Source organism: Acidaminococcus massiliensis (assembly GCF_900095825.1).
Classification (GTDB): domain Bacteria; phylum Bacillota; class Negativicutes; order Acidaminococcales; family Acidaminococcaceae; genus Acidaminococcus; species Acidaminococcus massiliensis.
In genome coordinates this window covers 1-41,539 of record NZ_LT608314.1, presented here as the reverse complement: position 1 = coordinate 41,539, position 41,539 = coordinate 1, and the positions used below count along the sequence as shown (strand labels likewise).

Annotated in this window: 35 protein-coding genes, 1 tRNA gene and 2 rRNA genes; 10 read left to right on the top strand and 28 right to left on the bottom strand. The window is 52.7% G+C overall.

Annotated elements, in window-relative coordinates; all coding sequences use genetic code 11:
• Nucleotides 1-62 (bottom strand): 16S ribosomal RNA (locus BQ2657_RS00225); the annotation flags it as partial.
• An 830-nt stretch (nucleotides 63-892) separates the two neighbouring features.
• Here BQ2657_RS00225 and BQ2657_RS12935 point away from each other — a divergent pair.
• Complete coding sequence (locus BQ2657_RS12935; protein WP_154667097.1) at nucleotides 893-1,069, top strand: hypothetical protein; 177 nt, start codon at nucleotides 893-895, stop codon at nucleotides 1,067-1,069.
• 54 nt (nucleotides 1,070-1,123) lie between these two features.
• Here BQ2657_RS12935 and BQ2657_RS00220 read toward each other — a convergent pair whose 3' ends face one another.
• The 5 genes from BQ2657_RS00220 to BQ2657_RS00200 form a co-directional block, all read right to left on the bottom strand.
• Nucleotides 1,124-1,459, bottom strand: a complete 336-nt coding sequence (locus BQ2657_RS00220; RefSeq protein ID WP_075578835.1) for a hypothetical protein — start codon at nucleotides 1,457-1,459, stop codon at nucleotides 1,124-1,126.
• An 85-nt stretch (nucleotides 1,460-1,544) separates the two neighbouring features.
• Nucleotides 1,545-2,975 carry an SLC13 family permease gene (locus tag BQ2657_RS00215; protein ID WP_075578834.1) on the bottom strand — a complete coding sequence of 477 codons (1,431 nt, stop codon included), beginning with the start codon at nucleotides 2,973-2,975 and terminating at the stop codon, nucleotides 1,545-1,547.
• 14 nt (nucleotides 2,976-2,989) lie between these two features.
• Nucleotides 2,990-4,453 (bottom strand): serine hydrolase domain-containing protein, encoded by a 1,464-nt coding sequence (locus BQ2657_RS00210; RefSeq protein ID WP_075578833.1) that lies wholly within the window; start codon nucleotides 4,451-4,453, stop codon nucleotides 2,990-2,992.
• Nucleotides 4,454-4,471: 18 nt separating this feature from the next.
• Nucleotides 4,472-4,795, bottom strand: a complete 324-nt coding sequence (locus tag BQ2657_RS00205) for a DUF4387 family protein (protein ID WP_075578832.1) — start codon at nucleotides 4,793-4,795, stop codon at nucleotides 4,472-4,474.
• A 15-nt stretch (nucleotides 4,796-4,810) separates the two neighbouring features.
• Nucleotides 4,811-6,160 carry an acyclic terpene utilization AtuA family protein gene (locus BQ2657_RS00200; protein ID WP_075578831.1) on the bottom strand — a complete coding sequence of 450 codons (1,350 nt, stop codon included), beginning with the start codon at nucleotides 6,158-6,160 and terminating at the stop codon, nucleotides 4,811-4,813.
• 206 nt (nucleotides 6,161-6,366) lie between these two features.
• On the opposite strand from BQ2657_RS00200, the gene BQ2657_RS00195 reads away from it, so the two are divergent.
• A complete protein-coding gene (locus tag BQ2657_RS00195; protein WP_075578830.1) occupies nucleotides 6,367-7,230 on the top strand; it encodes a LysR family transcriptional regulator in 864 nt (287 codons plus the stop codon).
• Between the two features lie 120 nt (nucleotides 7,231-7,350).
• Here BQ2657_RS00195 and BQ2657_RS00190 read toward each other — a convergent pair whose 3' ends face one another.
• From BQ2657_RS00190 to rpsF, 9 genes are all read right to left on the bottom strand, one after another.
• Nucleotides 7,351-8,640, bottom strand: coding sequence for an adenylosuccinate synthase (locus tag BQ2657_RS00190; protein ID WP_075578829.1), 1,290 nt, complete (start codon nucleotides 8,638-8,640; stop codon nucleotides 7,351-7,353).
• A 20-nt stretch (nucleotides 8,641-8,660) separates the two neighbouring features.
• Nucleotides 8,661-9,953, bottom strand: a complete 1,293-nt coding sequence (purB, locus tag BQ2657_RS00185; RefSeq protein ID WP_075578828.1) for an adenylosuccinate lyase — start codon at nucleotides 9,951-9,953, stop codon at nucleotides 8,661-8,663.
• A gap of 171 nt (nucleotides 9,954-10,124) precedes the next feature.
• Nucleotides 10,125-11,456: a replicative DNA helicase gene (gene dnaB, locus BQ2657_RS00180; RefSeq protein WP_075578827.1), complete on the bottom strand. Its 1,332-nt coding sequence runs from the start codon at nucleotides 11,454-11,456 to the stop codon at nucleotides 10,125-10,127.
• Nucleotides 11,457-11,596: 140 nt separating this feature from the next.
• A complete protein-coding gene (gene rplI, locus BQ2657_RS00175; protein ID WP_075578826.1) occupies nucleotides 11,597-12,049 on the bottom strand; it encodes a 50S ribosomal protein L9 in 453 nt (150 codons plus the stop codon).
• Nucleotides 12,009-14,057 (bottom strand): DHH family phosphoesterase, encoded by a 2,049-nt coding sequence (locus BQ2657_RS00170; RefSeq protein WP_075578825.1) that lies wholly within the window; start codon nucleotides 14,055-14,057, stop codon nucleotides 12,009-12,011. Before BQ2657_RS00170 ends, rplI begins: the two co-directional genes overlap by 41 nt.
• A 344-nt stretch (nucleotides 14,058-14,401) precedes the next feature.
• The gene (locus BQ2657_RS00160) at nucleotides 14,402-15,358 is read right to left on the bottom strand and encodes a YybS family protein (protein WP_075578823.1); all 957 of its coding nucleotides are present in this window, start codon (nucleotides 15,356-15,358) and stop codon (nucleotides 14,402-14,404) included.
• A 147-nt stretch (nucleotides 15,359-15,505) separates the two neighbouring features.
• Nucleotides 15,506-15,742, bottom strand: coding sequence for a 30S ribosomal protein S18 (rpsR, locus tag BQ2657_RS00155; protein WP_012937440.1), 237 nt, complete (start codon nucleotides 15,740-15,742; stop codon nucleotides 15,506-15,508).
• A 21-nt stretch (nucleotides 15,743-15,763) separates the two neighbouring features.
• Complete coding sequence (locus BQ2657_RS00150) at nucleotides 15,764-16,207, bottom strand: single-stranded DNA-binding protein (protein WP_075578822.1); 444 nt, start codon at nucleotides 16,205-16,207, stop codon at nucleotides 15,764-15,766.
• Nucleotides 16,208-16,220: 13 nt separating this feature from the next.
• Entirely contained in the window at nucleotides 16,221-16,505 is a 285-nt protein-coding gene (gene rpsF / locus BQ2657_RS00145; protein ID WP_012937438.1) for a 30S ribosomal protein S6, read from the bottom strand.
• A gap of 182 nt (nucleotides 16,506-16,687) precedes the next feature.
• On the opposite strand from rpsF, the gene BQ2657_RS00140 reads away from it, so the two are divergent.
• Both BQ2657_RS00140 and mnmA read left to right on the top strand, forming a co-directional pair.
• On the top strand, nucleotides 16,688-17,839 hold the full coding sequence (locus tag BQ2657_RS00140) for a cysteine desulfurase family protein (RefSeq protein ID WP_075578821.1): 1,152 nt from the start codon (nucleotides 16,688-16,690) through the stop codon (nucleotides 17,837-17,839).
• 15 nt (nucleotides 17,840-17,854) lie between these two features.
• The gene (gene mnmA / locus BQ2657_RS00135; protein WP_075578820.1) at nucleotides 17,855-18,922 is read left to right on the top strand and encodes a tRNA 2-thiouridine(34) synthase MnmA; all 1,068 of its coding nucleotides are present in this window, start codon (nucleotides 17,855-17,857) and stop codon (nucleotides 18,920-18,922) included.
• Between the two features lie 369 nt (nucleotides 18,923-19,291).
• On the opposite strand, the gene BQ2657_RS00130 is transcribed toward mnmA, so the two are convergent.
• From BQ2657_RS00130 to BQ2657_RS00115, 3 genes are all read right to left on the bottom strand, one after another.
• Complete coding sequence (locus BQ2657_RS00130; protein ID WP_075578819.1) at nucleotides 19,292-19,759, bottom strand: transposase; 468 nt, start codon at nucleotides 19,757-19,759, stop codon at nucleotides 19,292-19,294.
• A 304-nt stretch (nucleotides 19,760-20,063) separates the two neighbouring features.
• Complete coding sequence (locus BQ2657_RS12570; RefSeq protein WP_075578817.1) at nucleotides 20,064-20,666, bottom strand: IS110 family transposase; 603 nt, start codon at nucleotides 20,664-20,666, stop codon at nucleotides 20,064-20,066.
• A 412-nt stretch (nucleotides 20,667-21,078) separates the two neighbouring features.
• The gene (locus BQ2657_RS00115; protein WP_075578816.1) at nucleotides 21,079-27,045 is read right to left on the bottom strand and encodes an ESPR-type extended signal peptide-containing protein; all 5,967 of its coding nucleotides are present in this window, start codon (nucleotides 27,043-27,045) and stop codon (nucleotides 21,079-21,081) included.
• Nucleotides 27,046-27,608: 563 nt separating this feature from the next.
• On the opposite strand from BQ2657_RS00115, the gene BQ2657_RS00110 reads away from it, so the two are divergent.
• Nucleotides 27,609-28,337 (top strand): LytR/AlgR family response regulator transcription factor, encoded by a 729-nt coding sequence (locus BQ2657_RS00110; protein ID WP_075578815.1) that lies wholly within the window; start codon nucleotides 27,609-27,611, stop codon nucleotides 28,335-28,337.
• A gap of 267 nt (nucleotides 28,338-28,604) precedes the next feature.
• Here BQ2657_RS00110 and BQ2657_RS00105 read toward each other — a convergent pair whose 3' ends face one another.
• The 5 genes from BQ2657_RS00105 to BQ2657_RS00085 all read right to left on the bottom strand — a co-directional run bounded on the left by BQ2657_RS00105 (nucleotide 28,605) and on the right by BQ2657_RS00085 (nucleotide 32,564).
• Nucleotides 28,605-29,954, bottom strand: a complete 1,350-nt coding sequence (locus tag BQ2657_RS00105; RefSeq protein ID WP_075578814.1) for a sensor histidine kinase — start codon at nucleotides 29,952-29,954, stop codon at nucleotides 28,605-28,607.
• A complete protein-coding gene (locus BQ2657_RS00100; protein ID WP_075578813.1) occupies nucleotides 29,951-30,865 on the bottom strand; it encodes a hypothetical protein in 915 nt (304 codons plus the stop codon). The genes BQ2657_RS00105 and BQ2657_RS00100 overlap by 4 nt, the downstream gene beginning before the upstream one ends.
• Nucleotides 30,866-30,970: 105 nt before the next feature.
• Nucleotides 30,971-31,046, bottom strand: a tRNA-Thr gene (locus BQ2657_RS00095).
• 112 nt (nucleotides 31,047-31,158) lie between these two features.
• On the bottom strand, nucleotides 31,159-31,953 hold the full coding sequence (gene murI, locus BQ2657_RS00090) for a glutamate racemase (RefSeq protein ID WP_075578812.1): 795 nt from the start codon (nucleotides 31,951-31,953) through the stop codon (nucleotides 31,159-31,161).
• 92 nt (nucleotides 31,954-32,045) lie between these two features.
• On the bottom strand, nucleotides 32,046-32,564 hold the full coding sequence (locus BQ2657_RS00085; protein WP_075578811.1) for an NUDIX domain-containing protein: 519 nt from the start codon (nucleotides 32,562-32,564) through the stop codon (nucleotides 32,046-32,048).
• A 121-nt stretch (nucleotides 32,565-32,685) separates the two neighbouring features.
• On the opposite strand from BQ2657_RS00085, the gene BQ2657_RS00080 reads away from it, so the two are divergent.
• A complete protein-coding gene (locus BQ2657_RS00080; protein ID WP_075578810.1) occupies nucleotides 32,686-33,198 on the top strand; it encodes a ferritin in 513 nt (170 codons plus the stop codon).
• A 77-nt stretch (nucleotides 33,199-33,275) separates the two neighbouring features.
• On the opposite strand, the gene BQ2657_RS13495 is transcribed toward BQ2657_RS00080, so the two are convergent.
• From BQ2657_RS13495 to BQ2657_RS00065, 3 genes are all read right to left on the bottom strand, one after another.
• Nucleotides 33,276-34,148 carry an IS3 family transposase gene (locus tag BQ2657_RS13495; RefSeq protein ID WP_408607740.1) on the bottom strand — a complete coding sequence of 291 codons (873 nt, stop codon included), beginning with the start codon at nucleotides 34,146-34,148 and terminating at the stop codon, nucleotides 33,276-33,278.
• On the bottom strand, nucleotides 34,118-34,696 hold the full coding sequence (locus BQ2657_RS13490; RefSeq protein WP_075578809.1) for a helix-turn-helix domain-containing protein: 579 nt from the start codon (nucleotides 34,694-34,696) through the stop codon (nucleotides 34,118-34,120). Before BQ2657_RS13490 ends, BQ2657_RS13495 begins: the two co-directional genes overlap by 31 nt.
• An 86-nt stretch (nucleotides 34,697-34,782) precedes the next feature.
• Complete coding sequence (locus tag BQ2657_RS00065) at nucleotides 34,783-36,177, bottom strand: ATP-binding protein (RefSeq protein ID WP_075578808.1); 1,395 nt, start codon at nucleotides 36,175-36,177, stop codon at nucleotides 34,783-34,785.
• 222 nt (nucleotides 36,178-36,399) lie between these two features.
• On the opposite strand from BQ2657_RS00065, the gene BQ2657_RS00060 reads away from it, so the two are divergent.
• Nucleotides 36,400-36,963 (top strand): HD domain-containing protein, encoded by a 564-nt coding sequence (locus BQ2657_RS00060; protein ID WP_075578807.1) that lies wholly within the window; start codon nucleotides 36,400-36,402, stop codon nucleotides 36,961-36,963.
• A 210-nt stretch (nucleotides 36,964-37,173) separates the two neighbouring features.
• Nucleotides 37,174-38,508 carry an MATE family efflux transporter gene (locus BQ2657_RS00055; protein WP_075578837.1) on the top strand — a complete coding sequence of 445 codons (1,335 nt, stop codon included), beginning with the start codon at nucleotides 37,174-37,176 and terminating at the stop codon, nucleotides 38,506-38,508.
• 312 nt (nucleotides 38,509-38,820) lie between these two features.
• On the opposite strand, the gene BQ2657_RS00050 is transcribed toward BQ2657_RS00055, so the two are convergent.
• The gene (locus tag BQ2657_RS00050) at nucleotides 38,821-39,021 is read right to left on the bottom strand and encodes a DUF2905 domain-containing protein (RefSeq protein WP_083236111.1); all 201 of its coding nucleotides are present in this window, start codon (nucleotides 39,019-39,021) and stop codon (nucleotides 38,821-38,823) included.
• 163 nt (nucleotides 39,022-39,184) lie between these two features.
• On the opposite strand from BQ2657_RS00050, the gene BQ2657_RS00045 reads away from it, so the two are divergent.
• Together BQ2657_RS00045 and BQ2657_RS00040 are read left to right on the top strand one after the other, a co-directional pair.
• On the top strand, nucleotides 39,185-40,549 hold the full coding sequence (locus tag BQ2657_RS00045; protein ID WP_075578836.1) for a PhoH family protein: 1,365 nt from the start codon (nucleotides 39,185-39,187) through the stop codon (nucleotides 40,547-40,549).
• A gap of 38 nt (nucleotides 40,550-40,587) precedes the next feature.
• Complete coding sequence (locus BQ2657_RS00040) at nucleotides 40,588-41,253, top strand: HD domain-containing protein (protein WP_075578805.1); 666 nt, start codon at nucleotides 40,588-40,590, stop codon at nucleotides 41,251-41,253.
• 145 nt (nucleotides 41,254-41,398) lie between these two features.
• Here the strand turns inward: BQ2657_RS00040 and rrf are convergent.
• A 5S ribosomal RNA gene (rrf, locus tag BQ2657_RS00035) occupies nucleotides 41,399-41,515 on the bottom strand.
• Nucleotides 41,516-41,539 lie beyond the last annotated feature (24 nt).

The following is a 41,539-nucleotide window of genomic DNA, read 5'->3' as shown; positions in this document are numbered from 1 at the left end:
ACTTGCATGTGTTAAGCACGCCGCCAGCGTTCGTCCTGAGCCAGGATCAAACTCTCCAAAATAGATATTTTGAAGAGCCGCTTGGCTCTTGAAAAACTAGCTTTGATTTTTTAACCTGGTTGTCATCCAGGTGACTCGATCTCATCACCGTAAAGGTGACTTGACCCGCACATCTGTCAACAATATTCAGTTCTCAAAGTTCGTCTTGCCGTCTCAGTGACAGCTATTATATATTAGCAGATTCAATCATTCTTGTCAACAACTTTTTTCAAGAAATGTTCCACCTGAAACAGTTGGACTGGAATGAGCACTTCTGCCCCTGCTCCCTCAAAGAGAAAGCTTGTATAGTATAGCAAAAAGGCGAAGAAAACGCAAGGGTTTTCTTCGCCTTGTATGTGTCAACAAGTTCTCGGTGAAACCTTCATTGCCGTATAGTTATTCAGAAATAGTGTCAAAAATTTTTTATCGTTGCTTCAACGGAGACGACGTAGGGGTTTCGCCGCAGGCAAACCCGTCCCGGCCTCCCAGAGGGGAAAAGTCCTCCTATACCCGTACTGACCTGCACCTCACCCTTCCGCTGGGAGGGCAGACCCGTTCGTCCCTGGCGGGAGGCTCACAGCCTATCGCCTTGCCCTGACGGTCAAAGGCTGCGGCTACGGACCAGGAAGCCAAATGGTTTCGCCCGCGTGCTCCACCCGTTAAGCGACCACTGTCGATGTTATCCCGCCGACTCCTCCTGGGCCTGCCCTCCCAGCTCCCGGGGTATCGACGTATACTCGTACAAAGTACCAGCAAGGCCGGAAGCCAAGTCCGCCCTGCAGGAGCGGGGGACCGGGCTTGCCCGGTGGTGGGGGCATGAGGTCCTGAAAGGACCGAATACCTTGACGGTGGTATGGAAACTATTTACCTGAGAGACAGCAATGGATACTGCGGTCATCATATTTCTACTTCTGCCAGACACTCCCTTGTTTTCGGCCGGTCCTGCGAAGTATCGGCTGTCGCCGATGCCCCCACCACCGTGCTCCGCACGGTCCCCAGCTACGGCATAAGCGACCGCCAACGCCGTTGAAGCGTCGGGCGCCTGCTTACGCCCCTCACAAGGCGGACTTTGGGACCGTCCTTATCACCAGTTCAGTGCTGCAACCAACTGTTCCATGGGACTGCTGTTGGGACCGTAATTGGCAATTCTGCACTGATGGGCACCTACGTGAGGGACGAATATCGGCTTTTTCACCGCTTTTCGCACCGCATTCCGGTACTCTTTCCGGGTTTTCAGCGACATAACGCACAAATCTCCTGCCAGGGCCTGCTCCAGGTCAGCGTTCTTCAGACCACTGATCACCTTGACCATTGCCAGGCCGCCTCTATAGCTCCAGCGCCGTCCCTGTTTCTTCATCCGATAGGTATACGTCCGATGGTTGCTTTCACAAGTCCCCAGGCCTTTCCGACAGTCTTCCATTCCCTCCCTCAGCGGCAGAGGAGTCAGCCATTCCCAGTTACGTTCCAAATAGCATCCCAGAGCGTCCCAATAGCTGCTGAATTCTTTAGGCACCCAGTTTAAATAAACCAAGAGTAATAAAGTAAAACACCGGAATGAAAAGCAGGATAGCAATCAATTTGAACAGAAATCCATATTTAATCATTTCCACAAGTTCAATCTCTCCTGTACTCATGGCAATAGCAGTCGGAGGCGTACCGGAAGGAAGTGCAAAAGCAAAGCTTGCACTGACGGTGACTGTCACCATCAAAATAAGAGGATTCATGTTCATAGCATTGGAAAAAGAATACATGATTGGTAAAAATGCAGCTACTACAACCTGATTGGTACAGAATTCAGAAACAATCGCTGCTAAAGTAGCCATGATGATGACCAAAATCATCGAAGGAATTCCATTGAACACACTGAGAAGGGTTGCAATCCAGTCAGTCACACCACAGACTGCCATAGCATTTCCCAAAGCCAAAGAAGAACCTACAAGCAAAGCTACAGGAGCTGGAAAATTTGCAAAAGCCGTTTTTGCATCAAGGAGCATTTCACCTTTTTTCAAGTCTACTGGTGTCACCATAAACAGCATGATTCCTATCACTGCAATCATTGTATCATTGATAACAGGGATATACTTTCCCCACCATACCCGGGTAATCATGGCTGCTACAACCGCAAGAAACAGAGTCGCCGTCATTTTTTCTCCCTTGCTCATGGGTCCAAGGTTTTCATATTTTTTTCGAACGACACTTACATCCACTGTCCCGTTATCTTTCCGCACGTCAAAGGCAAAGATGAGGAACAAAGCCAAAACAGGAAGCAGAATAATAACAAAAGGCAGGCCGACTTTTAGCCAGTCGTTGAAGCTAAAGGTAATTCCGGTCATTTGTCCGATAATTCCGATGCCAGTGAGATTGGTTGCCCCTCCAAGCATCGTTCCAATACCTCCGCAACTAGCCGCAAATGGAATGGCCATCACTAATGCCTTTTTAAACTGGGACCCCTCTCTGAGTTTCAGTGATTCCAAAAGAGCCAATGCAATGGGAATCATCATGGTCGTAGCAGTAGTATTGGACATGAACATCGAAGCAATCCCAGTTCCCAATACAAAGCCTAAAATCACAGATGACATTTTAGATCCACATAGAAGGCAAATTCCCAACGCAATCCTTTTATGGAGATTCCATTTTACAATCGAATTGGAAATCAACAACATCGAAACAACTAGTAGAACGGTACCTGATACAAATTGAGGATTGGGGTTGAATTTCAATGCTTTGGTGATTCCAGTCAAAGGAAATAAGATAATGGGGAGGGCTGCAGCAATCCCATAATGAACGGCTTCTGTAGCCCACCAAATCAGGACCCATGCTACAATGGCAAGGCAACGTACGCCCCAGATGCTGAGAGATCCACTGCCTGGTACCAGCATGAGTAATAAAAATGCCAATGGTCCGGCAAACAGTCCGATTTTTTGATATGCTTTCATGATAGATTCCCTTTCTACTGTTGTTCCCGATAAGCAATAACTTCAGGCCGTTCCGTATCTTGGGTATTTACATTCACAAAGCGTTTAAAACGCAGCCGGTCCCCTTCAAAATTGCACACTACTGTATCCACAAAAGTCATTTCTACCCAGGCCCATTTCATGACGAGAGTATTTTTATCGATTCGAAACACTTTAGCAGCAACAGGCGTACAGTCAGGCTGATATTGATGATGGAGATAATTCCCTGTCATGGAACTTTCTGTGTACTCCCAATTTCTATATCCGCAAAGCACGCTATGCGTTCCTCTTGCATCTGTCATAGTAAAATTCAGATTCTCTTTTCCAAATGCAAAAGAAAAGTTTTTTATGCCATCGATATTTTCTTCCGCCCTATATAGACCGCTAGGAAAATCGGAAAAAGACTGTCCTTGGAAAGATTCAGGGCACGGCAGATCAAGCTGTCCAAGGTAGTTCTTCATCTTTTCATAGGCATCTGGATTTTCAGGCAATGCGTCTTCATGAACGATAGAAAACAGATATTTTTCGAGCAAGTCCCTCATCGCCTTATCCAGCGCATTGGGCCGGTTCCCAGGATGTGCGGCATTGATAGAAACCACCATATCCAGTTTGGGTACCATGACGACCGTTTGTCCAAAAATCCCTCCGCTGCTGATAACGCCATCTTCATTACACAGATGGAATCCGTAGCCGGTATCCGGATTTAACTTGCAGGAATCCACCATTGCTTCCTGGATCCATTGATGGGAAAGATAACGTTTTCCATTCCAAATCCCATCGTTCAAATACAACAACCCAATTTTAAGAGCATCTACATTGGTCATGGTAATGCCATTCCCTCCGGAACAGATACCATGAGGACATTTATCCCACCTCATCTTTCCGAACTGCATATCTTTCAGCAGGCGGTCATACAGATATTCAAAGGTGGTTTTCCCGGTTACTTTTTGTACAATGGCACTCAGGATATAACTGGTTGCGCTCGTATACTGAAAATGAACGCCAGGTTCATACGCAAGCGGTTCTTTAAAGAATTCTGCAACCCAGCTGGTCTTGATGGGACGCCATTTGTTCCCGCTAATGAGATGAGCATGTCCGCATCTCATTGTAATCAGGTCCCGAACGGTCATCCGGTAGACCCTTTTGTCAGTGATTCCCTGGACTTCATCAGGAAAGAATGATGCGACTTTATCATCAAGGGATATCACTCCCTCATCACAGACAATTCCTACTGCTGTATTGGTAAGCAGCTTCGTAAGAGAATGCGTCATGTGGGGTATTTCATTTTTATAAGGATTCCAACTTCCTTGAGCGATGAGTTTACCGTGGCGCGCAATAGAAACATGGTGAAATTCTATTCCGCAGGAATCTAGCTTTGCATAAAAAGCCGCTAAATCTTTAGAAGAAATTCCTACTTCTTCAGGTGCTGCACTTTGCAGGATTTTCTGTTTTTCCATCATTTTCACTGCCTCCACACCCTACACGCGTACCTCATCTGGCACATCCAGATTCACAAGAAATCTGTGTTCCTGGCAGCCGTAAAGATCGTCATCCAAAAAATCTCCAGCCGGATACTTTCGCACAATGGAGAACTTGATGGCATTGGCCAGAGGCAGGTCATACCTCTTGATCTTATCCAGCGGAACCCCGAGGAGTGCTGCCACATGCTCTACCGCCAGCGCATGACAGCTGGCTATTTTTTTGAACTGCTCATGGCTTGGAAAAATGATATCGAAAGTAATGGCAAAGGGACCAGCGTTTTTGGAACGAATCAATTTTGCACCTTCATAAAGTTTGGTCATACTGCATTCCTCCTCTTACAGGTCATAATATTTGATTCTGCAGGTTTCCAAAGGATCATCTACTTGGATTACATGGTTTAGGCAAAAGCTGTAAGTCTTGCCATTTTCCATAGTCATTAGGCTGGGAGGAGAAAAGGGAAACGCCGTCTGACTCTGAGCGCCTTCCCAATCATGGATGGGCACATGAAGAGCCGTATGCCATACATTCGAAATAATGCCATCTGCATCCTGTGGAGTTTTGGCAAGGATGTCAAATACCACTCCAACAGTTTCCGTGTTATCATCTTTGGGATTCCCATAAACAAGATACCGGAAACGGTAATCATCTTTGCCCAGCTGCATACCCTTTTGGATCTTAGTCCGTGCTGCTTTTTCTACTTCTTTCAGCCAGCTGTCCATCTGTTTAAGGACCAGTGGATCACGCACACCAGCCACTGCTACTCGGCGGTAGCCCTCAAACTTTGCTCCTTCGATTTTTACAGTATAAGGAGTTCTTTTCATTGTACTGCCGGTAACTTTCACTCTGCGGTCATTCTCTGCTTCATATACTGCATCTTTGATATCCAATATCCGTCCGGGCTCTACTAAATGAAACGGATCTGAATTTTCATATAAAGTATGCGATACCACCGAAACCGGAGAAACTGCCATTTCCGGATGGGCCGGTTCAATGCTCATGGAATCTTCCCGAACCCACGACATCATACTCCCATGATATTTTTCAAAGACCGATGCAAGGGTCCCACATTCCAGGACCTTTCCTGCATGCCAGGCGAATGCATTGTCCAGCCCTTCTCGGATAGGCACTGCAGAATAAATGGAGGTATCCGTAGCTCTGCCGGCAATAATGACGTTGGCTCCCTGATTTAAAGCTTCAATCATCGGTTCGGCCCCAATCACGGAAACACACCGGGAAATTTCGTCAATCTTTTTGTCATCCAAGTTTTCCCAACCATCCAACGGTTTGATTCGTCCTTTGGCCAGATATTCTTTCAGCTGATCTTTTGTCAGTTCTGTTTTGATTTCAGCCAACTTGAAATGCAATTTATCTTCTGCTGCAATTTCTTTGACGATATCAATCATCCAGTCTACATTGGGATCCGCGCCAGCTGTTCCTGCAGAGCCTACGATGACAGGGATTTTTCTAGCAACACCCTCCCGGATCATCAATTCCAAATCTCTTTTGGCAGCTTTTCGATTCATCCGAGGTTTCCCTTCTCCCAAATAAAACGGTCCGGAGTCACAGGTCCCAGAATCACAACCAATGATATCCGGATGTTTTTCCAATGCATACTGGTAAGATTTCTCATCAAAAGAAGATCCCAGCATCCCGGCTACGGCTAATACACATACTTCCTTTTTCATTCCGCCATTCATCCTTCCTTCAGCTCTATGAACAGAGCATTTAGTAAAATAGATTGTAATTGGAATTTTCTTTCTTCTTGTTTTTATTGTACTTCTTGACTGTAGAAAAGAGAATATTATAATAATTACAGGTATATTAAACAATATTTAATATACCTGTTTGAATGCATTACGAAGCTTATGCAAAATGACAGAAAGGAAATTCTATGGATCAACTGGATTGGAATTTGATTCGTGTCCTCCATGAAACACGCAGTATGACAAAAGCTGCAGAAGTGCTCTATATCTCTTCCCCAGCCATCCTTTATCGGGTTCGCCGGATGGAAAAAGAATATAGGACTCCCCTGTTCAGTAAAAACAACAAAGGAGTATCCCTCACCAGTGCAGGTCTCCGCCTTCTTTCATTTGCGGATTTGATGCTGCAATATGATTCCTACATCTACAGCCAGGTCAATTCAAAAGGAGAAGAAATTTCCGGAACCATTGAAATTGGAGCTACTGGCAATTTTTTCATGCATGAACTAGCCGCTCAAATTAAGGATTTCCACACAAAATATCCAGGTATCATGATTCGCATTACCATTGATTCAAGCATTCAATTGATCCACAAACTTGCTGCCAGCCAACTCATGTTGGCCATTACCCGGGGCAAACCTCAATGGAACGGTCCTGTAGAAACGATTTTTACCGAGCCTCATATCATTGTTTCTGCTTACCCCATTAACAACACCCTGCTCCATACCATGCCCTACCTGACAAATGATTCTCCTACCTCTACCCCTTTTAGCAGCTGGCTGGAAGAATACTTTGAAAAAGATCTCCCAAAGCGCTCCAAAATCCAGCTTTCCGGTGATTCCCTGACTTTAAAGGCCCTTGTCATGCAGGGGCTGGGTTGGGCCATTATTCCCTACACACATCTTTACAAAGAAGACGGGCTCTATAGCAAACCCTTACTCCATAAAGACGGTACCCCTTACCAGCTACAGACGAATCTGTTATATGCAGAAGCTTGCAAAGACTTTGATACCTATCAAGCCTACATCTCACATCTGCGGGAGTTTTTTTCTTAATTTGGTAGTTCTTTAACCTCCATAAAAACAAAAGCGAGAAAATCACCAATGGATTTTCTCGCTTTTGTTTTTATTTTTTGAAAGATTTCTTCCACCCTTAGCAGAGTGATTTGTTATCTCTCAGAAGAATTCCTTCAAAGAGAAGGTTTGATCCCGGTTGGGGCCTACGGATACGATGCCGATTTCCACACCCACCACTTCGCTGAGGCGGTTCAGATAGGCCTGGGCTTCCAACGGCAGGTCCCCATAGGAACGGACGCCGGAAATGTCCTTTTTCCAGCCTTTGAAGGTTTCATACACCGGTTTGGCCTTGGCCAGGATGGACAGATCCGCCGGGATGTGCTGGATGGGCTCTCCGTCGATGGTCCAGCCGGTGCACATCTTGATTTCATCCAGGCCGTCCAGGATATCCAGACGGGTGATAGCCAGGGCATCCATGGAGTTCAGCCGGGCGGCATATTTCACCATGAAGGCATCCAGCCAGCCGCAGCGGCGGGGCCGCCCGGTGACGGTGCCGAATTCATGGCCGGTGTTCCGGAGATAGGTCCCCGGGCCGTCGGTATCGAACAGTTCACACACAAAGGGGCCTTCCCCTACCCGGGTGGTATAGGCTTTCACCACGCCCACCACATGGTCGATGAACCGAGGTCCTACGCCGCTGCCAGTGGCTGCATTGCCAGCGGTGGGGTTGGAGCTGGTCACATAGGGATAGGTGCCGTAGTCGATGTCCAGGAAGGTGGCCTGGGCCCCTTCGAACAGGACTTTCTTGTGGGCGTCGAAGATATTCCCCAGAGCCACGCTGGTATCCGTTACATGAGGACGGAGTTCTTCCGCATAGCCCAGATAAGCCTTCAGCATGGGTTCATATTCCATGGGTTCTGCACCGTACACCTTGGTGAACAGGGCATTTTTGGCTGCCAGGTTCCGTTTCAGTTTTTCTGCCAGGACTTCTTTGTTCATCAGGTCGCAGACACGGATCCCGGTCCGGGCATATTTATCCATATAGCAGGGGCCGATGCCTCCCTTGGTGGTGCCGATCTTGGCATCTCCCAGGGCTGCTTCCTGGAGTTCATCCTGTTTTTCATGGTACGGAAATACCACATGAGCCCGGTCGCTGATCAGCAGGTTGCTGGTATCCACGCCCTTGGCCTTCATTTCAGCGATTTCCTGGAGCACCACACGGGGGTTGATCACCACTCCGTTGCCCAGGATGCAGGTCTTTTCCTTGTACAAAATTCCGCTGGGCAGCAGACGCAGTTTATAGGAAACGTCATTGACCACCACCGTATGGCCGGCGTTGGAGCCGCCGGAATAGCGGACCACCGCATCGGCCTGTTGGGCCAGGTAGTCAACGATCTTGCCTTTGCCTTCGTCCCCCCACTGGGAACCGATCACAACAACAGATGACATAGAGTTCTCCTTCTTTCAGGTTACATTCCAAACCGGGCGTAGATTTCATCCACATGCTTCAGCATATGTTTCGGTTCGAAGCAGGCTTCCACTTCTTCTTTGGTCAGGTACTTGTCGATGTCCGGATCCGCTTCTACGTTGGTCTTGAAATCGGCGCCTTCCATCCACCGGGCCATGGCATTCCGCTGCACCCACTTGTAGGCATCTTCCCGGAGCACCCCTTTGCTCACCAGGGCGATCAGCAGGTTCTGGCTGTAGATCAAGCCGCCGGTCAGGTTCAGGTCCCGGAGCATGGCATCCGGGTAAACCAGCATCTTGCCCATGATGTCCTTCATCTTCCGCAGCATATGGTCCAGCAGGATGGTGGAATCCGGCAGGATGATCCGTTCCACGGAGGAATGGGAAATATCCCGTTCATGCCACAGGGCCACGTTCTCGATGGCCGCCTCGGCGTTGCCCCGGAGGACACGGGCCAGGCCGCAGATCTTTTCACAGGTGATGGGGTTCCGTTTATGAGGCATAGCGGAAGAGCCCTTCTGGCCGGGGGCAAAGTATTCTTCGGCTTCCCGGACTTCCGTCCGCTGGAGGTGGCGGACTTCCGTAGCCATTTTTTCCAGGGTGGCGCCGCACACGGCAATGGTGCTCAGATAGAAGGCATGGCGGTCTCTCTGGACGACCTGGTTGGCAATGGGCACAGGGGTCAGGCCCAGTTTTTCGCACACATATTTTTCCACGAACGGATCGATGTTGGAATAAGTCCCGATGGCACCGCTGAGCTTGCCCACAGAGATGTATTTCTTGGCCATTTCCAGCCGTTCGATGTTCCGTTCCGTTTCAGACATCCACAGCAGGAACTTCAGCCCGAAGGTCATGGGTTCTGCATGGATCCCATGGGTACGGCCCACACACAGGGTATGCCGGTATTTCTGGGCCTGGCTCTTGAGGATCTCATGGAGTTCTTTTTCTTCCCGGATCAGGATTTCCGCGGAATGTTTCATCATAAGGCCCATGGCCGTATCCTTCACATCGTTGGAGGTCAGGCCTTTATGGATATATTTGGAAGCATCGCCCACATGTTCAGCCACAGAAGTAAGCAGAGAAATGATGTCATGGTTGGTGGTCTTTTCGATTTCATGGACCCGGTCCAGGTCGAAATCCGCTTTGGTTTGGATGTCATGGAGCGCATCATCCGGTACAATGCCCAGTTTGTTCATGGCTTCACAGGCCGTGACTTCAACTTTGACAATGTTGCGGTCTTCGTTTTCTTCCGTCCAGATGGAACCCATTTCTTTACTGGTATAACGTGGAATCACAATACTTCCTCCTTAGGTATAACAAAAAAATGGCATAACGAGGGAACACACCGTTCCCGCTGCTTTTTTATTGTATCATTTTACCGAACGCTTCGCAATGACAAGTATATTTTGTTTGATAAAAAGGTGCTGCTGCACAGGCGGGAATACCACCCGTGCAGCAGCACCTTTTCACCCCTGCTGTTTGCTCAGATCATAGAACCGGGTGATGTCCTTCCGGAAGAACAGCTGCACCGTGCCCACCGGGCCGTTCCGGTGCTTGGCCACAATCAGTTCCGCCACATTTTTCTGTTCCGTATCCGGATTGTAGTAATCATCCCGGTAAATGAAGCAGACGATATCCGCGTCCTGTTCCAAAGCCCCAGATTCCCGCAGGTCGCTGAGCATGGGCCGTTTGCTGGTCCGCTGCTCCACGCTCCGGCTCAGCTGGGAAAGGGCGATTACCGGTACATTCAGCTCCCGGGCCAGTCCCTTCAAGGACCGGGAAATATCGCTCATTTCCTGCTGCCGGTTGTCGCTGGCCCGTTTGGAAGACCCCTGCATCAGCTGCAGATAGTCCACGATAATCAGATCCAGGCCATTCTCGTTTTTCCACCGCCGTGCCTTGGAGCGCATCTCCAGGGCCGTCATCCCCGGGGTATCATCCATCATGATCTTGGCGGAGCTGAGCTTATCCGCCGCGCTGACTAGGTTGGGCCACTCGTTTTCCTGGAGCTGTCCGATCCGCAGCCGGGAAGCATCGATCCCCGCTTCTGAGCAAAGGAGCCGCTGGACCAGCTGTTCCTTGCTCATTTCCAGAGAGAAGAAAGCCACGGATTTGCCCCCGGTGAGGGCCACATGTTCCGCGATGTTCAGTACCAGGGAGGATTTCCCCATGGAAGGACGGGCTGCCACAATGATCAAGTCCGAGGGCTGGAGACCGCTGGTCATCTTGTCGAAATCCGTGAATCCGGTAGGCAGTCCGGTATAAGCATCCTTGGAATCATACAGTTCCTCGATCCGGGCCATGGCGCTCTTGACGATGTCCTTGATCTTCACCACGCCCCCGGCATGTTTCCGGTTGGCCACGGCCAAGATCTTCTGTTCTGCCTGGTCGATGGTCTGGGCTATGTCTTCTTCTTCCTCATAGCCGCTGGCCGCCACTTCTGTGGCCGCATTGATCAACTGCCGGCGCAGGGCCTTCTCTTCCACGATCTTGGCATGGTACACCACATTGGCGGCCGTGGGCACGGCATTGCTGAGGGCGGTGATGGCCGCCGTCCCGCCGATGGTATCCAGCTTCCCCATTTTCCGCAGCTCTTCGGTGACGGTGACCAGATCCACCGCCTCGTTGCGGCTGTGGAGATCCATGATGGCTGAAAAGATGATCCGGTCATCCGGACGGTAAAAATCGTCTTCTGACAGGATTTCTCCGGCCTTGTCAATGGCTTCCCGGCTGAGGAGCATGGCTCCCAGCACACTTTGTTCCGCCTCGATATTTTGAGGGGGAATACGTTCTTCCAAAGGGCAGTCCTCCTTTCCTGAAAAGAAACCCACCACCGTATCACAGAGGTGCCGATCCCCTTCTCAAGACAGCCATTGTCCTGTCTATCCGCCCTTTTCAAGGGCGGGGGACCAGCCTGGGGCTGGTGGTGGGTTCATTTTTATGCTTCCGTTTCTACAACGACCTTGAACTTCGCGGACACGTCCGGCAGAAGTTTCGCCGTCGCAGTGTACACCCCCGGGCTCTTGATGGTTTCCGGGATCTCGATCTTCCGGCGGTCCACGCCTTCCATCCCCGTCTGGGTCAGCAGGGCATCCGCCACATCCTTGGAAGCAATGGAGCCGAACAGCTTGCCGTTGGCCCCCACTTTCACCTTCATGTGGAGGGTAACTTTTTCCAGCTGGGCAGCCAGGATCACCGCTTCGTCATGGGCCTGGGCAGCCCGGTGTTTGGCCACCTGCATATCTTGTTTGGCCTGGTTCAGGTTCCGGGAAGTGGCTTCTTCCGCCATGCCCCGAGGGATCAGATAGTTCCGGCCATAGCCTTCCGCCGTTTCGATGATATCGCCTTTTTTACCCAATTTCTTGATGTCCTGCAGCAAGATTACCTTCATCTGTATCGCTCTCCTTCATTTGTTCTTTGGCCAGTTCAAGGACTTTCGGCATCAGTTCTTCCGCCGTCACGCCCTTGACCTGCACCCCGGCCACGGTCTGATGGCCGCCGCCGCCAAGTTCTTCCATCATCACCTGCACATTGACGGAACCGTCACTGCGGGCACTGATGCTGACTCCTTTTTCATTCTGGCTGAAAACCACGCTGGCCCGGATGTCATCCATGGTCAGCAATTCATCCGCCGCCTGGGCCACGATCACCGGCGTATCCTTATCCTGGCAAGAGCACTGGTGCACCGCCACAGCCAGTCCGGGCAGGGGCTGTTTCATCTCGGTGATGATCCGGGCCCGGGTGAGCACCGTATGTTCATCATCTTTGAACAGCAGGGAAACCATATGGGGGTCGGCTCCGTTCCGGCGCAGGAACGCTGCCGCTTCGAAAGTCCGTTCCCCGGTCTGCACCGCAAAATTCTTGGTGTCCACCAGGATCCCTGCATACAGGGCCGTGGCTTCCACTTCGGAAAACTGCAGCTTGTTTTCAAAATACTGGAGGATCTCTGTGACCATTTCGCAGGTGGAAGAAGTGGAAGGTTCCATGTACTGGAGCATCACATCGGTGATGGCGTCTTCCGCCCGCCGGTGATGGTCGATGATGATCCGTCTCCGGATGGCCTGGAGCACCCGGGGAGCCGCGCTGAGCATGGCCCGATGGTGATCCACCAGCACCAGGATGCTGCCGGGAGTGATCCGTTTCAGGGCTTCTTCCTCATCCACGAACAAGGACAGATACCGGTCGCTCTGGTCCTTGGACACCGTCTCCAGCTTCTTCAGGGAAGGCCCCTGGCCGCTGGTGACGATGCAGCAGCTCTTGTTCAGGGTCAGGGCCATCTTGGCCACTCCGATGGCTGCTCCCAGGGCATCGTAATCTTCATTGGCATGGCCCATGATGAACACCTGGTCCGCACTGACCATCAGCTCATGGATGGCCTGGGCCACGATCCGGGCCCGCACCCGGGTGTTTTTCGCCTGGACGGAACCCCGGGCCCCATAGAAGCTCATATCGTCCCCCAATTGGACCACAGCCTGGTCGCCGCCCCGGCCCAGGGCCAGATCCAGGGCAGCCTGGGCCTTTTGGCTCATTTCCGACAGGTTCCGGCTGTCCGCGGCCACCCCGATGCTGATGGTGGGGCTGATCCGGTTCCCGCTTTTGATGTCCCGGACCCGGTCCAGCACCTGGAACTTCTTGCTGATGGTATCCGTCAGCCCTTTCCGGCTCAGGCCTACTACGAACATGTCTTCCGTATACTTTTGGAAATATCCGTGGACCTCCTCCACCCAGCCGCCGATGGCCTTGGTCACATCCACGATCAGGCTGGCCCGTTCATTTTCATTCAGCCCCTTCATGGCGTCGTCATAATTGTCGAATTGGACATAGGCCACCACCGGCCGTTCTTCCTCGTACCGTTTTTTCTGCCGTTCCCGGTCCGTGATATCCGTCAGATACAGGGCCAGCCCCGTATCTTCTTCCGGGTTGTCGGTGATCTGGATCCGCCGGACCAGCATCTTGTAGATCCGGTCCCCGATCTTGATCTGCTTGTCCGCATCCCGGAGCCGCAGGGTGGCAAAGTTGTTGTCCGGAGGAGGCAGCACCTTTTCGAAAGGCGTAGCCAGGGGCACATCCACCGCGATGAATTCGTTGAACAGCCGGTTCCGCCACTGGAGATGGCCTTCCTTGTCAAAGACCCCGATCCCGATGGGGATCCGCTGGGAAGCATAATTGTTGGCCCGCTCGATATTCCGGACCACCGTGGTCATGGAATGGTTGAACCAGGCTTCCCGGAGCCGGTTGCTCCGAAAGGTCAGGTAATAGACCAGCAGTACGGAAAGGAATCCCACTGCCGTACAGATAGCCTGGTTCACGGCAATCCCGTAGACCACCAGGGCAGATCCCAGGAGGGCCACCCCGATGCGCACAGACTGCCAGAGATTCCGGCGTGATTTATCGTCCATTTTCTCTCCCTCTATTCCGGCTTTTTCGCGTCCGGTTTCCGGATTTTCCGCAGATCAAAGACCATTTCATAGGCCCCCAGCACNCCGCTGGGAAGCATAATTGTTGGCCCGCTCGATATTCCGGACCACCGTGGTCATGGAATGGTTGAACCAGGCTTCCCGGAGCCGGTTGCTCCGAAAGGTCAGGTAATAGACCAGCAGTACGGAAAGGAATCCCACTGCCGTACAGATAGCCTGGTTCACGGCAATCCCGTAGACCACCAGGGCAGATCCCAGGAGGGCCACCCCGATGCGCACAGACTGCCAGAGATTCCGGCGTGATTTATCGTCCATTTTCTCTCCCTCTATTCCGGCTTTTTCGCGTCCGGTTTCCGGATTTTCCGCAGATCAAAGACCATTTCATAGGCCCCCAGCACCACCACCAGCTGAGAAGCGATGGGCAGGGTAAAGGTCAGCAGCAGGCTCAGGGGAAGCAGGATCCGGGGATAACGGCGGTATTCCACATACCAGCGGATCAGGCAGAGCCCCTGGACCAGGAGCGGCATGTTCATCATCATGTACAAGGTATCCCCGCCCCGATACACCAGAGAATCCTGATAGTTCTGTCCGAAGAAGATCAGCATCATGCCGATGCCATAGGGCAGGAGCAGCCATTTGGGCAGCTTCCACAAGGCGAAAGGCGGGAACCAGGGGTAATAATCCCCCAGCCGGCCCAGGATCTTCCGGGCCGCCCAATAGTTGGCGATGGCGGTGATGGGAGCACTGAGCAGCACCCCCGCCGGCAGGATCAGTTCGAACATCTTTTTCATCTGGGCCAGCTGGGTCTCGCTGAAGCCGCTCATCCCCAAGGTCTGGAAGATCTCACTGCTCATGGAGACCGACTCATCGATGGACTGGAAGAACACTTCGATCACATTCACATGCATGAAGAAGTAGGCCGCCAGGGCACTGAGCACCGTGGAAAGCAGGGCCCCCAGGCTGCCCATCAGGAGGGTCTGTACCGGCGTCATCTGTTTCCGCATGGCATACCCCATGAAAAGGCCGATGAGCCCTAGGATCAGGCACTGGGTCAAGGCCTGGAGGGGGGACAGCAGCACCGCCACCACGCAGCCGGTGACCAATAGGCACAGGATGCTCCATTTGAGCCCGTTCCGCCGGCCACAGAGGATGATGGGCAAAGGCCACAGGATGCTGACGATGAGATCCAGCACTGGAATGTAATTTCCCACCAGGGTGAAAAGGACAGCCACTGCCGCCAGGATGCCGGATTCCACCAGCGAAGAAGTTTTATGGTACTGCAAAGCGATATTCCTCCATCATGATACTGCCGGCGCAGCCGGCTTCCTTCCGCCATTGACCATTGGCAGCTTATTCAGCGTTTCCTTTCTATTTTACAATATTTGGCAAAAAAAAGACAGACCCCGGAGGGTCTGTCTCTGTCATCCGGCTTATTCTGCCGTGAACGGCAGCAGCGCAACGTTTCTGGCACGTTTGATGGCAATGGTCAGCTGACGCTGATGTTTTGCACAGGTACCGGAAATCCGGCGAGGCAGGATCTTGCCCCGTTCGGTGATGAACTTGCGCAGCTTGGCTGCATCTTTATAATCGATTTCCTGGACTTTGTCGACGCAGAAGGAGCAGACTTTTCTTCTGGGTCTCCGATTTCCTCTTTCACGCTTCATCATAGCTATTCTCTATCCTCCCTTTTAGAATGGGATCTCTTCGTCAAAACCTACTTCAGAGCCAAAGCCCCCCATGGGATCGGCAGAGCCGCCCTGAGAGGGATGATTCTGGGAAGGAGAATTCTGCTGGCCTCCAGCAGGATTGCCGGTGCCTTTCCGTTCGATGAATTCCACACGGTCCGCAATGACTTCCGTCACATAATGCTTGTTCCCGTCTTTGCCATCGTAGCTGCGGATCTGCAGCCGTCCTTCCACCAGAGCCCTCTGGCCCTTGGTCAAACTGTTCCCACATAATTCAGCGGTTTTATTCCATGTAACGATGTTGATAAAATCCGCTTCCCGCTGACCATTCTTCGCAGTGAAGGGACGGTCAACTGCCAGAGTAAAGGTGCAGACCGTTTTTTCCGTAGGAGTGACCCGGACTTCCGGATCCCGTACGAGACGGCCTAACAAGATAATGCGATTCATACACCCAGCCTCCTTATTCGCCTTTGCGAATGATCATGTGACGCAGGATATCGTCCGTAATCTTCATCACACGGTCCAGTTCCTTCACGGCTGCAGGTTCAGCGGCAAAGGTGGTCAGGACATACAGACCATCATTGAAGTCCTGAATAGCATATGCCAAACGTTTTTTGCCCCACTTATCGGTTTTTTCGATCGTAGCGCCGTTAGCCACCAGCAGGTCATCGAACTTCTTTACAACAGCGTTGAAAGCGTCCTCTTCTACCGGCTTAACGATGTACATGACTTCGTAGTTATTCACGAAATCACCTCCTCCTTTGGATTTGCTCCTCTACCATGAGGGCAGAAGAAGTATATATAATATATACAGCCTTAAAAGTATAGCATGGAGCACGAAATAAAGCAAGAGGAAAAAGAAGGAATTCCCAGTCTTTCCAACCTGTAGTATAATGATATGATATTAATTTACAAAGGAGCACCACCATGTTCGTCTATGCTGACAATGCAGCCACCACCCGGGTCCTGCCCAAGGTCCTGGAGGCCATGCTGCCTTATTTTACAGAACAGTACGGCAACCCCTCCAGCACCTATCCCCTGGGGCAGGAAGCCTCCCGGGCCCTGATCGCCTCCCGGGAAACCATCGCCCGGCTGCTGGGCTGCCAGCCCCGGGAGATCACCTTCACTTCCGGAGGCAGTGAAAGCGACAACCAAGCCCTCCGCACCGCTGCCGCCTGGGGAAAAGCCCACGGCCGCACCCGCCTCATCGCCAGTGCCATCGAACACCACGCCATCCTCCACACCTTGGAGGCCCTCCAGGCAGAAGGATACTCTGTGACCCTGCTGCCGGCAAACCGGGAAGGCCAGGTGGAACCGGCAGCCCTGGAACAGGCCCTCACACCGGAAACTGCTCTGGTGTCCGTGATGACCGCCAACAATGAGACCGGTGCCCTCCAGCCCATCGAAAAGCTGGCTGCCCTGGCCCACGCCCAGGGGGCCCTGTTCCACACCGACGCGGTCCAAGCCTTGGGGCACATCCCGGTGACCTTGAAAAACGGGGATATCGACTTCCTTTCTGGTTCTGCTCATAAATTCCATGGACCCAAAGGGGTTGGATTCCTTTTTACCAAGCAAGGCATTGCATTAGAAAGCCTGATTTTCGGTGGAGAACAGGAACGAGGAAAACGGGCAGGAACAGAAAACGTACCGGGCATCGTGGGCATGGCCGCTGCCTTGGAAGAAGCAGCCCGGAATCTGGATGCCCACGCTGAGAAAATGGCCGCCGCCCGGAACACTCTGGAACAGCAGCTCCTGGCTCTCCCCGGCACCCGAGTCCACAGCGGTCAAGTGCCCCGGCTCCCCGGCCACCTGAATATGGCCTTTGACGGAGTCCCTGCCGAAGCCCTGCTGCCGGTGCTGGGCATGGCCGGCATCTGCGTCTCCGCCGGTTCCGCCTGTGCCTCCGGATCCCCGGAACCCAGCCATGTGCTCCTGGCCCTGGGCTGCACTCCGGAAGAAGCCAAATGCTCCCTGCGGTTCTCCCTAGGAGACGACATCACCCGGGAGCAGGTGGACTGGACGGCCGCCACTGTCATCCGGGAAGTCCAGCGGCTCCGGAAGCTGGAACACCGTCTATAACAGAAAGGATGCATCATGAAAGCACTGATTGCCATGAGCGGCGGAGTGGACAGCTCCGTAGCCGCCAAACTCATGCAGGATGCGGGGTACGACTGCATCGGCTGCACCATGAAACTGTACAACAACCCGGATGCCGGCTGCAATTCCAAGACCTGCTGCAGCCTCAGCGACGTGGAAGACGCCCGGAGCGTGGCCGCCCGGCTCCATATGCCCTATTACGTGTTCAACTACACGGAAGAATTCAAAAAAGACGTCATGGAAAAATTTGCCCGGAGCTACACCCGGGGCCACACCCCCAACCCCTGCATCGACTGCAACCGGTTCCTGAAGTTTGGCGCCCTGTACCAGCGGGCTCTGGAACTGGGCTGCGACTGTGTGGTCACCGGCCATTACGCCCGGATCCAGAAGACCCCGGAAGGGAAGTACCAGCTGCTCCGGGCCACGGACCCGGCCAAAGACCAGAGCTATGTGCTCTACAGCCTGACCCAGGACCAGCTGGCCCACACCCAGTTCCCCCTGGGGGAATACCACAAGACCCACACCCGGGAAATCGCCGCGGAAAACGGGTTCATCAATTCCCAGAAGCCTGACAGCCAGGACATCTGTTTCGTGCCCAACGGCCAGTACACCGATGCGGTCCAGCGGATCCTGGACTACAAGCCCCAGCCCGGGCCCTTCCTGGATCTGGAAGGGAAGGTGATCGGCCAGCACAAAGGGATCATCTATTACACCCTGGGTCAGCACAAGAAGTTAGGCCTGAACCAGCCCGATTATCCCCTGTATGTGGTGAAGATCGACCCGGCAAAGAACGCCGTCATCGTGGGCCCCAGCGAGGCCCTGTTCAGCCGGGAGGCAAAGGTCCAGGACGCCAACTGGATCAGCGGTGAAGTGCCGGAAGGCCCCGTCCGGTGCCAGGTAAAAGTCCGGTACCGCCAGGAAGCCCAGCCCGCTACCGTGATCCCCACTGGGAAAGACACCTTCACCGTCCAATTCGACGAACCCCAGCGGGCCATCACCCCCGGCCAAGCCGCCGTGCTGTACGACGGAGAAGTGGTCCTGGGGGGAGGGACCATAGTGGAATGAAGAAAGGAAAAAACAGGTCCCGGCTGGGGCCTGTTTTTTTGAAGGAAACAGGCCCGACCGGAGGCCGGGAAGGGTTCCCCTGCGGGGAACCCCTACGCCGTTGGTGTCAAAGTCCCTCCTGCAAACCGGAACCCCTGGGTACATCCCCAGCCCGTCATACAACCCCTGACAATCACAACCCCCGACCCCAACGCTGTAGGGGCTTGCCGCAGGCGAGCCCTTCCCTGGCCACCCAAGAGGGTCATTCCATCCTGCACCCTGCAACCTATGACATCCACGACCCATCCTCCCCCAGCCACAACCCCGACTCCAACGCTGTAGGGGCTTGCCGCAGGCGAGTCCTTCCCTGGCCTCCCGGAGGGTTCGTCTTCACTCTCCGAAATACTGGTCCAACTCCCATTTCCTTGGATTGTTGCCTATATATTCCATGATCCGGACCGCATCCCCCGGCGTCCTTACCAAATGGTCGTAATATCCACGCTGCCAAATTTTACGCCCGCACACCCTGGTTGTACAACCTTTGAATTGGTTGATGAATCCGGCCAGGGAAATGGTTGCCCTATCCTGATTTCGGAGTACCAATAAATGGATATGGTTGGGCATCACCACCCATTGCAGGATTTCCATCCCCGTATACCGGTTGGCAAACCAATCCAGATGAGCCGCCACCTGATTCCCAAATTCCGTAGGATGCAGAACTCCCTGTTCAATACATCCAAATAGAGGTTCCCTGTCCAGCGTGCACACCGTAAGGAAAGTCAGCCCGGACAGTTGGTAAACCATAGGAGAAAGCCGGATGTTTTTTCGGCTGGGATGAAGGGTGTGAGTGAATGACATAAAAGGCCTCCTTTTACAAACATATGTTTATTTTATGATTTTATATATTATAACATGACAGAATATTTTTGCAAATTTGCTGGTTTGACCCTCCGGGAGGCCGGGAAGGGTTCCCCTGCGGGGAACCCCTACGCCGTTGGTGTCAAAGTCCCTCCTGCAAACCGGAACCCCCGGGTACATCCCCAGCCCGTCATACAGCCCCGACATCCACGAATCATCCGCACCCCAGCCACAACCCCCGACCTCAACGCTGTAGGGGGTTGCCACAGGCGAGCCCTTCCCTGGCCTCCCGGAGGGTTCGTTTTCATTCCATCCGCGATCTCCCAATCTTCGGCAACCTCGAACCATCCGCACCCCAGCCACAACCCCCGACCTCAACGCNAGCAAGATGGATGGAAGATGTCAGCCCTTCCAGCTCTGGGAATAAAATCGTAACCAGACGGGAAACTGATATCTTTAGCTTGGAACACTTCTGCATGGTTTGAGATCTGTAACGAGAGAGTGATTTCATTTCCTCGTTATGGTACAATGAAGAAGAGTAGGTTTGGGAACCTTTCCCTGACACAATCATCTGTGCAATAGCGCAGGCATCGACTTTATCAGTCTTGGTCTTACGCAGGCTGAATCCTTGCTTGTATCTATTCGTGAGAAGCGGATTGAAAGTGAGCAGTGGAAGGTCATGTTCTGAGATGAAATGGGCGAGATTCGAGGAATAGTGACCGGTTGCTTCCAATCCTACTCTTATTTTATCTTTTGGAATGCCCAGTTCAGAAATCTTGGAAAGGAGCATGTCAAAGCCTTCCCGTGAATTGGGAAATGTAAAAGATTCAACTGTTTTCAATGCATCCGAGTCAATGATACAGCAGTCATGTTTCCGCTTTGCAACGTCAATTCCGACACAAAGCATAAAAATCAACCTCCTTTTTTTGAATTGGCAGCTGTGCATCAAAGCCACAGAGACTTCATCATAATGTATCCTCGCTAGATATGAACCGTCGAGCGGTATCCAACTCATTAACAAATTGAATGAATTCTGTGGTCGGACTCTACAAAAACCGTCAAGCGGTAGGGGCGCGCAACCGATCCACAGCTCCATTCTAATCGTACCGTAATTCACTATAAAAGGGAATATCTGGTACAACTCTATTATACGAGGGGCTTGCCGCAGGCAAGCCCTTCCCCGGCCCCCCGGAGGGCCTCCTTTCCCCATTGGCCACTGACAGCCGCAAAAAAGCCACCCCGCGCCCATTGCGCGGGGTGGCTTTTTTGCTTTATGGTTCTGCTCCAGAGCGGGTGTGGCAATCCATCCGGGGAGACGGTTACGCTTTTCTCTGAGCAGCCATTGCCTGGAGTTCCGGCCGGAATTCTTCTACCAGTTTGGCTTCCGCCTTAGCCCCTTTGGACAGGGCATTGTAGATGATTTCAGCCATTTCATAACGGGTCATGGTCCGTTCGCCATGATACTTGCCGTCTTCGTATCCTTGGACGATATTGTTCCCTGCCAGCCGGCTTACGGCTTCGTAAGCCCAGTGGTTGGCCGGTACATCCGGGAAGTCCTTGGACAGGCTGGGGTTCAGCACACCCAGCAGGGCATCCAGCCGATTCTGCAGGTTGGTCACCTGCTTGGCCAGGGTAGCGTTGGTGGCTTCTGCCTTTTCCAGCCGCTTGCTGCTCTTGCCCAGCTTGAAGGAGACGCCGCCGCCCACCATGTTTTCTCCGTTGCCGAAGCTGGTGGAAACATTCAGCATCACCCGGTCAGTAGGCCGATAGAACACGCCCAGGGCTCCGGCGGTTTCGCTGCGATAGCTGCCCATGGCCGCTGCCACGCTGACCTTGGAATCTTCATCGAAGTCCATGGGGTGCAGGTTGGCCATAGCCGCTGCGCTGGCCCCTACCTTGTCGATCCGGTTATCCAGGTTGTCCACCCGATTTTCTACCCGGTCCATACGGTTTTCTACCCCGTCCATCCGGTTTTCCACGGTGGTCACACGCTGGTTGGTGGCATTGAGCTGTCCGCCGTTCACTACATCGGTGCTGCCTTCAGCAACGGTCCCGTCCGCCACGTTGGTGATCTTCTGGCCGTTGGCATTGATGCCGTTTTCGTCAATGTAGGTCTTGTCGCCGACCTTGTAGGACTTAGCCGTTACATCGCCGGCCACAGTGGCATTGCCGCCTACAGTGAGATCCTTTTCCATGGATACAGCATCCTTGAAGGTTACCATACCGTCGAAGGTGGCAGTGCTGGTTACATGGAGGGTATCGGTAGTGGTGCCGCCAGTGATGTTGGCCCCGTTGTTCACCACCAGTTTATCGGTGGTAGTGGTACCCTTCACATCCAGATTCTTTTCCATGGTGACGTCATCCTTGAAGGTGGACTTGCCGCCCACTTCCAGGGTGCCATCCAGCTGGGTATTGCCCATCACGTGCAGGTCCTTGTTCACATCCACATAATCCGCCGTTGCCTTGCCGGTTTCCAGGGTGTTCCCGGAAATGGTGGTCTGGGTGATGGATCCTTCTCCAATAGCCGCTGCATGATCGGTATTTTCAAAGGTGGTCCCGGTATCCGTGGTGGTCACCGTGCTCTTGCCCACCACATCCTTGATGCTGGTGGTTGCGGTGTTTTCAATTTCTGCCGCACTGTTAGACAGTTTTTCTTCCGCCTTGTTCACCAGGTTCTTGGCCTCGTTGGTGATGGTCCCCTGTTTAGCGGTGTTGGTGATGTCAGCAGTCCCCTGCTTCACGCTGGTGCTGGTAGCATCGTCGCCAGTCCCAGAGCTTACGGTGGTATTCACATACCCGGTTTCCGCATCCTTCAGGATGTCGATGATGTTCCCGCTGACCAGCTTCTGTTCCGAAGTGGTAGCCGTATCCGTCACCGTGTTGGATCCGCCGCTGTTGTTCTTCACCTGGCTGGTGAAGCCGTTGGCCTTCTGGCTACGGCTGGAGAAGTCGCCGCTGGCAGTATCAGTGATCTTGGTGGTGTCTTCAGAAACGGTCTGCACATTGTTCAGGGACTTCACGGAGTTGCCGCTGCTGTCCACTTCCTTCAGGGAAGTGTTCACACTGCCGGCCAGCTGGCTCAGGGTACTGGTGCTGGTCCCATCGGTAACAATGTTCATATCCTTGGAGGCCGTCTTGGTAGAAGTGTTGCTGTTGGCTCCATCCACCACAGATTCCTTGATCTGGCTGGTGGTCATGGTCCGGCTCACGTTGTCACCTACTTTGTCCGTAATGGACTTAGAAGCCGTATTTTCGATTTCCGCTGCGGAATTGCTGAGTTTTTCCGCTGCGGTATTGGTGATGTTCTTGGCACTGTTGCTCAAGGTTTCAGAAGCCGTGTTGGTGATGTTTTGGGCGCTCAGGCTGCTGTCGCCAGTCACCGTGGTGGTCTGGCTGCCGCCAATGGTATTGGTCTGGTCTCCCGTAATAGCATTGATCTGGCTGCCGTTGACCGTGTGTTTTTCTTCTCCGGTAATGGTGGTTTCCAGTCCGCCATTATAGTTTTCCGTGGTCTTGCCGGTCACGGTGGTCTTCATTTCGCCGCCCACAGTCGTGGTCAGATCTTTGCCAACCGTGTTGGTCATGTTTTCCGCAGCGTTGTTGATGATATCCTTGGCATCATTGGCAATCGTACCGTTCTTAGCCGTGTTGGTGATATCTTTTGCCGTCTGGGTGACGCCAGTGCTGTTGGTGCCATCCGTTACGGCGCTGCTGATGGTCGGGCTGCCTGCATCGTCCAGGCTCTTGATGACGTCGATGACGCTGCTGCCGCTTACCAGGGCATCTTCCGTCTTGGTAGCCGTCTTGGTGGTGGCGCTGTACTGGGTATCGCTGGCTTTGATCAGCTGTTCCGATTTGTCCACGGTGCTGTTGGTGTTGTTGGCCTTGGTCCCGTCAGTGATGGAGGAGGCCAGGCTCTTGGCATCCTGGTTCACAACCGTGGTGTTGGTGCCGTCCGTTACGGAAGAGGCAACCTGATCCGCCTTCTGCAGGCTGTTGGAGGTATTGGTCCCATCCGTAATGTTGGTGTTGGTCTGGCCGGCAATGGTGTCGACGGTGGTCTTCTTGTCCCCATCGGTGAGCTGGGATTTTTCTTCTGCTGCACCCCGGAGATAGGAAGCTCTCTTGCCATCGGCCTGGCTCATTTCTTCCGTGGTCTGGTAGGACAGCTGGGTGGAAGTATTGGAGCCGTACTCGTTGGAAACCTTGCTGACGATGGAGCTGGAAGCATCGGTTTCCACATCCAGAGCCTTGTTGGTGATCTTATTTTTTGCTTCGTTGGTGATGTTTTCCGCTGTCAGGCTGCTGTCGCCGGTCACCGTGGTGGTCTGGTTGCCGCCCACCGTAGTGCTCAGGTTGGCTTTATAGTCTTCCGTTACATCGCCGGTCACCGTTTCTGTCAGAGTCCCTTCAACAGTATTGCTCTGATTCCCCTTAACCGTCGTGCTCTGGTCGCCATTTACCGTAGTGCTCTGGCTGCCATAGGTTTCTGTCACAGCACCCTTGACGCTTTCCGTCTTGCTGCCGCTGATGGTATTGGTTTGGTCACCTGCTACCACATTGGACTGGTTGCCACCTACATTGGTGCTCTGATCACCGTCAATGGTAGTTGCCTGGCTGCCGTATTTTTCCGTCACACTGCCTTTGACCGTTTCCGTCTTGCTGCCGCTTACCGTATTCTGCTGGTCGCCGCCAACGATATTGGTCTGGTTGCCGCCTACAGAAGTCTTCTGATCCGTCTTGATGTTGGTGACCTGGGCATTGAAGTTTTCCGTTTCCGTACCTTTCACATTCACGGTACGGTCTCCGGATACCGTATTGGTCTGGCTGCCAGCTACATAATGGGTCTCATTGCCGCCCACCTTGGTATCCAGGTCGGACTTGTAGTCTTCGGTGACCTTGCCAGTCACAGTGGTCGACATATCTCCGCCCACAGTCGTAGTCAGGTTTTTGCCAACCGTATTGGTCATATCGCCGGTGGCAGTATTCACCAGATCTTTGGCAGAATTCGTAATGGTTCCGCCCACTGCCGTATTGGTAATGCCGTCAGCCGTCATTTCGCTCTTTACGGCAGAACCGTCACCGATCTGGCTGGTAATGGCCGTATCCGTCTGTTCGACCTTGGTCAGCGTATCGCCGGATGCGTTTTTGATTTCCTGGAGGATGTCTTTGACTCTCTGGCTGAAGGTTGAAGTATTGCCATCGGCATCCTTCACCACGTCGCTGGATTCTGTGGAAGTCTGTTTGGACTCATTGCTGTTCTTGTCAGAATCCACAACCTTGGAAGTCACATCGCTGCCTTCCACAGTGAGAGTGCTCTTCTTCCAGTTGCCATCGGCGTCGGTAGATTTCGCCCAGGTGGAAGTCCCATTTTCATCATAATCGATGGCGCTTTCTTTTTCGCTGCCATCTTTGGTGCTGGTGGCTTTCTTGTAGGAGGTGATTTCACCGGCTGCCACTTTCGTGCTGGCCGTTACGTTGTTGTCCCCTACAATGCCGTTCTTGGTCAGGTCGATTTCATCCACATTCAGCTTGCCGTTGACCGTCAGGTCGCCGCCGATGGTGGCATCACCGCTGGTGGTAATGGTTTCAGCGCTCAGGTTCTTCACACCAGTGAGGTTGCCATTCTGCATGGTTGCCGTACCATCGGAGATGCTCTTACCCTGGATAGCGCCGCCGGCGGTCAGGTCACCGGTAATGGTGGCGCTGCCTGCTGTGAGAGCGCCCTGGATGGAAGCGCTGGCTCCCGTAATGGCGCCGCCTGCGTGGATATCACCCACTGCGGAGATGTTGCCCGTGGAAGTTACGGTGCCGCCGGTAATGGTACCGCTGGTGTTGATGTTGCCATTGGTGATGGTAGCAATCCCATCGGTCAGGGTCTTGCCCGTTACCGTTCCGTTGCTCATGGAAGCACCCTTACCGTCGGTTACTGTTTCGCCGGTGATGGTTGCCTTGGAAGTGACATTTCCATTTTCATCTACGGTGAAAGCCCCGTTAGCCCCTTTGATCTTGCCGTCAGCGCTCATAGCTGCCTTGGCTGCATCATAGGTATCGCCGCCGGTATAGACGCCGTTCGCATCCATCACACTGCTGTTGGTGCCAACCTTGATGCCATTTTCGTTCAGGGTGATCTGGTTGTCCTTGCCCTTGTTCAGGATCATTTCATTGGCATCGGTCTTGAAGGTGGTCACGTTGCCCTGGGCGTCAATGGTAGTGGTGTTCTTTTGCAGAACATTGTCATCGCTCAGGCTCAGTCCGCTATTGACGGCTTCCACCAGTTTCGTATCTGCTGCCACACGGGCCGAAGTTTCTGCCGTAATCTTATCATCCAGTACCGTATCGGCTGCTTTACGTTCTGCGGCTTCGTTGTCGATATTGGTCTGCAGGGTCGTATCGGCTGCTTCACGGGCTGCGGCTTCGTTGGCATCTGCCTGGCTCAGGGCCGTGAACCCGGCGGCCATATTCTCATTGGTGGTTTTTACACTCTCGTTGATGGTATTGACACTGGCTACCAGGTTGTCGTTCACCTGCTGGATGACCTTATCCTGGGCCGCATCAGCCCCCAGCCGGTCAGCCGTTTCTTTAGCCAGAGCCGCATCCAGTTTGGTCACATTGTCGCCGATAGTGTTGGCGGCTTTCACGATGGCTCCATCCTGTACGGCGGCATCATCCTTGCTCACATAGGTATCCGCAGCTTCCTGCTGCAGAGATTCCTTCACATTGGTGACCCGGGTATCCAGAGCCGTATCGGCAGCTTCACGGGCAGCAGCTTCATTATCAATATTGGTCTGCAGCTGTTTATCCGCATTTTCCAGATTAGTAACCGAATATTTGCGCTTACGTGCTTCTTCCTCAATAGCATCAGCATTGGCCTTGACCTGTGTATCCAAGCTGCCCAGGTTCTCGCCCACGGTCTGAGAGGCTTTAACATATACCTTATTTTCCGCTTGAATATTCTCACCTATCGAAAGGAGTGAATCTTGAACTTGCTTACTAAATGTTTGAATTCCTTCCTGCAGGCTTTCTATCCCGTTATCTACCCCATCTTTGGTATAAACGGTCTGGGTCTTCCCTTCCGTATCGGTTACCGTCGTGGTATCCGCTGCAAAAGACGTCCCTCCCATAGAGACAATGCTGAAAAATACGGCCAGAGCCGCAGCGGTCTGTGCCACTTTCTTCCGTCCCACGGCACGGCGTCCGTCTTTGGACTGGCCTTTGGCCAGTTCGGAAACCACCATGTACATGCCCCGTGTTTTGTTCCAGATTACTTTATAAATCCTGTTCATAAAGCCACACCCCTTTTCTTGAGCTTTCCTGTTTTTTCATTTTCATGCATTCCCTGGTGGGTTCCCCATGCGCGCTTTTGGTCTCCCCGACACTTTTCGTTTACCAAAATCCCTAAAAATTCCAATTATCCCTTGGTATACTCTTTTGAATTTCTGGAGTATACTTTTGTATAAGAACGTTCGTCCGTATATACAATACGATTTACTTCACTCTTCAGTTTTCTTGAATCGTTCTCATTTGGGTTATTTGGAACTTTATGCGGGAATCCAGTGTATTGATTTGGAAAGGAAGTCCCGCGTCCGGAACTCCTTTTCCTTTGTCCTGCTAAAGCATAGCATGGATTCCGAAACTTTTTTCTCAAAAATCACGAAAGGGTCATTTTTTGTCCTGAAAATATTTTTCTAAGTTTTCTTTCTTTTTGTTCTTTATCAAAAGACATTCCCGGTTCCTTTTTCATGCAAAAAAACCGCCCTTTCAGGGCGGGGATTTTCCAAGGTTGTCTGGACTGGGTATAATAGAGGTGAATAAATCGATACAGACCCATGGAAAGGAAGTGGACAGCATGCTGCATATTGCCATTTGTGATGATCAGCAGGACCAGATCCAGAAGATCCGGGAAGCTTCAGAGAAATACTTCCAGAACCGCCAGGAACATGTAAGCTACCAGACCTTTGAAAATGCTTTTGCCTTTGTGGAAGCCGTGGACAAGGGGGCCCTGTTCGATATTGTGCTGCTGGATGTGTGTATGCCCGGGATTTTGGGCACCGATGTAGCCCGGGAGCTCCGGGACCACCACAGCCGGGCAGAGATCATTTTTCTCACCACCAGCGACGAATTTGCCGTGGAAGCCTTTGAGGTAAAAGCCACGGATTATCTCCTGAAGCCCTTTACCCAGGCCCAGTTTGCCAAGGCCATGGACCGGGCCATTGCTTACATCCGCCAGCGGAACAGCGCCAAGGTGATCTTCCGGCTGGTGGGCGGAGGCGTCCGGGTGGAAGAAATCGCCCAGATCCTGTTCCTGGAAAGCCACGGCCATGTGCTGGAGGTGTACCTGGCCGACGGCAGTACCCTGGAGACCCGGAAATCCGGCCAGGACATGAAGGCGGATCTGGACAAGATCGCCCCGGGCCAGTTCGTATCCCCCAACAAAGGCTATCTGGTGAACCTGGGCGCAATCCACCTGATCAAAACCGATTACGTAGAGATCCAGGGCCATCAGATCCCCCTGGGGAAACGGAAATACCGAGAGTTCCAGGAGCAGTATTTCCAGTATATGTTTGGGACGAAGTAAAAAAGGGGCTGTTGCATGCGCAACACTCCCTTTTGGTCACTGGTCAACGGTCACTGGTCTCTGGCCAATGGAAAGAACCCGTGGCTGACGGGTTCTTTCAAATTAAACAGAACTGTGCTTTTCTTTTAATCTGCTGCTTGTTCTGAGTTTTTCTGAATAACAAGTCTCATACAATGAAAGGCAGCCGCAGCCCGGCTGCCTTCCTTCTTCCAGTGACTAGTGACAAGAGACCAGTGACAGGGGCGTTGCACACAACGTGCTACGCCCCTAATCCCCTACTCCCTTCGCCCCCATATCCACCTGGAGATAGGTCAGGAACCAGCCGTCTTTCTGCTGGCAGAGGACGCTGGCTCCGTATTTGTCCCGGAACCGGGCCAGGGATTTCATGCCGATGCCATGGCCTTTCACCTTGGTTACCGGCAGTCCCTCTTCGTCCAGGAGCACCGGAGCATCGAACAGGTTCTTGACCAGGATGTTCAGCATATCCCCTTGCTGCCGGGCCAACACGGTGATGTTCCGCCGGTCTTCCGGCTGCTTCCCACTGGCGATCAGGGCGTTTTCCACCAAATTGGAAAGAACGATGGACAAATCCCCGCTGCAGGTAAGGTCCTGGGGCAGGTCCACGGAAATAGTAGTGGGGATCCCCTCTTCCCGGGCCCGGGACAGATACACCGTAAGGGCCGCATTGATCAGGGGATTCCGGCAGTACTGGGGCAGTTTGGTGCTGTTGAATTCTTCTCCCAGTTCTTCGATATAGGTGAGCACCCCCACCCGGTCCTTCTGCCGGACCAGATCCAGCAGCTGGTCAAGATGGTCCTGTTTTTCCCGGTAGATGGCTTCCAGCCGTTGCCGGGATTCTTTTGACATTTTCACATAGTTGGCCGCAGACACCACCTGCTGCTGGAGTTGGTGTTTCTCTTCGTAAGCACGGATTTCATCATACACTTCCTGCTGCCCCCGGCGGATGGCGGCCATCATCAGTACCACCACGATCAGCAGCAAGATCCGGGCACCCAACAGATCGAAATACCGTTCCTGGGAATCATACACACTTACATACAGAGTATCCACCGCCAGCAGCATGGGAATGATGGTGGTGCTCCGCCAGAACCGGCGGGTGGCCGCTTCCTGGAAATGGCTGAAGGTGCGGGTGAAGAACCGGAGAAGGATGGGAAAGGCGATCAGGCATTCTCCCCCGTAGAACAGGATCTGCCAGAAATACATGGAAACAAATTCACTTTTCGGCCAGAAATACAGGAAAAAGTGCCGAAGAAAGGTGTAAAAACAGCTGGATAACAGAATCCGGAAGGAAAGGATGAACAGATGGCCCACCCAGTACTTCCGGGTGGCCAAAAAGCTCAGCAGGAACTGGGGGAGCCACACAATATACCCTATGGCCCAGTAGGCAGCCGGTTCTGAAGGGAACAGTCCGGACCGGACCAACCCCACCGTCAGGGCCGTTTCCGCCACTGTCAGGGCCACCCAGGCCCGGCAGAAAGGCTTTTTCTTTTCTTCTTCCAAAAATCCCCAGAAGGGCAGGATCTCCAGCAGATAGAAGGGCTGGAGCAGCAGGATATAGACCAGGGCAACGGCCATGGTTTCCAGGATGGGAGTCACTTGTCCGCCACCTCTTTCCGCAGCTCCAGCAGGTGTTTTTCCGCTTCTTCAAATTCCCCGTTTTCCGCCAGTTCCGCCAGCATCCGCAGCTGATGCCGGCTGTCATGGCGGAGGATGGCCAGTTCCTGCTGTTCTTTCCGCAGGGAAACGGCGTAACTGTTGATGTCATTGAGCTGTTCCTGGAGCTGGAGATTCTGTTCCTTCAGCCGGAACATTTTCTGTACCTGCTGGAGGCCGCCCCGGATGGAAAGGACCAGGAACAGGGCCACCAGCACCAGCATCCCCAGAGTGATCAGGGTATAGATCTGGATGGCCGGCTGGAACAGCTCCTGGGGGTTCAGGATGAAATACCCCTGGTTGGCATGGTAGTAACACAGCAGCAGGGGCACCGGCCCCAGATAAGGCCAGAAGGCGGACCGAGGAGAAGTCAGCTGTTCCGGGGTGAAGAGCCGTCCCATGATCTGCAAGGCCAGGGGCATCCCCAGGAAAAACAGGAAAAGATAAATGCAGAAATAAGGCAGGCTCCGGTTCATATGCCAGGCATCCGGCAGGAACAGCTTGTAAACTTCCAGGGCCAGGGTATGGATAAAAATCATATAGATGGCCTGGAGCCCCAGTACGAATAGATGCCGGAACCAGAAAGGCCGGACGGTCAACACCAGCAGGAGCAGGTGAGGCAGGTAGCAGAAAAAGTACAGGAACTGGAACATGCCGCTTTCCATCTTCAGGAAGCCCCGGCTGAACAAGGCTCCCAATAGGACGAATTCAAAGAGGAAAATGTAGAGATGGCCGCAAAGGAGCACATGGCGGGTAGGGGACGGGACAATGGACCGGAAAGGATAGTAGCGGAGATAGGCGGAGGGCAGCAGGGAAAAACAGAATAGGAACAAGGTAACAAGGGCATAAGCCATGACAGGATCACCTCCGGATTTCATTAATTTTTATTATGACCAAAAGAGGAAAAGATGTCAAACGCAAAAAGCCCGCCACCAAAGTGACGGGACTATCTGACATAATGGAGCTACTGATAGGATTCGAACCTACGACCCTCTCATTACGAATGAGATGCTCTACCAGCTGAGCTACAGTAGCATTGAACAGGAAAATTATATCATATCCACAGGGATTGTTCAAGGGGGAAAGGGGACTTGGGTCACGAGTCGCGACCCGTGACCGGGGGGTGTGCTTTTTCACACCCTCTTCTTTACAGCTGGATCAGCCGGAAATCGCACAGGTTCATATCCAGCATCCGGGCTGCCAGGCGTTTGCCCCGTTCCAAATCGGCGGTAAAGCACACTTCTGCCCGCCCCAGGCCTGTTTCCCGTGCCAGCCTGCGCTGTTTCAGATCATCGATGGCTGCCTGGACCGTCCGTTCCGCCGGATCCAAGATGGTCACATCCGGTCCAAAGGCTTCCCGGATCTCTTTTTCCACAAAGGGATAATGGGTACAGGACAGCATCACCGTATCCACTCCCTGGGCCTTCAGCTTATCCGTATATTCTTTGATGGCGGCAGCCAGTTCCGGACTGCCGAACTTCTCTCCTTCGATGAGCGGGACGAATTTAGGACAGCCCTGGCCGAATACCTGGATCTCTGGATCGATTTCCTGGATTTCCCGTTTATGGGCTCCGGAAGCTACCGTAAAATCGGTGGCCAAGAAGCCGACTTTGTTGTTTTTCGTCACGCCTTCCACCATATGGGCGCCTTTTTTCATACCGATGACGGAAAAATCGTAACCGTTTTTGATCACGTCCGTCCCCAGCACCGTAATGGTATTGCAGGCCACCACCAGCTGTTTGATCTGCCGGCGGTGCAGCCAGGCCGTCATTTCACTGACAAATGCTTCGATTTCTTTCCGTGACCGGTTGCCATAGGGCGTCCGGGCCGTGTCTCCAATGAAAATGAACCGTTCATGGGGCATTTTCTGCTGGAGCCATTTCAGGACGGTCAACCCGCCCACACCGGAATCAATGACGCCAATGGGATCTAATGGATTCATGGTTCCCCTCCTTATCATTCCTCCGTTGAACCGTATTAGGACATTATATTATAGCACGATAAAGCAGGGAACGTCTAACAAAAATTGGAAAGCTATGCTTTCTCTTCCAGTCCTTTCAAGGCCAGCAGCTTCCGCCACAAGGGATAGATCACGTTTTCCGGGGTTTCCGGATAGGCGGTTTCCGGCAGCTGGAGGATGGGGACCCAATGGGCGGACGTGACTTCCTGGGACAGGACAAAGGGCTGTTTCCGGACAAAGCCCAGATAGCCGTGCATGAGCATCTGCCCCTTGCTGAACCAATAGGTGCCTTCCGGGATCAGCTTTTCCAGGGTCAGGCCCAATTCTTCCCGGACCTCCCGATGGGCGGTTTCTTCCGCGGTTTCTCCCGGCATGATGAACCCGGAAGTGATGCTTTCGTATTTTTGGGAGAGATGGGGCTGCTTGCACAAGACCACTTCATTGTATTCATTGCAGAGCAGGACAATGATGCAGCTGTAGAAAAAATCGAACCAATACCGCTGGCAGACCGGGCAGAAAGGGACCAGTCCTTCATCCCCGGCCGGTTTGGGATGCAGCCGGCTGCCGCAGGTGGGACAAAATTCAAAATGCATGGGATTGCCTCCTTTGTTGATACAGAGTTAGCATACCCAACCGGCTGAAGGGTGTCAAGTTTTTTCGCCGGCAGCCGGCAAACCTGTTATAATGAAAGCGATGGAAAGGGAGGTTTTATCTATGCTGGATGCCAAAGTCAGAGATCTGATCAACGAACAGGTCACCAAGGAATTCTATTCTGCCTATCTGTATCTGGATTTCGCCAACTATTACCAAGAAAAAGGCCTGGACGGCTTCGCCCACTGGTTCGATATCCAGGCTCAGGAGGAACGGGACCATGCCATGCTCATGCGCACCTATCTGCAGAACAATGATGCGGCCGTGGTCTTCGGTACCATCGACAAGCCGGACATGACCTACAAGAAACTGGATGATGCCCTGAAGGCTGCCTTGAAGCATGAACAATTCATCACCGGCTGCATCAACAAGATCTATGCAGCGGCCGACAAAGCCAAGGACTACCGGACCATGCAGTTCTTCGACTGGTTCGTGAAAGAACAGGGAGAAGAAGAAAAGAATGTCAGCGACCTGATCAAGAAATTCGAACTGTTCGGCAGCGATCCCAAAGGGCTCTACGCCCTGAACCAGGAACTCCTGGCCAGGGTCTACGCCGCACCCACGCTGGTGCCCTGAGAAAAGGGGGTGCTGTGATGTGACTCCAAAAAGTTAGACCTTAGTAACGAGATGGTTTTTACTGTCTCGTTACTTTTTTATGCTGCCAGCAAAGAAAGCCTGTATTGAACAGGACTTTTCCAGCCCAGTTTTTCCTTGATCCTTTGTTCGTTATAGTATTTGATGTATCGTTCGATAGCGGCTTTTAGTTCTTCGTAGCTGTAGTAGATCACTCCATAATACATTTCCTGTTTCATTAAGCCGAAAAAGTTTTCCATTACAGCGTTATCATGACAGTTACCCTTTCGAGACATGCTCTGAAAAATTCGTTCTTTTTTTAGTTTCCTGGTATAGGCCTTCATTTGGTATGCCCAGCCCTGATCGGAGTGAAACGTTCTTCGATATGGACAATCAGCAGTAATTTCGATTGCTTCAGCTTGAGCTTCCAGTATGCTTTCAGCCGAAGGACGTTTGGCTATTCCATAGCTGATGATTTCATCATCGAACATGTCCAGGAAAGGATCCAGATAAAGCTTGTGCAGGGTCAGATGTCCCTGTGTATCTACTTCATAATATTTGAATTCTGAAGTATCGGTCGTAATCTTCTGATGTGGGATATTCGTCTCAAAACGACGATGTATTCTATTCGGAGCAATGGTCCCTACCTTACCCTTATAGGAACTGTATTTACGGCTTTTCCGGGTAAAGGATGTTACCTGAAGGCTCAGTTTCTGCATGATACGTTGAACTTTCTTCTTGTTCACGCAAATCCCTTGATTCTTCAGCTCACCGGTCATGCGCCGATATCCATAATCTTTATGCTGGCTGCGGATTTCCTGTATTTTGTCCTCTACTTCCTGGTCTGGATTCACGCGGTCAAACCGTTTCTGCCAGTACATATAGGTCGCTTTGGGCATTTGAGTATAGGAGAGAAGGTCTTTCAATTTGAATGATCTTCGGAGACTGGAGATGATTTTCGCAACTCTCTCATTTTTGCTTCGTCCTCTAAACGCAGTCTCCTCAGTTCTTTTAAAAAAGCATTCTCTATACGGAGTTTAAGATTTTCATCCTCTAACTCCTTGACATGTTCCACACTGATGTCGACCATCGGCTGCTGAACCTGGGTATCTGTTTTTTTGGTTTGAGATTTGTTCAAAGTTCTCTTCCTGCCTTTTTTATGTGACCGTAAAGCATCTGGTCCCGCAATTCTAAATTCATTGACCCATCTGGCAATCATTGATGGGTTGTTGATCCCTACTTGAATTGCTAGTTCCTGATATGAGATTTCATTTGTTAAGTAAGACTCTACCACAGAAAGTTTTTCTTTGAAAGAGTATATTTTTTGAGAGCGGGATCTTTTCAGTCCATCATCACCAAATGCCTTGTAAGCAGCAACCCACTTTAGCAGCTGGCTGCTACTTGCCATCCCATATTTACGTGAAATAGAAATACACCCTTCGTCACTGTTCAAATATTCCAGTACTATTTTTTTCTTAAATTCATAGCTGTGTTTTGCCATAAAAAACTGACCCCCAATTGTTAGATTTTTGGTCTAACAATTGGGGGTCAGCTCACTGCACAGAACGTGCAGCACCCCCTTTTTATTCAAACCAGTAAATCCCCGGGGGTCAGCAACAACACATTCTCCTTCCTGGCCTCGGTTTCCAACCTTGGGGTAAAACCGGCACGGGAAAACAATGCGTACTGGATTTTCCGCCCTTTCCGGACCAGTTCACTCCGCTCCTGGAGCAGCCGCAGGACCGGCAAATCCATAGGCTCCTGTTTCCATTTGCATTCTCCGCAAAGGATATTCTCTTCATCGGTACAGACCAGATCGATTTCCTCTTCTCTCCGTTTCCGCGGATCTGTTCCCCACCAGCTCCCGTACTGGAGATACAGCGGGTATCCGCTGCCCTGCTTTACCTGGTACTGGATATACTGGAGAGCGATTTCTTCAAATACATGGCCAAAATAGGCTGGAAACTGCGGCCGGATTTTCTGCTCCCAGGCCTGCTTTCCCATTCCCATGGCAATCAGGGAGCTGCAGCCCGGAATGAAGCGGAACCAGAAACGGTACAGATTGTCTGCCAGCTGATAAAGACTTTTCCGGGATGAGGTATTCTCCACCGGCTGTACTTTACGGACCAGCTCCAGATCCTGGAGATTCTTCAGGTAAAAAGCCAGACCGCTGGTATCTTTCCCCACTGCGAAAGCGATTTCATGGAGCCGGCTGGCACCATGGGCGACAGCCGTAAGGATGCTGTTGTACACGGCCGGTTCCCGCAGTTCCTGGAGCATCAGGTTTTCCGGTTCCTCCTGGAGATGCCCACTGGGGGACAGCAGTTCCTCACACACCGCTTCTTCCAGATTTCCATAATGGGACAGATACAGAAGATACTGGGGAATCCCATCACAAATGCCATAAGCCATCATTTTTTCCTCTTCTGTCCACCCTGGGAAAAACCGGACGGCTTCGTAATAGGGAAGAGCATGGAGTTTCAGCTGGGCCGTCCTCCGTCCGTAAAGAGGGCTCTGGTAACTGAGCACCTGCCGCTCCATGAAACTCATGGATGATCCGCACAGGATCAGGTACAGTTCCGTATCCTTCCACTCCTGATCAATGACCTTCTGCAGGATGGAAGAAATTTCCGGAGCCGCCTTGGCCAGATAGGGGTATTCATCGATGACAAATACCAAACGCTTGTGCCGTCCCACTTCGGTCAGATAAGCAAACAGACCTTCAAAGCTGGAAAAAGAATCCAGCAGACGGGTCTGAGGATCCGGGATCTGCTCCCGTACCGCTGCCGTCAGGTTGGCCAGCTGCTCTTTTTTGCTCTGTTCTGTAGCCATGAAATAGACCGCCGGCTTATCCTGGATAAATTCCCGGATCAGCCGGGTCTTTCCCACCCGCCGCCGTCCGTAAATTACAGGGAATTCAAAACGACCGGATCCATAGCGTTTTTCCAAAGCTGCCAGTTCCTGTTTTCTGCCGATGAACATGGGATTCCCTCCTGCAAATAATATAGTCGTAATTAGCATAGTCGCAGCTATACTAGTCATGACTATATTATCATATTTTCTCCCGGACTTCCAATTCCAACTTACTGTAAAACAGTTCATAGAAGTTTTTTGCCCTCCGGGCAGCCCCTTTCCCATTTGACCCTGCTGCCCGTTCCGCTCTATAATGGTTCCATCTTTGCACCACGAAAGGATGGTTCTCCTATGTCCCCTGAAACTTTTCTTACGATCCTGACCCGGGCCGGCCGGCTGAAAACGGCTGCCCGCCACTGCTGGACGGTGCCCGGCCGCCAGGAAAGCGTGGCGGACCATTCTTGGCGGATGGCCCTGATGGCCCTCCTGCTGTCCCAGGAACCGGAATTCCGGGAGCTGGACCTGGACCGGGTGATCCGGATGTGCCTGATCCACGATCTGGGAGAAGTCTTTACCGGGGATATCCCTGCTTTTGCCAAAGGAGACCGGGACCGGGCGGCGGAACAGGACTGCTGGGACAAGTGGCTGGCCACCTTTCCGGAAAAGAACCGGCAGGAATGGCAGGCCCTGCTGGCAGAAATGGAAGCCCAGGAAACCCGGGAAGCCAAGCTGTACAAGGCCCTGGACAAGCTGGAAGCGGTGATCAGCCACAACGAGTCGGGCCGGGACACCTGGCTGCCCCTGGAATACGACCTCCAGTTCACCTACCCGGATAAAGCCGTCCAATTCTCGCCCTGGCTGAAAACCCTGAAAAAAGCCGTGGACCAGTGGACGCAGGAAAAGATAAAAGGATAACCTTGCCCTCTTTCTTTGAATCTGCTATAATAGCGGTGCTTGCTCGGAGGGCAAATCATTCGCTGGAAATGATAAGCTGGATAAGGCAACCGATTGAAACATCGGTTCGTCTTATCCAGCTTTTTTGTTTTATCCCTCTCCCCCTCATTTCACCCTCCCGGCAGGCCTTCTTTCATCACTTTTTTTGCAGAAAGGACGGCTTTGTGTCTGATGGAACGAACCAATTCATTTACCGAGGGCAGGATCCTTCCCACCCTGCTCCGCTTTTCCGTAACGGTCTTCGGAGCCCTTTTCCTCCAGGCTCTGTACGGAGGCGTCGACCTATTGGTAGTAGGCCAGTTTGCCGGTACGGGGGATGTTTCCGGAGTAGTCACCGGCAGTTCCCTATTGAATACCCTGACCATGATCATCACCGGGCTCTCCATGGGAGTGACCATCCTGGTGGGAGAAGCCATCGGCCGACGGAAGCCGGAACAGGCCGGGCAGGCCATCTGCAACGGCATCCTGCTGTTTTTCTTCCTGGGCCTTTTGCTGACCGTGGGGCTGATTGCCGGTGCTCCCACCCTGGCTCGATGGTTCCAGGCTCCGGAAAAGGCCTTCCTGCCCACCGTCCATTATATCCAGATCTGTGGGGCCGGCGGGCTGTTCATTGTAGGTTACAACCTGCTGGGTGCCATATTCCGGGGGCTGGGAGACGCCCGTACCCCCCTTCTGGCGGTACTGATCGCCTGCATCATGAACATTGCCGGTGACCTGCTGCTGGTAGCCGTATTCCACCTGGGAGCCGCCGGCGCAGCCCTGGCCACCGTAGCTTCCCAAGGGATCAGCGTACTGACGGCCGTTCTCCTGCTCCGGCGGAAGACCCTGCCTTTTCCCATCCACCGGGAATTTTTCCATCTTCCCTGGACCATGATTTCCCATGAGCTGCGGCTGGGGCTGCCGGTGGCTCTCCAGGAATTGTTTGTAGGGACCTCCTTTATGGTCATCCAGGGCGTGGCCAATACCTTCGGGGTGGTGTCCTCTGCCGGGGTGGGCATTGCGGAAAAAGTCTGCGCTTTCATCATGCTGGTGCCTTCCGCCTATATGCAATCCCTGTCCGCCTTCGTGGCCCAGAACCGGGGTGCCGGGAAACCGGAACGGGCCCGCCGAGCCCTCTTCGACAGCCTGATGACTGCCGGGGCAGCCGGTCTCTTCATGTTCTTCACCTTGTTTTTCCATGGAGATGTACTGGCCTCTCTGTTCACCCGGGAACCGGATGTGATCGACGCCGCTGCCAGCTACCTCCAGTCCTATGGGGTGGATGGCTTCCTGAGCCCCCTGCTGTTCTGCTTCATCGGCTTCTTCAACGGCTGTCAGATGACCCTGTTCGTCATGTTCCAGGGGATGCTGGGCGCCCTATTCGTCCGGATCCCTTTGGCTCTTTTTATCAGCCAGCTGCCCGGCGCTACCCTGTTCCACATCGGTCTCAGCACCCCGGCCTCCAGTGTTGTCCAATTGGCTTTGTGTGTGGGGATGTATGTGTGGAGGAGGAAGAGGGTGGAATGAGGAAGGGGACTGTGAAAAAATGAGAAATCATTTTTTCACAGTCCCCTTTTTGTCACTGGTCAACGGTCACTGGTCACTGGCCGATGGAAAGAACCCGTGGCTGACGGGTTCTTATGAATAAAAAACAGAATTGTGCTTTTCTTTTTATCTATTGCTTGTCTTGAGTTATTCTGGAGAAGCAAGGACAAGCCGAAGGCGCGTCCGAGCCAGCGACATACAATGAAAGGCAGCCGCAGCCCGGCTGCCTTCCTTCGTCCAGTGACCAGTGACAAGAGACCAGTGACCGGGGGTGTGAATTTTTTCACCCCCTTTTTAATGGAATATCCTCAGCAACACATTCAATATCACACTGACCACAATGCAGGTGCCCACCGGAAAATAAAAACTTCCATGTTTCCCGGTAATATGGATATCCCCGGGCAGGTGCCCCAGGGGAAACAGATTCGATCCGAATTCTATCACAAGCCCTGCTACCACCAGCAGCAGGCCCAACGTAATCAGCATCCTTCCCATATTTTCATCTCCCATTTCTCTTTTGTTCCTATTGTACCATGTTCTGCCTATTTCTTGCCCTTATACGAAAATTTTACGGAAACCCGACGGAAATTCTACACTTCCCTGCTATACTGGAACCATCCAAAGGGTGTTTCTGAAAAAAGAAAGGCAGGGATTTTCCATGGCCAAGACTTACGTCATCGATACCAATGTGCTGATCCAAGCGCCCAATGCGCTCCTCTGTTTTGAAGAAAACCAGCTGGTGCTGCCCCTGGTTGTCCTGGAAGAACTGGATGGCCTGAAAAAGGCCGAAGGTGAACGGGGCTACAACGCCCGGCAGGTGATCCGCACCTTAGAGGACCTGCGCCGGAAAGGCGATCTGATTGCCGGGGTCCCCCTGCCCAATGGAGGAACCCTGCGGGTAGAGACCAACTGTGTCCATGAGCCTCTGCCGGAATCCCTGCCCGATGACAAAAGCGACAACCGGATCCTGAAAGTCTGCCGGCACCTGGCTTCTGTCCATCCCATCCTGGTGACCAAAGATCTGGTCCTGCGGCTGAAAGCACAGCTCCTGGACATCGAAGCCCAGGATTTCAGCACGGAACAGGTGAATGCAGGAGAACAGCAGTACCTGGGCCGGATAGAATGTTTCGTCCCGGAAAAAGATTTTGAGAAATTCACCACGGAAGGAGTCCCCACCGACCTGCTGTACCAATGTGACGAAATGGGAGAAGCCCATCCCGTTTCCCTGGTCCAGAACGAATTCGTCCTGCTGAAAGCGGATGCTTCTCTCCGGAAAACCCACCTGGGCCGGGTCTGGGGAGACCGGGTGATCCCGCTGGAATATGCCAAAGAAACCCCTTACGGAGTCAAACCCCGGAATGCCGGCCAGTACTTCATGCAGGAAGCCTTGATGAAACCGGCTGCTGAAGCCCCCCTGGTCATCGTCAAAGGCCAGGCTGGGACCGCCAAGACCTTCTATGCCCTGGCAGTAGGGCTGGAGAAACTCCTGAACCATCCATCGGAAGAATACCGCCGGATCTTGATCTGCCGGCCCAACGCCCAGTTCGATTCGGACATCGGATTCCTGCCTGGGGATGAACAGGAAAAGATTTCACCGCTCATGCGGCCCATCATGGACAATCTGGAACAGCTGCTGGACGAAGATGAAGACTCCCGGTATGACGACGAACTGGAACTGGAAAGCCGGCTCATGGAAATCTTTGACCGGAACCTGATCCAGATGGAAGCCCTGAACTTCATCCGGGGCCGTTCCCTGGAAAAGATCTACCTGATCATCGATGAAGCCCAGAACATGACCCCCAATCAGGCCAAAGGCATCATTACCCGGGCCGGCAAGGGCACCAAGATCATCCTGCTGGGAGACCCCAACCAGATCGACAAGCCTTTCCTGGATGAACGGACCAATGGGCTCAGCTATGCCTCCGAAAAGATGAAGGGCAGTCCCCTGTGCTGTCAGGTCGCCATGCTGCCTACAGAATGTGAACGGTCTCCCCTGGCCTTGGAAGCCATCCGGAGACTTTGACAAAGGAGATGAACCGGGCAGAGACCTCTGCCCTCTGTATGAAAAAACTCACTTACGAAACCATATCCCATGCCAAAGAAGTCAATATCTATCTGGAACAGGGGAACAAAGTCCTGGGAGCTTTGGGCTACACGGACCACTCCCGGAAGCACACTGCCAAGGTGGCCGTCACAGCAGGACGGATCCTAAAGAAACTGGGCTATGATGAACATACCATCGAGCTGGCCAAAATTGCCGGGTACATGCACGATATCGGCAACAGCATCAACCGGATCGACCATGCCCATACAGGGGCTCTCATGGCCTTCCAGCTCCTCAGGGAATGGGGAGCTCCCCCGGAAGACATTGCCGCCATCATCACCGCCATCGGACAGCATGATGAAGCCAGCGGAACCGCGGTGGATCCCATTTCAGCAGCCATCATCCTGGCGGACAAAACCGATGTACGCCGGAATCGGGTGCGGAACACCGTACCGGAGACCTTCGACAAACACGATACGGTCAACTACGCAGCCCTGACCAACCAGCTCCATGTGGATACCCACAAAAAAGTGATCACCCTGGAAATCGAGCTGGATGAAAACATCTGCTCCATGATCGATTATTTCGAGATTTTCCTGGACCGGATGCTCATGTGCAAACGGGCAGCCGAAGTCCTGGGCCTCCGGTTCAAAATGACGGCGAATGGGAATAAGATATGCTGAAAAAGGGGCTGTTGCTTTCGCAACAGCCCCTGCTGTCAACGGTCAACGGCCGGTGGAAATCAATTTTGGCAAATTGGTTTTGAATGAAAAAACCCCAGGCACTGACACAAAAAAATTCCGCATCCATCAGATGCGGAATTTTCCTAACCGGCAGCTCCCTATCCTCCCGGACCGTTTCCAGTCGAGTACTTTCGGCGTATAAGGGCTTAACTGCTGTGTTCGGCATGGGAACAGGTGGATCCCCTTAGCTATCGCCACCGGATTATGTAACTGAAGGCATGAGCCC

Coding starts and splice junctions, on each gene's coding strand:
- BQ2657_RS00195 (WP_075578830.1), top strand. CDS start 6,367: ATGGATCAACTGGATTGGAATTTGATTCGTGTCCTCCATGAAACACGC.
- BQ2657_RS00150 (WP_075578822.1), bottom strand. CDS start 16,207: ATGAATCGCATTATCTTGTTAGGCCGTCTCGTACGGGATCCGGAAGTC.
- murI (WP_075578812.1), bottom strand. CDS start 31,953: ATGAATCCATTAGATCCCATTGGCGTCATTGATTCCGGTGTGGGCGGG.
- BQ2657_RS00190 (WP_075578829.1), bottom strand. CDS start 8,640: ATGTCATCTGTTGTTGTGATCGGTTCCCAGTGGGGGGACGAAGGCAAA.
- BQ2657_RS00115 (WP_075578816.1), bottom strand. CDS start 27,045: ATGAACAGGATTTATAAAGTAATCTGGAACAAAACACGGGGCATGTAC.
- BQ2657_RS00055 (WP_075578837.1), top strand. CDS start 37,174: ATGGAACGAACCAATTCATTTACCGAGGGCAGGATCCTTCCCACCCTG.
- BQ2657_RS00200 (WP_075578831.1), bottom strand. CDS start 6,160: ATGAAAAAGGAAGTATGTGTATTAGCCGTAGCCGGGATGCTGGGATCT.
- BQ2657_RS00170 (WP_075578825.1), bottom strand. CDS start 14,057: ATGGACGATAAATCACGCCGGAATCTCTGGCAGTCTGTGCGCATCGGG.
- BQ2657_RS00205 (WP_075578832.1), bottom strand. CDS start 4,795: ATGACCAAACTTTATGAAGGTGCAAAATTGATTCGTTCCAAAAACGCT.
- BQ2657_RS13490 (WP_075578809.1), bottom strand. CDS start 34,696: ATGGCAAAACACAGCTATGAATTTAAGAAAAAAATAGTACTGGAATAT.
- BQ2657_RS00065 (WP_075578808.1), bottom strand. CDS start 36,177: ATGTTCATCGGCAGAAAACAGGAACTGGCAGCTTTGGAAAAACGCTAT.
- BQ2657_RS00140 (WP_075578821.1), top strand. CDS start 16,688: ATGTTCGTCTATGCTGACAATGCAGCCACCACCCGGGTCCTGCCCAAG.
- BQ2657_RS00060 (WP_075578807.1), top strand. CDS start 36,400: ATGTCCCCTGAAACTTTTCTTACGATCCTGACCCGGGCCGGCCGGCTG.
- BQ2657_RS00110 (WP_075578815.1), top strand. CDS start 27,609: ATGCTGCATATTGCCATTTGTGATGATCAGCAGGACCAGATCCAGAAG.
- BQ2657_RS00210 (WP_075578833.1), bottom strand. CDS start 4,453: ATGATGGAAAAACAGAAAATCCTGCAAAGTGCAGCACCTGAAGAAGTA.
- rplI (WP_075578826.1), bottom strand. CDS start 12,049: ATGAAGGTAATCTTGCTGCAGGACATCAAGAAATTGGGTAAAAAAGGC.
- BQ2657_RS12935 (WP_154667097.1), top strand. CDS start 893: ATGGAAACTATTTACCTGAGAGACAGCAATGGATACTGCGGTCATCAT.
- BQ2657_RS00080 (WP_075578810.1), top strand. CDS start 32,686: ATGCTGGATGCCAAAGTCAGAGATCTGATCAACGAACAGGTCACCAAG.
- BQ2657_RS00220 (WP_075578835.1), bottom strand. CDS start 1,459: ATGGAAGACTGTCGGAAAGGCCTGGGGACTTGTGAAAGCAACCATCGG.
- BQ2657_RS00085 (WP_075578811.1), bottom strand. CDS start 32,564: ATGCATTTTGAATTTTGTCCCACCTGCGGCAGCCGGCTGCATCCCAAA.
- BQ2657_RS00215 (WP_075578834.1), bottom strand. CDS start 2,975: ATGAAAGCATATCAAAAAATCGGACTGTTTGCCGGACCATTGGCATTT.
- mnmA (WP_075578820.1), top strand. CDS start 17,855: ATGAAAGCACTGATTGCCATGAGCGGCGGAGTGGACAGCTCCGTAGCC.
- BQ2657_RS00130 (WP_075578819.1), bottom strand. CDS start 19,759: ATGTCATTCACTCACACCCTTCATCCCAGCCGAAAAAACATCCGGCTT.
- rpsR (WP_012937440.1), bottom strand. CDS start 15,742: ATGATGAAGCGTGAAAGAGGAAATCGGAGACCCAGAAGAAAAGTCTGC.
- BQ2657_RS00100 (WP_075578813.1), bottom strand. CDS start 30,865: ATGGCTTATGCCCTTGTTACCTTGTTCCTATTCTGTTTTTCCCTGCTG.
- BQ2657_RS00040 (WP_075578805.1), top strand. CDS start 40,588: ATGAAAAAACTCACTTACGAAACCATATCCCATGCCAAAGAAGTCAAT.
- BQ2657_RS00045 (WP_075578836.1), top strand. CDS start 39,185: ATGGCCAAGACTTACGTCATCGATACCAATGTGCTGATCCAAGCGCCC.
- BQ2657_RS00050 (WP_083236111.1), bottom strand. CDS start 39,021: ATGGGAAGGATGCTGATTACGTTGGGCCTGCTGCTGGTGGTAGCAGGG.